Origin of the sequence: Mesorhizobium erdmanii, from assembly GCF_013170725.1 — a bacterium.
Classification (GTDB): domain Bacteria; phylum Pseudomonadota; class Alphaproteobacteria; order Rhizobiales; family Rhizobiaceae; genus Mesorhizobium; species Mesorhizobium erdmanii.
In genome coordinates this window covers 6079957-6137449 of sequence record NZ_CP033361.1, presented here as the reverse complement: position 1 = coordinate 6137449, position 57493 = coordinate 6079957, and the positions used below count along the sequence as shown (strand labels likewise).

At 59.8% G+C, this 57493-nt stretch carries 48 protein-coding genes, 11 pseudogenes and 1 riboswitch (2 of these 60 running past the window's edge); of the genes and pseudogenes, 34 read left to right on the top strand and 25 right to left on the bottom strand.

All coding sequences use genetic code 11. From position 1 onward, the window contains the following. The 4 genes from EB233_RS29520 to EB233_RS32225 form a co-directional block, all read left to right on the top strand. Positions 1-114, top strand: partial view of a serine hydroxymethyltransferase gene (locus tag EB233_RS29520; protein WP_064987295.1) — the end only. The gene continues 1224 nt to the left of window position 1, outside the view; only the last 114 of its 1338 coding nucleotides appear in the window; the start codon falls outside the window, past its left edge; the stop codon is at positions 112-114. Between the two features lie 56 nt (positions 115-170). Next, positions 171-1346: a methionine adenosyltransferase gene (gene metK / locus EB233_RS29515; protein ID WP_064987296.1), complete on the top strand. Its 1176-nt coding sequence runs from the start codon at positions 171-173 to the stop codon at positions 1344-1346. Positions 1347-1446: 100 nt separating this feature from the next. Beyond that, the gene (locus tag EB233_RS29510) at positions 1447-2439 is read left to right on the top strand and encodes an adenosine kinase (RefSeq protein ID WP_064987297.1); all 993 of its coding nucleotides are present in this window, start codon (positions 1447-1449) and stop codon (positions 2437-2439) included. Between the two features lie 373 nt (positions 2440-2812). Then, entirely contained in the window at positions 2813-3415 is a 603-nt protein-coding gene (locus EB233_RS32225) for a cold-shock protein (RefSeq protein WP_081288664.1), read from the top strand. A 258-nt stretch (positions 3416-3673) separates the two neighbouring features. Here EB233_RS32225 and EB233_RS29500 read toward each other — a convergent pair whose 3' ends face one another. Then, positions 3674-4138: a Ros/MucR family transcriptional regulator gene (locus EB233_RS29500; RefSeq protein WP_019863481.1), complete on the bottom strand. Its 465-nt coding sequence runs from the start codon at positions 4136-4138 to the stop codon at positions 3674-3676. Between the two features lie 244 nt (positions 4139-4382). On the opposite strand from EB233_RS29500, the gene EB233_RS29495 reads away from it, so the two are divergent. Next, positions 4383-4685, top strand: a complete 303-nt coding sequence (locus tag EB233_RS29495) for a DUF982 domain-containing protein (RefSeq protein ID WP_064987298.1) — start codon at positions 4383-4385, stop codon at positions 4683-4685. A 271-nt stretch (positions 4686-4956) separates the two neighbouring features. After that, positions 4957-5205: a DUF982 domain-containing protein gene (locus EB233_RS29490; RefSeq protein ID WP_020629161.1), complete on the top strand. Its 249-nt coding sequence runs from the start codon at positions 4957-4959 to the stop codon at positions 5203-5205. 721 nt (positions 5206-5926) lie between these two features. On the opposite strand, the gene metE is transcribed toward EB233_RS29490, so the two are convergent. From metE to EB233_RS29465, 5 genes are all read right to left on the bottom strand, one after another. After that, positions 5927-8257 carry a 5-methyltetrahydropteroyltriglutamate--homocysteine S-methyltransferase gene (metE, locus tag EB233_RS29485; RefSeq protein ID WP_064987299.1) on the bottom strand — a complete coding sequence of 777 codons (2331 nt, stop codon included), beginning with the start codon at positions 8255-8257 and terminating at the stop codon, positions 5927-5929. Positions 8258-8371: 114 nt separating this feature from the next. Further along, positions 8372-8571: riboswitch (cobalamin riboswitch) on the bottom strand. Positions 8572-8708: 137 nt separating this feature from the next. Beyond that, a complete protein-coding gene (locus tag EB233_RS29480) occupies positions 8709-10166 on the bottom strand; it encodes an NAD-dependent succinate-semialdehyde dehydrogenase (RefSeq protein WP_244277787.1) in 1458 nt (485 codons plus the stop codon). Between the two features lie 318 nt (positions 10167-10484). Next, the gene (locus tag EB233_RS29475) at positions 10485-11717 is read right to left on the bottom strand and encodes a cytochrome P450 family protein (RefSeq protein ID WP_064987301.1); all 1233 of its coding nucleotides are present in this window, start codon (positions 11715-11717) and stop codon (positions 10485-10487) included. A gap of 96 nt (positions 11718-11813) precedes the next feature. Continuing rightward, on the bottom strand, positions 11814-12506 hold the full coding sequence (locus EB233_RS29470) for an OmpW/AlkL family protein (protein WP_064987302.1): 693 nt from the start codon (positions 12504-12506) through the stop codon (positions 11814-11816). A 230-nt stretch (positions 12507-12736) separates the two neighbouring features. After that, the gene (locus tag EB233_RS29465) at positions 12737-13060 is read right to left on the bottom strand and encodes a transposase (RefSeq protein WP_081288665.1); all 324 of its coding nucleotides are present in this window, start codon (positions 13058-13060) and stop codon (positions 12737-12739) included. Positions 13061-13282: 222 nt separating this feature from the next. On the opposite strand from EB233_RS29465, the gene EB233_RS29460 reads away from it, so the two are divergent. From EB233_RS29460 to EB233_RS29450, 3 genes and pseudogenes are all read left to right on the top strand, one after another. Next, on the top strand, positions 13283-14158 hold the full coding sequence (locus EB233_RS29460) for an AraC family transcriptional regulator (protein WP_019863489.1): 876 nt from the start codon (positions 13283-13285) through the stop codon (positions 14156-14158). A 71-nt stretch (positions 14159-14229) separates the two neighbouring features. After that, positions 14230-15320 (top strand): annotated as a pseudogene (locus tag EB233_RS32375) (threonine aldolase family protein). A 429-nt stretch (positions 15321-15749) separates the two neighbouring features. Then, positions 15750-16205: a GNAT family N-acetyltransferase gene (locus tag EB233_RS29450; protein WP_064987303.1), complete on the top strand. Its 456-nt coding sequence runs from the start codon at positions 15750-15752 to the stop codon at positions 16203-16205. Positions 16206-16496: 291 nt separating this feature from the next. Here the strand turns inward: EB233_RS29450 and EB233_RS29445 are convergent, their stop codons facing one another. From EB233_RS29445 to EB233_RS29425, 5 genes are all read right to left on the bottom strand, one after another. Continuing rightward, positions 16497-16706, bottom strand: coding sequence for a hypothetical protein (locus tag EB233_RS29445; protein WP_064987304.1), 210 nt, complete (start codon positions 16704-16706; stop codon positions 16497-16499). A gap of 869 nt (positions 16707-17575) precedes the next feature. Further along, a complete protein-coding gene (locus tag EB233_RS29440) occupies positions 17576-18532 on the bottom strand; it encodes an ImmA/IrrE family metallo-endopeptidase (RefSeq protein ID WP_019863494.1) in 957 nt (318 codons plus the stop codon). Continuing rightward, entirely contained in the window at positions 18529-19056 is a 528-nt protein-coding gene (locus EB233_RS29435; RefSeq protein ID WP_032920912.1) for a helix-turn-helix domain-containing protein, read from the bottom strand. The genes EB233_RS29440 and EB233_RS29435 overlap by 4 nt, the downstream gene beginning before the upstream one ends. Before the next feature lie 15 nt (positions 19057-19071). After that, entirely contained in the window at positions 19072-19719 is a 648-nt protein-coding gene (locus EB233_RS29430) for a hypothetical protein (protein ID WP_064987305.1), read from the bottom strand. Then, positions 19716-19922: a ribbon-helix-helix protein, CopG family gene (locus EB233_RS29425; protein WP_032921561.1), complete on the bottom strand. Its 207-nt coding sequence runs from the start codon at positions 19920-19922 to the stop codon at positions 19716-19718. Before EB233_RS29425 ends, EB233_RS29430 begins: the two co-directional genes overlap by 4 nt. Positions 19923-20070: 148 nt before the next feature. On the opposite strand from EB233_RS29425, the gene EB233_RS29420 reads away from it, so the two are divergent. Genes EB233_RS29420 through EB233_RS29410 form a run of 3 tightly spaced genes read left to right on the top strand, consistent with a single transcriptional unit; the run spans position 20071 to position 22290 of the window. After that, the gene (locus EB233_RS29420) at positions 20071-20727 is read left to right on the top strand and encodes a multiubiquitin domain-containing protein (protein WP_244277770.1); all 657 of its coding nucleotides are present in this window, start codon (positions 20071-20073) and stop codon (positions 20725-20727) included. Next, entirely contained in the window at positions 20702-21889 is a 1188-nt protein-coding gene (locus EB233_RS29415; RefSeq protein WP_019863500.1) for a ThiF family adenylyltransferase, read from the top strand. Before EB233_RS29420 ends, EB233_RS29415 begins: the two co-directional genes overlap by 26 nt. Beyond that, positions 21889-22290, top strand: a complete 402-nt coding sequence (locus EB233_RS29410; RefSeq protein WP_064987405.1) for a ubiquitination-like system serine protease family protein — start codon at positions 21889-21891, stop codon at positions 22288-22290. Before EB233_RS29415 ends, EB233_RS29410 begins: the two co-directional genes overlap by 1 nt. A gap of 45 nt (positions 22291-22335) precedes the next feature. Here the strand turns inward: EB233_RS29410 and EB233_RS29405 are convergent. Beyond that, a pseudogene (locus tag EB233_RS29405) lies at positions 22336-22525 on the bottom strand (aldehyde dehydrogenase family protein); the annotation flags it as partial. 420 nt (positions 22526-22945) lie between these two features. Next, positions 22946-23100 (bottom strand): annotated as a pseudogene (locus EB233_RS29400) (LysR family transcriptional regulator); the annotation flags it as partial. A 187-nt stretch (positions 23101-23287) separates the two neighbouring features. Here EB233_RS29400 and EB233_RS29395 point away from each other — a divergent pair. Then, positions 23288-24214 (top strand): omptin family outer membrane protease, encoded by a 927-nt coding sequence (locus tag EB233_RS29395; RefSeq protein ID WP_244277771.1) that lies wholly within the window; start codon positions 23288-23290, stop codon positions 24212-24214. Between the two features lie 337 nt (positions 24215-24551). On the opposite strand, the pseudogene EB233_RS29390 reads toward EB233_RS29395, so the two are convergent. After that, positions 24552-24706, bottom strand: a pseudogene (locus EB233_RS29390) (LysR family transcriptional regulator); the annotation flags it as partial. 186 nt (positions 24707-24892) lie between these two features. On the opposite strand from EB233_RS29390, the gene EB233_RS29385 reads away from it, so the two are divergent. Continuing rightward, entirely contained in the window at positions 24893-25822 is a 930-nt protein-coding gene (locus EB233_RS29385) for an omptin family outer membrane protease (RefSeq protein ID WP_244277772.1), read from the top strand. Between the two features lie 318 nt (positions 25823-26140). After that, complete coding sequence (locus EB233_RS31965) at positions 26141-26461, top strand: hypothetical protein (RefSeq protein WP_081288668.1); 321 nt, start codon at positions 26141-26143, stop codon at positions 26459-26461. Positions 26462-26478: 17 nt separating this feature from the next. Here the strand turns inward: EB233_RS31965 and EB233_RS29375 are convergent. Together EB233_RS29375 and EB233_RS29370 are read right to left on the bottom strand one after the other, a co-directional pair. Beyond that, a pseudogene (locus EB233_RS29375) lies at positions 26479-26836 on the bottom strand (transposase); the annotation flags it as partial. Then, a pseudogene (locus tag EB233_RS29370) lies at positions 26805-27077 on the bottom strand (IS110 family transposase); the annotation flags it as partial. The pseudogenes EB233_RS29370 and EB233_RS29375, both read right to left, overlap by 32 nt. Before the next feature lie 142 nt (positions 27078-27219). On the opposite strand from EB233_RS29370, the pseudogene EB233_RS29365 reads away from it, so the two are divergent. The 4 genes and pseudogenes from EB233_RS29365 to EB233_RS29350 all read left to right on the top strand — a co-directional run bounded on the left by EB233_RS29365 (position 27220) and on the right by EB233_RS29350 (position 30479). Continuing rightward, positions 27220-28253 (top strand): annotated as a pseudogene (locus EB233_RS29365) (IS110 family RNA-guided transposase). Between the two features lie 284 nt (positions 28254-28537). Next, positions 28538-29170, top strand: a complete 633-nt coding sequence (gene darT, locus EB233_RS29360) for a type II toxin-antitoxin system toxin DNA ADP-ribosyl transferase DarT (protein ID WP_064987309.1) — start codon at positions 28538-28540, stop codon at positions 29168-29170. Next, positions 29170-30249 carry a type II toxin-antitoxin system antitoxin DNA ADP-ribosyl glycohydrolase DarG gene (gene darG / locus EB233_RS29355; RefSeq protein ID WP_064987310.1) on the top strand — a complete coding sequence of 360 codons (1080 nt, stop codon included), beginning with the start codon at positions 29170-29172 and terminating at the stop codon, positions 30247-30249. Before darT ends, darG begins: the two co-directional genes overlap by 1 nt. Before the next feature lie 38 nt (positions 30250-30287). Beyond that, positions 30288-30479, top strand: coding sequence for an RNA-binding protein (locus EB233_RS29350; RefSeq protein ID WP_244277773.1), 192 nt, complete (start codon positions 30288-30290; stop codon positions 30477-30479). 42 nt (positions 30480-30521) lie between these two features. Here the strand turns inward: EB233_RS29350 and EB233_RS29345 are convergent. Continuing rightward, positions 30522-31148 (bottom strand): annotated as a pseudogene (locus tag EB233_RS29345) (transposase); the annotation flags it as partial. 155 nt (positions 31149-31303) lie between these two features. On the opposite strand from EB233_RS29345, the gene EB233_RS32370 reads away from it, so the two are divergent. The 4 genes from EB233_RS32370 (at position 31304) to EB233_RS29325 (ending at position 36084) form a co-directional block, all read left to right on the top strand. After that, positions 31304-31624, top strand: a complete 321-nt coding sequence (locus EB233_RS32370; protein ID WP_081288669.1) for a helix-turn-helix domain-containing protein — start codon at positions 31304-31306, stop codon at positions 31622-31624. Then, the gene (locus tag EB233_RS29335) at positions 31590-31910 is read left to right on the top strand and encodes a hypothetical protein (RefSeq protein ID WP_064987312.1); all 321 of its coding nucleotides are present in this window, start codon (positions 31590-31592) and stop codon (positions 31908-31910) included. The genes EB233_RS32370 and EB233_RS29335 overlap by 35 nt, the downstream gene beginning before the upstream one ends. Before the next feature lie 469 nt (positions 31911-32379). Next, the gene (locus tag EB233_RS29330) at positions 32380-34566 is read left to right on the top strand and encodes a tetratricopeptide repeat protein (RefSeq protein WP_064987314.1); all 2187 of its coding nucleotides are present in this window, start codon (positions 32380-32382) and stop codon (positions 34564-34566) included. A 1038-nt stretch (positions 34567-35604) separates the two neighbouring features. Beyond that, on the top strand, positions 35605-36084 hold the full coding sequence (locus EB233_RS29325) for a ProQ/FINO family protein (RefSeq protein ID WP_064987315.1): 480 nt from the start codon (positions 35605-35607) through the stop codon (positions 36082-36084). Positions 36085-36422: 338 nt separating this feature from the next. Here EB233_RS29325 and groL read toward each other — a convergent pair whose 3' ends face one another. The 4 genes and pseudogenes from groL to EB233_RS32300 form a co-directional block, all read right to left on the bottom strand. After that, the gene (gene groL / locus EB233_RS29320) at positions 36423-38090 is read right to left on the bottom strand and encodes a chaperonin GroEL (RefSeq protein WP_064987316.1); all 1668 of its coding nucleotides are present in this window, start codon (positions 38088-38090) and stop codon (positions 36423-36425) included. Positions 38091-38154: 64 nt separating this feature from the next. Next, positions 38155-38451: a co-chaperone GroES gene (gene groES, locus EB233_RS29315; protein ID WP_019863563.1), complete on the bottom strand. Its 297-nt coding sequence runs from the start codon at positions 38449-38451 to the stop codon at positions 38155-38157. A 666-nt stretch (positions 38452-39117) separates the two neighbouring features. Beyond that, positions 39118-39255: a hypothetical protein gene (locus tag EB233_RS32220; protein ID WP_279626501.1), complete on the bottom strand. Its 138-nt coding sequence runs from the start codon at positions 39253-39255 to the stop codon at positions 39118-39120. Positions 39256-39298: 43 nt separating this feature from the next. Further along, positions 39299-39989 (bottom strand): annotated as a pseudogene (locus EB233_RS32300) (DUF1173 family protein). A gap of 1053 nt (positions 39990-41042) precedes the next feature. Here EB233_RS32300 and EB233_RS29305 point away from each other — a divergent pair. From EB233_RS29305 to EB233_RS29295, 3 genes are all read left to right on the top strand, one after another. Continuing rightward, complete coding sequence (locus EB233_RS29305; RefSeq protein WP_064987318.1) at positions 41043-42005, top strand: ArdC family protein; 963 nt, start codon at positions 41043-41045, stop codon at positions 42003-42005. Between the two features lie 184 nt (positions 42006-42189). Further along, the gene (locus EB233_RS29300; protein WP_064987319.1) at positions 42190-42609 is read left to right on the top strand and encodes a DUF2958 domain-containing protein; all 420 of its coding nucleotides are present in this window, start codon (positions 42190-42192) and stop codon (positions 42607-42609) included. 75 nt (positions 42610-42684) lie between these two features. After that, on the top strand, positions 42685-44415 hold the full coding sequence (locus EB233_RS29295; protein ID WP_064987320.1) for a ParB/RepB/Spo0J family partition protein: 1731 nt from the start codon (positions 42685-42687) through the stop codon (positions 44413-44415). A 154-nt stretch (positions 44416-44569) separates the two neighbouring features. On the opposite strand, the gene EB233_RS29290 is transcribed toward EB233_RS29295, so the two are convergent. The 4 genes and pseudogenes from EB233_RS29290 to EB233_RS31960 all read right to left on the bottom strand — a co-directional run. Continuing rightward, positions 44570-46726 carry a peptidase domain-containing ABC transporter gene (locus EB233_RS29290; RefSeq protein WP_064987321.1) on the bottom strand — a complete coding sequence of 719 codons (2157 nt, stop codon included), beginning with the start codon at positions 46724-46726 and terminating at the stop codon, positions 44570-44572. Between the two features lie 30 nt (positions 46727-46756). Then, positions 46757-47842, bottom strand: coding sequence for an HlyD family secretion protein (locus EB233_RS29285; protein ID WP_019856452.1), 1086 nt, complete (start codon positions 47840-47842; stop codon positions 46757-46759). 117 nt (positions 47843-47959) lie between these two features. After that, positions 47960-48118, bottom strand: coding sequence for a hypothetical protein (locus tag EB233_RS29280; RefSeq protein ID WP_155249074.1), 159 nt, complete (start codon positions 48116-48118; stop codon positions 47960-47962). Positions 48119-48709: 591 nt separating this feature from the next. Continuing rightward, a pseudogene (locus tag EB233_RS31960) lies at positions 48710-48910 on the bottom strand (DDE-type integrase/transposase/recombinase); the annotation flags it as partial. Positions 48911-48927: 17 nt separating this feature from the next. Between EB233_RS31960 and EB233_RS29275 the strand changes: the two are divergent. From EB233_RS29275 to EB233_RS29240, 8 genes and pseudogenes are all read left to right on the top strand, one after another. After that, positions 48928-49388, top strand: a pseudogene (locus tag EB233_RS29275) (hypothetical protein); the annotation flags it as partial. A gap of 293 nt (positions 49389-49681) precedes the next feature. Beyond that, positions 49682-50863, top strand: a complete 1182-nt coding sequence (gene ubiM, locus EB233_RS29270; protein WP_171892313.1) for a 5-demethoxyubiquinol-8 5-hydroxylase UbiM — start codon at positions 49682-49684, stop codon at positions 50861-50863. A gap of 1094 nt (positions 50864-51957) precedes the next feature. Further along, on the top strand, positions 51958-52527 hold the full coding sequence (gene nodS / locus EB233_RS29265) for a nodulation methyltransferase NodS (RefSeq protein ID WP_244277788.1): 570 nt from the start codon (positions 51958-51960) through the stop codon (positions 52525-52527). Positions 52528-53314: 787 nt separating this feature from the next. After that, positions 53315-53908: a NodA family N-acyltransferase gene (locus tag EB233_RS29260; RefSeq protein ID WP_064987325.1), complete on the top strand. Its 594-nt coding sequence runs from the start codon at positions 53315-53317 to the stop codon at positions 53906-53908. Positions 53909-53963: 55 nt separating this feature from the next. Continuing rightward, positions 53964-55238: a chitooligosaccharide synthase NodC gene (gene nodC / locus EB233_RS29255; RefSeq protein ID WP_064987326.1), complete on the top strand. Its 1275-nt coding sequence runs from the start codon at positions 53964-53966 to the stop codon at positions 55236-55238. Positions 55239-55287: 49 nt separating this feature from the next. Next, a complete protein-coding gene (nodI, locus tag EB233_RS29250; RefSeq protein WP_425487741.1) occupies positions 55288-56310 on the top strand; it encodes a nodulation factor ABC transporter ATP-binding protein NodI in 1023 nt (340 codons plus the stop codon). Positions 56311-56313: 3 nt separating this feature from the next. After that, entirely contained in the window at positions 56314-57102 is a 789-nt protein-coding gene (locus EB233_RS29245; protein WP_064987328.1) for an ABC transporter permease, read from the top strand. 272 nt (positions 57103-57374) lie between these two features. After that, a protein-coding gene (locus EB233_RS29240) for a carbamoyltransferase family protein (RefSeq protein WP_064987407.1) crosses the window boundary here: on the top strand, positions 57375-57493 show its start. The gene runs 1903 nt beyond the window's last position; 119 of the gene's 2022 nt are visible here — the first part of the coding sequence; its start codon is at positions 57375-57377; the stop codon falls past the right edge of the window.

The window sequence follows — 57493 nt, the reverse complement described above, 5'->3', positions numbered from 1 at the left end:
TTCATCGACTCCGTCTGCCGCAAGCCCGATGACCAGGAAGTTCATGCGAGCGTACGAAGAGACGTTGCCGACTTCTGCGCTGCGTTCGACGTGCCCGGCATGAGCAACCGGTAAGCCAGCCCAATCCGGAAACTCCCATCTAACTCCAACACTTCAAGCGAGGGCATTCCATGACTAGGCAGTTCGTATTCTCTTCCGAATCCGTCGGCGCGGGACACCCCGATAAGATGGCAGACAACATCTCCGATGCCATCCTCGATGCCGTCCTCCGCACCGATCCGAAGGCGCGCGTCGCCTGTGAAACGTTGGTGAAGACAGGGATGGTCGTTCTGGCTGGAGAGATCACCAGCCACGCGGAGATCGATTACACTCAAGTTGCCCGCGATACGATCCTCGACATTGGCTACGACGACGATGCCATCGGCTTTGATGGTCGACGTTGCGCCGTCGTTCTGGCTCTCACCGAGCAGTCGCCCGACATAAGCCAGGGCGTTGATGAAGGACGAGGGCAGGATCTCGAGCAGGGGGCGGGGGATCAGGGCCTCATGTTTGGATTCGCATGCAACGAGACGGATACATTGATGCCCTTGCCGATCCAACTCGCTCACCACTTGACGAAAAGACAGGCAGAGGTCCGGAAAACGGGACAGCTTGGCTGGCTGCGTCCGGACGTGAAATCTCAAGTGTCCGTACGCTACGAGGGTCTCCGCCCGGTGGCGCTGGACACCATAGTCCTGTCAACGCAGCATGACGAGGCGGTCTCCCAAGATACAGTCCGCGAAGGCGTCATCGAGGAAATCATAAAACCGGTCCTGCCAACCCATCTGGATACTTCGGAGATCAGATTTCTGGTCAACCCAACAGGGCGGTTCGTGGTCGGTGGGCCTGCCGGCGACTGCGGCCTCACTGGACGTAAGATCATCGTCGATTCTTACGGTGGAACGGGGCGTCACGGCGGCGGCGCCTTTTCGGGCAAGGACCCATCCAAGGTTGACCGCTCAGCAGCCTATGCCGCCCGGTATGTCGCGAAGAATATCGTTGCCAGCGGACTTGCGGAGGTCTGCGAGGTTCAGCTTGCCTACGCGATCGGCGTGGCCAGTCCGGTTTCTGTCATGGTCAACACCTTCGGAACCGCAAGAATTGACGAAAAAAGGATCGAGCGCCTTGTTCTTGAGCTTTTCGATCTCCGACCGAAAGGCATCATCAAGATGCTTGATCTCTTACGCCCGATTTATCGCAAGACGGCGACATACGGACACTTCGGCCGTGAAGAGCCTGAGTTCACCTGGGAGAAGACGGACAGAGCCGACGACTTGCTGCGTGAAGCAGGACCGGCAGCTGCGTGAGGGCCGCTGGATCAACCGCATGCGGCAACCCATTTCAACTCACTAGACCCGCGCCCGGCCGGCATAGCAGCAAGCCGGTGGTTAGCTGGCGGAGACATTGATGCGGGATTATGACGTGCTTTGCATCGGCAATGCCATTGTCGACATCATCGCCCAGTGCGACGAGGACTTCCTCGAGACCAACGGCATCATCAAGGGCGCGATGAACCTCATCGACACCCAGCGCGCCGAACTGCTCTACAGCCGCATGGGCCCGGCGATCGAAGCCTCCGGCGGCAGCGCCGGCAACACGGCGGCCGGCGTCGCCAGCTTCGGCGGCCGCGCTGCTTTCTTCGGCAAGGTGTCGAACGACCCGCTCGGCGAAATCTACACCCACGACATCCAGGCCCAGGGCGTCGCCTTCGATACCAGGCCGCTCAAAGGCGAGCCGCCAACTGCACGCTCGATGATCTTCGTCACGCCGGATGGCGAGCGCTCGATGAACACCTATCTCGGCGCCTGCGTCGAGCTCGGCCCGGAGGACGTCGAGGCCGACAAGGCCGCCGGGGCCAAGGTCACCTATTTCGAGGGCTATCTGTGGGACCCGCCGCGCGCCAAGGAAGCGATCCGGCAAACCGCGAAGCTGGCGCATGCCGCCGGCCGCGAAGTGTCGATGACATTGTCGGATTCGTTCTGCGTCGACCGCTATCGCGACGAGTTCCTCGAGCTGATGCGATCGGGCACGGTCGACATCGTCTTTGCCAACAGCCATGAGATCAAGTCGCTCTACCAGACATCGTCGTTCGACGAGGCGCTGGCGCGGATCCGCAAGGACTGCAAGATCGCCGCCGTCACCCGCTCCGAAAAAGGCTCGGTGATCGTGCGCGGTGACGAGACCGTCACCATCCAGGCGACAACGATCCGCGAGCTGGTCGACACCACCGGCGCCGGCGACCTCTATGCCGCCGGCTTCCTCTACGGCTACACGACCGGACGCAGCCTGAAGGATTGCGGCGATCTCGGCTCGCTGGCAGCCGGGCTGGTGATCCAGCAGCTCGGGCCGCGACCGCGGCAGAACCTGCGCAGCGAAGCCGAGCAGGCGGGGTTGATCTAGCCGGGCGATTCAACGACGAGCGTCTCTCCCCACCTGCGGACTGTGCGGAAAAGTGCGCATAAATCGAAATGTCGGATGCGCATCCGCGTGAGGCGGCAGCCCGCGGCATGTCACGATCGAAACGGTTGATCGCGGTGCCGCCCTTGAGCGCGACCCTTTTGCCGTGCGATAGGGAACGCGTTCGGATCAGCTGCCTCGAGCTGTGGCATATATTGCTCACCCGCCATCATCGACCGCGTGTGGCAACAGGTCGGCCGGGATCGTGATGCGATCGAGCGGCTAAGAGGCCAACTGGTGAATTGACATCAACGCATGGCCGATTGAGATTATCCTGCCGGGAGCGCAGTGCATTCTTCATGCCAGTTGGACGATCATGGGCAAATACAAAGACCATCGTGAGCCACGCCGGCATCGCCATGACGATGGCGCGGTTTCTTTTTCCGAACGGCCTTCCGAGCCAAGCTACTTTCAGCGTTCGTCGATCGTAACCGCGGACCCTGTCGACGCCGAAGTGGTGTGGTTCAACACCAGCAAGGGTTTTGGCTTCGTCAAATTGCCGGAGGGCATCGAGGCCTATCTACATATCCGGGTGCTGGAGGCAGCGGGGAGCAGCGGTGTTTCCGAGGGAACGCGCCTCAAGGTCACAACGCAAGAAAGTCCAAGAGGTGGTCACCAGGTCTCGCGAGTGCTGGCGGTCGGCGATCAGACCGCGAAAGCTCAGCTGCATACGCGTTGCGCTGGAGAGTCCACCGCCGAAACGAGTGCCCAATTCGAGAGCGAGGCCACGGTCAAGTGGTACAATTCCGAAAAGGGCTTCGGCTTCATTGCTCCTGAAAACGGTGAGAAGGACATCTTCGTTCAAGCCACCGCGCTGACCCGCTCAGGACTGAGCATGCTGATGGAGGGTCAGAAGGTGTTTGTCCAATACGGGCAGGGCAAGAAAGGCCTGGAAGTTCGGAGCATTCGCCTCGCTTAGAGCCAAATGCGTTGGCGCTACCGAAATCGCGCCTCAGACAAGAAAAAGCCCGCTACCGGGAGGAGGTGGCAGCGGGCTCGATTTAGAATGAGACGCGGGAGGAGGTGCGCCCCATTCAGCGTCGGCACCACATCTGGGAGGAGTAGATGGCCGACACCATGATCATACCGATCGCCGCGGATATTGCAACGCACAAAATTTATCTCGCGAGTGCGAAATGATGCCGGATCCGCTTAGCCGATCCTGAAAAAACTGCGGTCAGGCTGCGGCTTTCTTGCCGGCACGCTTGGCAGGTGCCGGCGTTTCCGGTTCCTTCGGCTTGCGGCCCAGACCCATGGTCTTGGCCAATGCCGAGCGCGCCGCAGCGTAGTTCGGCGCCACCATGGGATAGTCCGCCGGCAGCCCCCATTTCGCGCGATATTCGTCGGGCGTAAGGCCATAGTGGGTAGCCAGGTGACGCTTGAGCGACTTGAACTTCTTGCCGTCCTCTAGGCTGACAATGTAATCGGGTGTAACCGATTTTCTGATCGGTACGGCAGGCTTGAGAGCTTCCGGCTTTTCTGGTGCGGCATTACCAGCAGTGCCTTTCAATGCGATGTGGATCTGGCTGATAAGCCCAGGCAGTTCACCGACGGGAACCGGATTGTTCGAAACATAGGCTGAGACGACATGGGCGGTGAGTTCGATGAGGTTGTCAGCTTTGCTCTCGGTTTCGTCGGTCATGAAAACGCTCCTGCGGGCTTAGACTAGGCGGTGAAGGGTCACTTCATAGCTTAATAGTGACGACCGCCTTTGATAGCAACCAAGCCATTGCATGATGTGTTGGCGGATCGCTCCACGCCCTGTCGCCGTCACGGATCTTCCTCTTGAACCGTCATCGCCCTGACAACACATTGTGTCAGGGTCGCCTCGCGTCGATGCGGCGCCTCTTCAAACAAATTGGCTATTTGGAAGGTTGGAGGAACTAATGAACGCTAAGGCTTTCAGCAGCCCGCTTTTCGTGAGGCGCGCAACGCACATCATCCAGGAGATTGCCGGCCTTGCGGATGCAATCGATTTTCTCAATGAATGGCCGGAAGATCGCAGGGACCTGATCCACGAAGCCGCCCTGAGGGCATGCTACGATGCATACGACGGGCGCAAGCCGGTAAGCACGGCGCGCAATGCCTTTTTCGGCTTTGCGAAGCGGGTCGCCATATTGGAAGATCCAACCTCCGCGATGCAGTGGATCGCCGCCTGCAGATCGGGCAGTGGAAAAGTGCAGGTTTAGACTTCGACGTCGTGTTTGAGACTGGCGAGGCGCATCAAACAGTGCACTATGTCCAGGTTTCACAGCTAGACCACGCGAATGAGAAGCAGTTGCTCACCACCGACTGCAAAACCGCCGATCGCACGCAAGCTGACCATGGCCAGACCCGCCTCACAGCGATCGCTTGCCCGCCAATGGCCAGGATCAGTGGCGCAGGTGCAACGGTCGCGTTCGGCTGAGTAAAGAAATGCGACCCGGGCTGTTGCCGCATAGTGGCTGTGGAGGAGGGGGGATGACCGGGTTGATCAGATTTGAGAGGCCAGTCGTTGTTCAGGTGAGCCGCCGCAGCTCGGAGCGTATCGTGTTCGACGTCAACGACGCGGCCGCTATCTTGCTGCGGGATCTGCATCATGAGACCGATAAACGCAGAATAGCGATGGACACCTGTCTGCAGGTGTTACGCGGCAAAACCCATCCACCTGCCGCTCGACGAGCTTTCGTTGCAGCCGCGCTCGAAGCACGCATTCTGCGCAGCGATTGAGATTTAGGACGCCGCTCGTGAATTTCGGCCATCTGCGCATCGGTATTGAGCGCGGTCCGAATACCTTTGCCGGCATCCGCCAGGAGCAAGCCAACCCCGCTCTTTCCGCGACGGCTTTCCTGGTCCGGCGCCTAATCTTCCACCATCAAAACACAAGGGGGCCGCCAGCCAGCTGGGGGCCGCTCGGCTTCGCCTTCGCGGCGATCGTGATTGGAGACAGAGGCAGACGGAGCCATCGAGCGGGAGTTGGCCCGCTGCAGATGGCGGAGCGTCGATGCCGCCTCAATCGTCTCCAGAAGTGCCGTTCGAATCCTTCCCCAGCTTGGCCGTGCATTCGGTCTCCCGGAACGCGCTCTGCGGACCGGCGGCGCGTGATCGCCGATGCTTCGTCCGACGGTCGGGAGCGGGGTTTCGGCGATCAAGATCGGGGAGATGATAATGATACTGGATTTATCGATTACGGAATAATCCGAAGCTGGCTGGCCGTGAGCCGTCTCGTTTCTGGCCGGCTCATTTGCGGCCGGCCTCCTTCGATCGCCTGCCAACGCGGGGCTTCTGGAACAGCTGACTTCAACCCGCCATAACAAGGGCTCAGCCAGGACAAGGTTGCCGAGGCGCTTCGTCACCGGCAGCTCGATTGCCTTGGGCGCGCCGGATAGACTCCCCCAAGATCGCCCGGTGTGTGGCGTTGCCGCTCACCGCCGGCGAGTGGCACCTAGCCCTACGCCGTCTGCGCTTTTTCCCGAATTGCGCGTGCTGCAGCCACCATGTTCACCAGGGCAGGGCGGACCTCCTCCCATCTGCGCGTCTTGAGACCGCAGTCGGGATTCACCCACAGTTGGCCATCCAGCAATCGCTCGCGCGCAAGCATGATGAGGTTGGAAATCTCGCCCACTTCCGGGACCCGCGGCGAGTGAATGTCATAGACACCAGGACCGATGTCGTTCGGATACTTAAAGGTTCGAAGCGTATCAAGCAGTTCCATCTGCGAGCGCGAGGTTTCAATGGAGATCACATCGGCATCCATTGCGGCAATCGCGTCCACGATATCGCCGAACTCGGAGTAGCACATATGGGTGTGGATCTGGGTCGCATCGCCGACCGCCGTTGAAGCCAGCCGGAAGCATTCGACGGCCCAGTCGAGATAGGCCTGCCAGTCGGCCTCGCGCAGCGGCAAGCCCTCGCGCAGTGCGGCTTCGTCGATCTGGATCATCCTGGCGCCGGCCTTTTCGAGGTCGCTCACTTCGTCGCGAATGGCGAGCGCGACCTGTCGGCAGACGGCTGAGCGGGGAAGGTCGTCTCGGACGAAGGACCAGTTGAGGATCGTCACCGGGCCGGTAAGCATGCCCTTCACCGGCTTCGGCGTCATCGACTGGGCATATCGCCACCAGTTTAGTGTCATCGGATTTTGTCGCGACACATCTCCAATGATGATCGGGGGTCGCACAAAGCGCGAGCCATAGCTCTGCACCCACCCGTGTTGCGTGAAGGCGAAGCCGCGGAGCTGCTCGGCGAAATACTGCACCATATCGTTGCGCTCGAATTCGCCGTGGACCAGCACGTCGAGTCCGATCTCTTCTTGCCAGCGAACGGCGGCTTCTATCTCTTTCTTCAGGAACGCCTCATAGTCGACGTAACTCAGCTTGCCCTTGGCATGAGCTGCCCGCGCCTTGCGAACCTCGGCTGTTTGCGGGAAGGAGCCGATCGTCGTGGTGGGGAAGGAGGGCAAGCCAAACGTGTCGGCCTGAAGCTTGGAGCGCACGGTGAATGCACTCTTGCGGCGCGTCATGCCGACGTTGATGCCGGCGACCCGGCCTTCGACGAGCGGATCATGCACCTTCGCGGATGTCGCGCGAACGGCGGCAGCCTCAGCCGACGCCTCCAGTTCGGCGGCGACCGCGTCCCGGCCTTCGGCCAGGGCACGGGCGAGCACGACCAGCTCGTCGGTCTTTTGCGCCGCGAAGGCGAGCCACGACTTCACATCCGCATCGAGTGCCGTCTCCATGTCCAGGTCGATCGGCACATGCAGCATCGAGCAGGACGGGGCGATCTCCACGCGGTCCAGCGGCCAGCCGGCGACGATCGGCTTGACGCGGTCAAGTATGGCAGGCAGATTCGCGCGCCAGACGTTGCGCCCGTCGATCAGCCCGAGCGAGAGCACAAGTTCCTTCTGCGCGAGCCGGCCGACGGTCTCCAACTGCTCTGGAGCGCGCACGAGGTCGACGTGCAGTCCCGCCACGGGCAGAGAAATTGCGGTCTCGAGATTGTCTCCCAGCGATCCGAAATAGGTAGCGACCATGATCTTCAACTCCGGTGCTGCTTTTGACAGCCGGCAGTAGGCGAATTGGAGCGCATCCCGTTCGTTGGGAACCAGATCGACCACGAGCGCCGGCTCATCGATCTGCACCCAATCGGCTCCCGCGAGCTTCAGCCTCCGCAGGAGCTCCTCGTAGACGGGCAGCAGCCGTGGCAGGAGGGCGATAGGGTTGAAACCTTCCTCAGGTGACTTCGCCAACTTGAGAAAGCTAACCGGTCCAAGCAGGACCGGGCGCGTGTGGATGCCGAGGGCCTTGGCCTCAAGGAAATGATCGACCGGTTTCGCCGACGAGAGGGCAAAGCTCTGGTCGTCCCTGAGTTCCGGCACAATGTAGTGATAGTTGGTGTCGAACCATTTGGTCATTTCCATCGCCGCAAGGCCATGCCCATTGGCCGCATGCTCGTCACCGGCATGTCCACAATCAGCGGCCTGACCTTGGTTGCCGCGCGCCATGGCGAAATAGGTATCGAGTGGGACCTCGCCGTCAGTCCAGGTGTATCGTGCCGGCACGGCGCCGACCATGGCGACGGTGTCGAGCACATGGTCATAAAGCGAGAAATCGTTGGACGGGATTTTCGACACGCCGCGATCGTGCTGCTCCCTCCAGCTGGCGGCGCGTAGCGCCTTCGACGTCGCGAGCAGGTCGGCAGCGGGAGATTTTCCGGACCAGTAGTTTTCAAGCGCGAATTTCAGTCCCCGCCGTCGACCGATACGCGGCACGCCGAGCGTTGCCACAGGAATTTGTTGAGAGACAGTCATGCCATACCCCGATGGTTGGGGCGGGGGACAAGGAACGCGCGAGCAGGCGGCACGAAGCCGAGCTGCCGCGACCACCAGACACCCCGCCCGTGGACGTTGTTGGTCGTGGCAGGTCTCCTGGCTCGCGGGTCAAAGCCTGCGCCCGTCTTCCCGAGGCCGTTCGCCTCAGTGACATCAATGGGCTTGGCTCGCCGCTAACAGTTGCGGGGGCAGCGCCGGTGTCGCACCGGCTTCCCTCTTAGCTCCGCTACGGCAGTGCCGCGCGGAGAACCATGACATGCGCACAATCACAGCCGCTTCGCTCCTTGTCAATACCATATAACGAGATGTCTATGTGATTATGCGAAACGCTCACCAGTTGCCCCGTAGCCTGGTGCTCAGCACGCCCGCTGAATTGCCGGATCTTGCGAGCGTGCAGGCAGAAGCTTCAAATCCCACCCATGCAGAGGTATTTCATTTCGAGGTAGTCCTCGAGGCCATGGCGAGAACCCTCCCGCCCGATGCCCGACTGCTTCATGCCGCCAAAGGGCGCTGCTTCCGAAGACATACGACCCGTGTTGATGCCAACCATGCCATATTCCAATGCCTCGGCCACGCGCCAGACACGCTTGAGGTTCGAGGCATAGAAATAGGCGGCGAGGCCGTAGATCGTGTCGTTGGCCTCACGCACAACCTGATCGGCATCGTGGAAGCGAATGATTGGCGCCAGCGGCCCGAAAGTCTCCTCTTGCGCAACCGCCATGATGCTGGAAATTTCGGTAAGCACTGTGGGCTTGAAGAAGGTGCCATCCTTGCCGATACGTTCGGCCCCGCATCGAATAGCCCCACCCTTGGCAACGGCATCTGCGATGTGCGACTCGATCTTGGCCAGAGCATGCCTGTCGATGAGCGGTCCGATGTCCACTCCGGCAGCGAAGCCGTCGCCGACCGACAAGTGCCGGACTTTCTCCACGAACTTCTCGACGAACTCATCGTGAACGCTCGATTGGACGTAAAGACGGTTTGCCGAAACGCAAGTTTGGCCGCCGTTGCGGAACTTCGCCTGGATTGCGCCGTCAACCGCGGCGTCAATGTCAGCGTCGTCGAACACAATGAAAGGGGCATTGCCGCCGAGCTCGAGGCTGACCTTCTTGATCTGTTCGGAGCACTGGCGCATGAGCAGCCGGCCAACCTCGGTCGAGCCCGTAACGCTGATCTTTCGAACCTTGGGATTGGAGCAGAGTTCGCGTCCAACGGCATCACCTTCGCACGCATAGACCAGGTTGATGACGCCGTCGGGAAAGCCGGCCTGCTGCGCGAGGGCAAACATTGCACCTGCCACGAGCGGCGTCTGTTCAGCAGGTTTGAGCACGATCGCGCAGCCGGCCGCCAGGGCCGGCGAGATCTTGCGCGCCACCATCGACGCCGGGAAATTCCATGGGGTAATCGTGCCGACCACACCGATCGGCTGCTTGATGACCAGCATGCGACGGTCTGTCGAGGGTGCGGGGATCGTCTCGCCATAGATGCGATTGGCTTCTTCGGCGTACCATTGCAGGTAGGCCGCCGCATGCGACAATTCCGACTTGGCCTCGGCAAGGGGTTTGCCCATTTCCGCGGTCACTATCGCGGCAAGGTCATCGGCGTGGTCGATGATGAGCTGATGCCAGCGCCACAGAACGTCACTGCGTTCTCGGGCGGTCAGCCCCGCCCATCCAGGCTGCGCTACGTAGGCCTTGTCGACCGCAGCGCGTGTCTCCTCCACACCCATGTCCGGAAGTATTGCCAGCATTTCGCTGCTCGATGGGTTGAGGACCTCGAATGTCCGCTGGCTAACCGGCATGCCGAGCGCCGGCAGGCGATCGATGGCGCGAAACAGGTCAGGGGATTTCAGGTGGCGGATCATCGGCAGGCACAGGGGCAATACTAAATTCCTCTCAAACACAGCGGACACGTAAGTCGGCAGGCCTCGGTTTGTACTCCGCACCTGCGGGTTCTTTAAAGGGCCTCGACCATACGGCTGGTAGAGAATTCGGGCTCGCCGCGTCCGATACCGGCAAAAGCCAGCTGAAGCGAGGTCTGGGGCAGGGCGTATGCGACCGACGCTCATTGCCCGAGCTTCGGGATGACATCAGGTACCGCGGCGAGCGCCTGCTTCTCAGGCAAATCAACTGGTCGAGTCTTCCGCTCGCAATCAGTGAATCCGGGGTGAATGCCGCACTCTCTAAGCGCTGGAAGGCCGGAAGGTGACCGGCAGGCGCTGCGGGCAGCGAATGATGTAAGACGGCATGTAGACGACGTCCTCCGGGGCGATGGTCAGCGCCAGATCCTCCAGCCGCCCGAACAGTGCGGGGAAGGCGCAGCGCAATTCCAGGCGCGCCAGCGCAGCGCCCAGGCAGGCATGCGGCCCCTCGCCGAACGACAGATGCGGGTTGTGCCGCCGGGTGACATCGAACCTGTCGGCGCCGGGACCGAAGGCCTTTTCGTCCCGGTTCGCCGCATGGAACGCCATCAGGACGGCATCGCCGCGGCGGACCATGCATCCGTCGATCTCCACGTCCTGGGTGGCATAGCGGAACGGCAGATTGGCCGCTGAGCTGCCCCAGCGCAGGATCTCCTCGATCGCCTGTGACCACGGAACTTGGCCGCTGCGCACCAGGTGCAGTTGCTGCGGATGCGTCAGCAATGCCAGCACGCCATTGCCGATGACGCCGGCGGTGGTCACGAAGCCCGCGGAGAGCACCATGAACAGCATGTCGATGAGCTCGGTGTCGGAAACGAGCTCGCCTTTGTCACGCGCGACGATCAGGGCCGAAGCCAGATCATCGCCGAGCCGGCCCCGCTTGAGCGCGATCAGGCGACGGAAGAACGTCGGGATGCGCTGCCGCGTCTGTCGCACCTCTTCGGCTGTGGCGGAGGTGTTGGCCAGGCTGTAGGTGAGCGCGACGATCTCTTCGCGCTGTTCGTCCGGCAAACCGAAGAGTTCGGCGATCACGTTGGTGGGCAGCGGAGCGGCGAACTCGCTCATCAGATCGGCACTGCCGCCGCGCTGCGCCATCTCGGCCAGGAGTCGATCGACGCATTGTTCGACCCGTGGCGCCAGCAAGGCGATACGACTGGGCGCGAAGCTGCTGGACAGCAGGCCGCGCAAGCGCCGGTGATCGGCGCCGTGCGCCGTGGTCATGTTGTCCACTTTGCATATCCCGATCAGCGGATGATTCTCGGGAATCTCGCCGGCCTGCAGCGCCCGCCACTGTCGCCAGTCCTTGTTGAAACGCTGGTCGGAAAGCATCTGCCTGAGCGTCTGGTGACGGGCTGCCGCCCAGGTCACCACATCGCCTGGCAGCGAGACTCGCGCCATCCCCCCCTGCCGCAGAATCGCAGAAGAAAGACGATCAAGTTGCGTGGGAGCGGCCGGCACACCGATCACGTCGCAATGATCGTTTTCTACGCGCATGCCAACAACTCCTTCAAGACCATCGCGGGTCCACTTCTCGGCACGGAAGATCCGCGCGCGGACTTCGAAGAGTGCCCCTTCAGGGTGCTTTCGAAATTAGAAGCGGTAAGTGACACCTGCGCCTATCAACCAGGGATCGAGATTGGCCTTGCCTGTGAGCTTGGCGCCGGCGACAGTGACGTCGAAGTCGGGCTTGAGGAAAAGCTTCTTCACGTCGAAGTTGACGCCCCAGTGCTCGTCCACCATGTAGTCGAATCCGACCTGCAGCGCGGCGCCGAATGTGTTCTTGACCTTGAGATCATCGGCGCTGCCGGCTTGCTGATGATAGAAGATCGTATAGTTCACGCCGGCGCCGACATAGGGTTTGAAGGCGCCGAGATCGGTAAAATGATACTGCAATGTCACCGTTGGCGGCAGCAGCCAAACCTTGCCGACCTTGCCAAGCCCGCCGATCGCACCTTGGCCATCGATGTTGGCATAGGTGGTGCCGAGTATGAGTTCGGCGGCGATGTTGTCCGTGACGAAATATGAGATATCGAGTTCCGGCGTCACGGTGTTCGAATAAGAAAGACCGGAGCCGGGTACCGCATTGACATAGCCCGAATCCTCGGTGATCACCCCCAACGCACGCAGGCGGATCTGCCAGGGGCTTGGCGCTTCCGCGACCCAGGCTTCTGCCTGCGGGACGCTCGCGGCTTGCCCAACATCTGCCGCGCCGGCCTGTCCCGCCACGATGAGGACGACAGCCGCTGTCATTGCCCGGGCCACGCCAATTCGCGCTCTCGCCATACTTTTCTCTCCTTGATCTTCAGAAGCGACGCACTGCGCCTTGATTGAATCCTGCTCGCATCAATCGAGATTGACGGAGCGCTCATGCGGGAGAGCCTTTGCATGTGTCGTGCCAAATGAGAAAATCGTTGCAGAACAATGCGGTCACTCCGATAGCGCGGTGTCTCATGTCCGACTTCGTCGAAGAGCCGACAATGAGTGCAGCCGTAGCCGCCCCTGGTAGCCGTTCGTCAACATCGGCCGGCAGTTCGTTGGCACGCTCGTCCTCGGCTTCGAGTTTTGGCGTATTCTGCGTTCAGCGCCTTGATCGGCGCCTGCTGCTTCGCCGTCAGGCGGGGGGACGTTCCAGCCAGTTCGCGCAGTCCGTGGGCGCGTCCGTAAGGCGTCTCGACCGCGACCGATATGGGCGGGAAATCCTTTGACAGCATGCGCCAGCCGCCATCCGATCGGGCCATGTAGCGGAACGCGTTCAAGACCTCGCGCAGGTCCGTCACCACGCGCCGCCCGGTCTTGGCCGCGCCCGGCAGGAACGGTTTACCGCGACCATTCCTCATGCGTCAGATCGGAGGGGAAAAACGCTTGGTCTTCTCGATATCGGCCATCCGGCCAAGAGTCGCTCGGGTCCACATCCCAAGCTTGAAACACGATTAATCCCGCCAGCCCGCTGCCCGCCCTGCAGCAGGCCCCTCTTCGGGCGTCAATTAATCCTGCTTCGGTTTGAAATTCGCTACGACGGCACGATATCGTTGTGATGACCAACCTGGATTGATCATCAAGTGGCCGATACCGCCATAGAATGCGGCGAAAAGGCGCGTGGCCGTTCTGAACCTCCGGGCCGGCCGCCGCGCAATCGTGCGGTGATGAAGCACTCCGATGTCCTTGGCGGGCTCGATTACCTGGCGGCGGACTATCACCGGCAGGATTTCTCCAAGCATGTCCACAACGAGTATCTGATCGGGCTGATCGAGCGAGGCGTCCATGATGTCTGGTGCCGAGGCGAGGTTTGGCACGCCGGTAGCGGCACCGTCGCGACCTTCGCGCCCGGCGAACCGCATTTCGGGGGTGCTGGTGACGATCTTGGCTGGAGCCAGAAGATCTTCTACATGCCCGAAGGCCTTGTCCGGCAAGTCCTTGAGGGCAGCGGCCAACACGAACCCGGAACGATCGACTTCAAAAGCCCGTTCCAGGAGAATGCCCCTGTTGCGTACGGCCTCAGCGCGCTTTGGCGCCTGCTTGAACATGAGCACAGCTCGGCACTGGAGATCGAGGAGCATCTGATCCGTTTCCTGCCCCACGTCTTCGCACAAGTCGGCAGGTCGCGCGTTGCTGAGCCAAAATTCGTGCCACCGAGGTTCCGCGACGTATGTGACTTCATCCATGCCCACTTTGACGAAGTTCTGCAGCTCGCCGCCTTGGCCGCCCTCGCCGGATGCTCCAAGGCGACGTTGATCGATGGCTTCAAGGCGCATTTCGGGTTGCCCCCCACCCGCTACCTGATCCAGGTCCGCATCGACGAGGCGCGACGGCTGTTGAGGCGAGGTCAGCACGTCGCCCAGGTCGCCGTGGCGGTCGGGTTCGCAGACCAGAGCCATCTGACCCGACACTTCAAGGCCGTGTTGGGAGTGACGCCGGCACGTTATCTCTCAGCTTGAATATTGTTCAATAAAGCGCGCGGCGAACCGTCTAGCTTGGACGCTCAACGGATGAAACGAGCGTCAAGACCATGAGCGACAGCAAGCAGGCACGCCCCCGCGGCTTCACCAGCGACAACATCGCCGGCGCCTCTCCCGCGGTGATCGCAGCCATCACGGAGTGCGCTTCGGGTCAGGCGCTTCCCTACGGCAACGATGAGCTGACGCACACCGTCGAGCGCCGACTTGCCGAGGTGTTCGAGCATGAGGTCGACGTGTTCCTCGTCTCGACGGGGTCGGCGGCGAACGCGCTGGCGCTCGCGGCGATGACGCCGCCATGGGGCAGCGTCCTTTCGCATGCCGAAGCACACATCAACCGCGACGAGTGCGGCGCGCCGGAATTCTACACCGCCGGTGCGAAGTTGGTGCAGCTCCCGGGCGACGCCGGCAAGATCGACATCGACGCCCTGGCGGCCAACGCGAAGCGCATGCTGGGCGACGTCCACTCGGTCCAGCCCTCCAGCGTCAGCATCACGCAGGCGACCGAGGTGGGATCGGTCTACGGCTCGATGAGATCAAGGCGATCGGCCATATCTGCCGATCGGCGGACCTGCCACTTCACATGGACGGCGCCCGCTTCGCCAATGCCCTCGTCACTCTCGGCTGCTCGCCGGCCGAGATGACGTGGAAGGCCGGCGTCGACCTTGTGTCGTTTGGCGCCACGAAGAACGGAACGTTTGGGGTCGATGCGGTCATCTCATTTCGCAGGGATCTCGCGAGCACGATCGCCTTTCGCCGCAAGCGGGCCGGCCAGTTGAGCTCCAAGATGCGCTTCATGGCGGCGCAGATGGACGGCTATTTGCGAGACGGTGTCTGGCTTCGCAACGCGGCTCATGCCAACGCGATGGCGTCGGCGCTGGCGCAAGGTTTGGCCGCCGTGCCGGGTGTGGAGATCCAGCAGCGTCCCGAGGCCAACATCCTATTCTGCCGACTTCCCACGTCCCTAATCCGGGGGCTGCTCGACATGGGATTCCGCTTCTACCATGACCGCTGGGAGCCCGGGATCGTGAGGTTCGTCACCTCTTTCGCGACGACCGGGGCCGACGTGTCCGACTTGATCGGCGCGGCGACCAGCCTCTGCGCACCGGTCGGCTCGGCTCGTGTTCCGGCTGGCGCCGAATGAGTGTGGCGCCGTCGAGCGCTCTCGCCGCCCGTCACGGACCGTTCAAGGCATTGTCATAGGCCTCTAAGGGATGTCCTCTTTGCTCGACTGCATTGATGATCCGAGCGTTCTGGCCGCACGAGCGCACGAGCATCTCAGGCTGTATCTTCTGTCCCAGCTCAGACCTACAAATTCATCTTACCTCGGCAGGGGGCTTCACCGTGCGGTAACAATGTGACCAGGTTGATTTTCTGTAAGAAGGTCTCCCCTAGGCGCAATTCACCTAAATTCATCCGTGATCCTCAATACTTGTGATATTTATTTTGCATTCTTTTATCATATTTTTTACGAAAAATGCTGTCCATTTAGTCAGACATTACTTAAGAGAGTGAGTCGGACCTGCGCGGGTGGCAGCATCAATCGGAATTTTGACCACTAGCAGGAGAAAATATGCCTTCCATATCTACTCGCCGCGCCAACGCAACGGACGCAGGGACGGTCGTCCGTTTTATTCACGCGCTACTCGATGAACTCACTGGCGGGAAAGCTCCCGCGCCCGACGACGTGAGACAAAGCGCGGAGATAATGCTTGCCGACGCTGGCGTGCTCGTTGTGATCGCAACTGCAGATGGCGAGCCGGTCGGCATCATGGTGCTGAATGAATGCACGGCGATCTATGCAGGAGGTAAGTTCGGCTATATTTCGGAGCTGTATGTTCGACCCGAAAAGCGCTCCAAAGGTATCGCCCCTCATCTGCTAGAGGTCGCCTCGCAGGAAAGCCATGCGCGTGGTTGGAAGCGACTTGAGCTTGCAGCGCCCAGGCAACCAAAATGGAAGCGCACGCTCGATTTCTATCTGCGGAACGGGTTTGAGGAGCTCGGCCCTCGGCTCTGTCGGATGATCTAGACTCAGAGTTTGCTATGGGCTGCTCACAGCAACCTGTCGCACAATGTGAGGGAATGCGAGCGGACCATCCTAATGCTACAGCCGAATGGTCGATAGTTGATTATTTTCGCAGGTCAGGGCACCTCCGTGCCTTTGGCATCAGCGTTTTGGCTTGGACTTCCTCACGTTCTGCGACGAAGCGGCCTTGTGACGCCTCCTGGCGATCGACCTCCGTTTCGGCTTCGAGCCTACGCTTTAGCACAGCGGCGCTCTCGGTGACCAAGCGCCGCTCTTCGATCTGCAGAACCTGGATCAATCATCCAGCTGGGCGAGCTGCCGGGCCCGTTCGGCTGCGGCCTGTCCCAGACAGCGATCCGGCGATTCGAGCGTTTGCTGAACGGCTTCAGGGCGTGCCATAAGGGTCTCGGCAATAAGCGCCACCGCGTCCTTGGTCTCGCTCTTCACCATGTACAGACGGTTGCAGCCCTGCTCGGTGGAACGAGAGACCAGCGGAGCCGTCATCGCCAGCAGAGTCTTGAACCTGCCGAACTAAGTTCGCTCGGTCGGATGACATGCGCACAATCACCGGCACTTCGCTTCTTGTTAATTGCCATATAACGAGATGTTTATGTGGTGATGCGAATAATGCCCTTGCGCTGATCAGTCTCTTTCGACCAAACCCGCTTACGGAGCGGTCCCTCGCATCAGTGCAGGCTCGGAGAAGTCCTTGTCCCCATCGGCCACGCCGGATCAGATCGAGGTCGCCGGGCTCAAAGGGTAAAGTGGGGCCAGTCGTCACGGTCCGCCGGCATCACGGTATTTACCCCGCTCGCTTCGCTCTGCGTGAGACCGCCGAGCCCAGGGAAGGCACGATTGCCGACGAGAGCTGGCAGTACCCATGTCCGGAGTCGAAAGACTCCCTGAGAGGAAAGACAGACCCACATATTTCGCATCGGCCGCGCTCGTTTCGTAATGCCGGATTGTTCCTCTGCCATCGGATTTGTGTGGCCGCCCTGACAGCAGTTTTTTCGTCGGACCGCATGGCTGCGAGGCGAAGCGGGGAAAACCAGGTTTCCAACGAAGGCAGCGATCCTTACGGGCATCTGTCGGATCCGCCGTTTTCAAAGGCACGGCAGGTACGTCCTCGAGGGCTCGCTGATCGACTCGACCGTTTGGCCGCTGATGGGCCGCTATCTGCAGCGCGTTCAGGCCTCCCGACAAGGCAAAATACCGCTACCGCATCCCACAGCTCTCGACAGTTCGTCCGCTTCAAAGAGCGCAACGATCGACTGAGCGGCTGGAATGCGGGGCATTGCTTTCCGGCAGCCTCGGGCCGCAAGCGGCCGCCTTTGTGCTGTCATCGGGCACTTGAAATACCCGTCTGTTGGTAATCAGGCTGCCCTGAAGCCGACGGGAGAAATGCGTTGGTGTTTCTTCTTATAGATGCAGTAAGTGAGCAAATCATAAGTATTTGAGAAGCTGTGCAACCAGAATATATGCGGTTCGCCGTTCGCGTCATAAAAGATGCTTTCGCCTTCGCCCACCGGACCCCGCTTGCGGTTCGTTGCGTGATCGCAGATGGCGGAATAGGCAACTTCGGTGGTGATGCCGGGAAAGTGCTCAGCAAGCGCTTTCGATCTCGGGAAATAGGCCACATTGTCATTGCCCGCCTTCTCGCAGATATCCCTGTGATAGGGATGCCGGCTGACAACGCCGAAGGCAGGAAATTCCGGATCGCGTTCGCAAACCATTTGCCAAAGCGTTGTCGTAAGGGTGTTCCCGTAGCGCTTGCGAAGCTGCTCGATGCTCTTCCATTCAAATGAGCAGTCGAGCGCTTCGGGACGAAATCTTCCCCCGAGAAACAACAGACGGCGCCCGCCATAATTGGCTTCCGCCTCCATTGCCTGATGGAATGTCGGATTCAGCGTCGACTCATTGTCGCCCAGAAGCAGGGAGCGATGCCAAGGCAGAAGGTCATGCGTAATCTCATGTGCGATGAGGAAGCGTCGCTTCAGCTCGGCCACATCATCATCGATGAAGATCCGCTTGTCGCCTTCCTTCAGCATAAGGATACCACGAAGGCCATATTGCTGGACGACATCGACCATGCGCTTGGCCGTACTGGTGATCTCGTTGCCAGCGATTCGCGCCCGGTGGGCGATCTCATCCAGTAGGCTCAGGTTCGCTTTGCTGTAATAGGTAAGGTCAAGCTTTTGCAGCGCGCGTACCTGCTCGAGCCGTAACGGGGGCTCTGGATTGCCGAGATCACGGAGCAAACGTGATATGTGCTCATGGATATCTTGGCGCTCAAAGTCCCCAATTATCGGCTCAATCGCGGACATGGTCATCCATTCTTCTTATCGATTGACGCCAGTACCTTGACGAAATCGTTGAGGTCGCGCCTTTCAGCCTGGCTTAGCTTCGATAGGTCGTCCGAACTCGCGGCAAAACGATGCGCCGCTTCGGTGAGATTGTCGTTCTGCGCAGACGACGCCGCGGTCAGCTGTTCTACAGCACGTGCTGAAACCCCAATGAACTCGGCCAGCTGATGAACGGTACGCGGGCCTGGAACATAGCAGGGATCCTTTTCCACCTTCTCCAATTCCGCCGCATCAACACGAATTTTGGCAGCCAACTGCGCAATGCTCAATCCGTCCTTGCGTCGAAGCTGATGCACCAATTTAAACAGCACAACAGATTTCTGTTCGGGGGCAGCCGAAGGCTGCCCCGCGGTTGCTTGATGACGAGACTTCTCCTGCATAAGACGCTCAAGCGGAGCTGCATCGCGCAGCGGGAGTCCCGCGTCGCAATCGACATCTGGATCATGTTCGATATGGCTGCGTAGCCAATCGGCAGTGAAATGTAATTTCATGGTCGACTCCTCTTGTTAGTGTTGCACGGAAAGGAAAGTCGCAGCATCCCTGCTGGAAAGCTCGAAGTATCTCAGCCCTTTATGCACCCCTTCGCTATCCGCTCCAAGATCCGTCATTCCGATCGCATCCCGGTAGAAAACTTCTGCGCCAGGAAGGGAATGCAGACCGATCCGGCCACCAAACTCTTCTTCCAGGCTCAAGCTGACGGCTGTGCCAACGAGCGCACGCCCCGCACCCTTGTAAGTCGGCTCAGCAACCAGCTTTGGTCGATTCCATGGCGCCGTCGCCAGAAACTCCACGTAGATCAGCGGCACTCGCTGATGCTCGGGATGGCGACTGAAGCAGTCTTGGCCACCTTTGCGCGTCATCATGATGGCCTGTGTGCTGCCACCACATTCGAGCACGAAGAAATCGAACAGGAACGGGTCGTTCAGCGCAGCCAGCGCCTTCTTGCCCCATTCCCAATGGGCGTCTTCGCCATTGACCTCCGCTAAAGTCTGAAGAGAGGCCTTGGCTTCCCTGCGACGCAACTCAAAAAGCGGTCGCCAGCGTCCTTCGATATGCGCGAGATTGGTGCTGTCCAGGCCGTGATACAGATCTGCATCTTCGAACCGGCCTGTTGCGCGATTTAAGAGAAAGACGCGATCGATCAGCTCTTTCATAGAACCATCAGCTCTACTTTTTCTGATTTATCGGCGCTTTCGACAAACACCTTTTCGCCACGCGCCAGTCGATCGTCGACTGATTTGTAGAGCCGCAGCGCCTGGCGAACGAGCGCGGTTTTGGACAACCCTTTTTCTTCACACATGGCTTCAAGGACGCTCATTTCCGCGTCCGACAGGTTAAGCGTCATTGTACGCTTCATAGGCGCCTCCCTAACCGGCATCGTTTACGTAGCTATAAACTCCATAATTGTCAATCAAAAAATAATTACAAAATAGCCATTAATTAGCTAGACATTGGCTAAAAATTGCATATATGTTTTGGGCAGAATGAGAAACAAGGAGGCTTCGATGCCTGACGCAGCGAACTTTACATATAAGCTGAACGGCCGCGTGGTGGCTACCGATGACGCCATCGTTTCAGGTCGCGCGGTCCGCAACAGCGGTGGGCTTGATCCAGCCAGCGACTATATTCTCATCCAGATAGCCGACAGGACATCGCGTTCGATCGGCCTTGAGGAAGCGATCGACCTGCGACAGATGCCCCAGCCTGAGTTCCTTTCATTCAAAGGCGACAGCACCTTCTCTTTCACCGTCAACGAGCGTGGCTGGGAGTGGGGGGCGGCGACAATCTCCGCGTCCGACATCTACCGCTACGCCAGCATCGCCGAGGAACTCGAGCTGATCCTGGACAGCGCCGGCGATACGGTCATTCCCGCCGATGGCGCGGTGGTTCTTGGCGGACATGGCGTCGAGCGCATCCGCAGCCGCGAGGCGAAAACGGTGGTCATCATGATCAACGGTCGATCGCGCACGATACCCCGGAGAAAGCACAGCTATCGCGAGATTGCACTGCTCGCATACCCCGACGCCGATTTTGAGAAGTTCAAGTACACGATCACCTACCTGAAAGGTGTCCACGGCGCGGAAGGTGATCTGGTCGAGGGCGAGAAGATCGAAGTCAAGAACGGGATGGTCTTCAATGTCCGCCGATCTGATAAGTCGTGATCCGCATCTGAAGCGGCTGCTGGACGAGGGGTTTGAGCTCGAGATGCGCGAGCTCGTCCTTCTCGTTCACAGCGTGCCCTACGTGAAGCGCGACATGTCGCTTGGCCGCGGCACGCTTGTCTGCATTCTGTCGCTGGATAGCGAAGGCCTGACCTCGACTCCACAAACCGGCCACACCATGTGGTTCACCGGAGAGACGCCTTGCCATCGCGATGGTACGCCGATGACCAATATCATCCACAACAGCAACGAGGCGACCGTCGGATCCGACATCAAGGTCCACCATTACTTCTCGTCGAAGCCAGAAGGGACTGGCCGGTATGCCAACATTTACGACAAGGTCGTCACCTACGAATCTCACCTCGGCGCCGCTGCGCGGTCGCACGACAAGACCGCGAACGCGCGCACAGGCGTCACGTTAGCCAGCGCGGAGGACGATAGCCCCTTCGCGATCCCCGATTCTGCGTCAGCCCGCTATGGAATCGTCATCGCCAACCGCAAGCTCAAGGGCCGCATTGCTATCATCGGCCTTGGCGGCACAGGTGCCTATCTGCTCGATCTCGCCGCCAAGACCCGCGTTGCCGAGATCCACATCTACGACGACGATCAACTTCTCAACCACAATCTTTTCCGTTCGCCCGGTGCTCCCGAACTGGCGCTGGCGAAGAATTTTCCCCGCAAGGTAGATTATTACGCAGCGCTTTACGCGCGTATGCACAAGGGCGTGAAGCCGCACGCCACCAGGGTCAAGGCTGACAACATTGATGAATTTGCAGGTTATGACTTCGTCTTTGTCTGTGTTGACAAGGGATCGTCGCGGCGCGTCATTGCCGAAGGGTTGGTTCGCCTGGGCATTCCGTTCGTCGACACTGGCATTGGTCTTGGGCTCGACGACAACACGCTCGACGGCTGCGCACGGGCGACTTTCATTGCCCCCGGCACGCCCTGGGCGGAAGTGGCGACCCATCTGTCGTTCGGTGACGACGATGAAGAGGCCGATGTGTACGGCACCGAAATCCAGATCGCCGAGCTCAATTCGTTGAACGCGATCATGGCGATTATGCGCTGGAAGCGCTGGCTGACCTTCTATCGTGATGAACGCAACGAAAAGAACGCGACGTACATGATCGAGGGCAACAATATCACGAACCGGGGGGCATGATGGCTCGGGTGGATTGTCTTGCAACGGTCTTTGTCGAAGACATTCCCGAACAGCTGGAAGACGGGGTCCTTTACGTGTCGCGCCAATGCCACGTTGCCCTCCATAATTGCGCCTGTGGGTGTGGCGAGGAGGTTTCAACACCGCTCGTTGCAACCGAATATGACTTTGTCATGGAGGACGAGGGCGCCTCGATCTGGCCGTCGATCGGCAACCACGACTTCCCTTGTGGCTCACACTACATCATCAAACGTGGCCGAATCCATTGGGCGGGCAAGATGTCTCGCGAGCAGATCGAAGCCGGCCGCGCCTATGACCGCCTTCTCAAGCGCGGTGCCCAGCCGAAGGGGCTCGGGGCCATCCTCGCATGGTTCAAGCGCCTGTGGATCAAGTTCATCAGCTAATCAGTGTGCAGCCGGCGGCATCGCGTTTGCAGGCACAGATCAGGTGACGACGCCTTCGGGAAAGCCTGCCTCTCCCGCGAGCGCAACCATTGCGCCTGCAAAAAGCGGCGTCTGTTCGGCGGGTTTCAATATCTCGGTGCAGCCCGCCGCCAGTGCCGGCGAGATCTTGCGCGCGACCATTGAAGCCGGGAAAATTCTGCAGCGTGATCGTGCCAATAAAGCCGATCGGCTGCTTCTCTGCCGTGTCGGCGGCGCCAACCGCGGAGTTTCGCTTGTGGGGAGAGAGAGATAGACAGGCTTACCTCTTGGAATCGTGGGGTCGTGGCCCCATTTTGGGGCAACCGATGCAGGGGTGCCCATACCTTCCATCTGCGAAATCCGGGTTTTCCTCGACATTTTGACCTGAAAGGCCATATTGTGATTGTCGCAAAGACGGACTTCTAGCGACAGCTCGCCGGGCAACCGGTTCACACCCAAGTGTGGAATATCCAAGAAGCGTCCGATTTAAAAGGCGCACCGCCATCCTGGCGGCCGCCGGTTACGACGTCTCGCTGCTGCTTAACTGGTTCAGGCAGCTTCTGGCTGCTCATCGCAGCGCTCAAGCGGCTGACAAAACCCGTCGCGGCCTGACCCGCTTTCATTGTTCACGGACGACCAGTTCATCGTTGAAATGATCGCGCAGCCGGGCGACGGCCGCGCTCATGGCCGGCTGACTTAGGTTGATGCTGCTGCCGCCGCCGTCAGGTTGCGCTCGCTCAGCAGTGCGTCGAGCACGACGAGGAGGTTCAGATCAAGCCATTGGAAACGCACGGTTTTAGCTTATCCATAGCGTGGATGCTCCGATCTAAACAATCAATTTTGCCAAACGTCCATGGCGCTGCATAGACGACCGCACGTGACGTGCACCCGGTACGCCGCGTATGGCCGAATGGCGGATGATTCCTGTGAGGGTAGTTTTATGAAATTGTATGTGAAAGTCTTTGGTGGAGCGGCAGCATTGTTCGCTGCCTGGCCGGCGATGGCCAGCGAGCCGGTGGTGAGCGAACCGGCGCCCTACAATCCCAATTTCTCTTTCGTCGGCGGCGTCGGCGTCATCGACATCGAGGCCAACGAGCTAGTCAATCAGAGTCGCTACAGCGGCTCGAAGCTGAGCCAATTTATCTGGGAAAGCACCTCTCCGGTCATTTCAGCCGAGATGACGGCGCGCAGCGAGGCCGGCTGGACCGCCAAGCTTTCCGGCCAGTTCGCCTTCAGCGGCGACAGCTACATGGAATACTATGCCTGGTTCCCGCCATTCTCGACCAATGATGGCTGGAATGACTGGAGCAGCCGTTCGCGTCATTCCGACACCGGTCTGGATCACTTCTATTCGGCAACCGTCGCGCTCGGCCACGACTTCCAGGTCAGCGATCAGCTGCTGATCAACGTCAACGGTGGCTTCAAGTACACCTCGGTCAAGTGGACTGCCTATGGCGGCTCCTACGTCATCAGCGGTGCCGGCTTCCGGGATTCGGTGGGCGACTACCCAGGAGACACAAAGGTCGCCAGCTACCAGCAGAACTTGCCGGTCGCCTTTGCCGGCATCGATGCGACCTATGTCAAGGATCGCTGGAACTTCGGCTTTGCGCTGAAGGGCGGCATGACCTTCTCGGCCGGCGGTACCGATCATCACTGGATCCCTGACCAGCGCTACGAGGAAGATTTCGAATCGGCGCCGGTTCTGATGATCGGCGGCAGCGTCGGCTACCAGTACAACGAGCGGACCAGCTTCTTCGTCTCCGGTTCCTACGAAAAGATGTTCACCGCTCGCGCCGACTCCAAACTCTATGACATGCCGACCGGCGCAGAGATTGGCGGCAACGACTCGATGAGCGGCGATTTTGCCGCGGCGACGGTGATGGTCGGCATCAAGACCGCGTTCTGATTGAACGAACCGGACCGGAACGCCAAACCGATGTCCGCACGGCGCAGAAATCGGTGGGCGCGATAGGGACGACGTTCTTTCGCCGAGCTATCGTTCCGCGGTAGACCGTCTCTGATCTCGCAGCAGTCGTCCTTCGTCGAGGCGCAACCAGCGCAGCGAGTTCCATGCTGAAATGCTTCAGTTGGGAGCCGGTCTATCACCGCGACAGATCGCGCCCCAGATTGGCACGTTGAGAACTGTCGAACGCTGGCTTGCGGGCGGTGAGCCCGAGCACCGGCGGCCAAGTGCCTGACAAAACCTGTCGCCGCCTGATCCGCTTTCATTGTTCACGGACGACCAGTTCATCGTTGAAATAATCGCGCAGCCGGGCGACGGCCGCGCTCATGGCCGGCTGACTTAGGTTGATGCTGCTGCCGCCGCCGTCAGGTTGCGCTCGCTCAGCAGTGCATCGAGCACGACGAGCAGGTTCAGATCAAGCCATTGGAAATGCACGGTTTTAGCTATCCATAGCGTGGATGCTCCGATCTAAACAATCAATTTTGCCAAACGTCCAGGGCGCTGCATAGACGACCGCACGTGACGTGCACCCGGTACGCCGCGTATGGCCGAATGGCGGATGATTCCTGTGAGGGTAGTTTTATGAAATTGTATGTGAAAGTCTTTGGTGGAGCGGCAGCATTGTTCGCTGCCTGGCCGGCGATGGCCAGCGAGCCGGTGGTGAGCGAACCGGCGCCCTACAATCCCAATTTCTCTTTCGTCGGCGGCGTCGGCGTCATCGACATCGAGGCCAACGAGCTCGTCTATCAGGCTTCCGGCAGCGGCTCGAAGCTGAGCCAACTGATCTGGGAAAGCACCTCTCCGGTCATCTCAGCCGAGATGACGGCGCGCAGCGAGGCCGGCTGGACCGCCAAGCTTTCCGGCCAGTTCGCCTTCAGCGGCGACAGCTACATGGAAAACTATGACTGGAGCCCGGCCTTCTCGACCAATGATGGCTGGAACGACTGGAGCGACCGTTCGCGCTTTTCCGAGACCGATCTGGATCACTTCTATTCGGCAACCGTCGCGCTCGGCCACGACTTCCAGCTCAGCGATCAGCTGCTGATCAACGTCAACGGTGGCTTCAAGTACACCTCGGTCAAGTGGACTGCCTATGGCGGCTCCTATGTCGAGAGCGTTGGCGGCTTCCGGGATTCGGTTGGCGACTACCGAGGAGGCGAAAAGTCCAACAGCTACCAGCAGAACTTGCCGGTCGCCTTCGCCGGCATCGATGCGACCTATGTCAAGGATCGCTGGAACTTCGGCTTTGCGCTGAAGGGCGGCATGACCTTCTCGGCCGGTGATACCGATCATCACTGGCTGCGTGACCTGCGCTTCGAAGATCATTTCGAATCGGCGCCGGTTCTGATGGTCGGCGGCAGCGTCGGCTACCAGTACAACGAGCGGACCAGCTTCTTCGTCTCCGGTTCCTACGAAAAGATGTTCACCGCTCGCGCCGACTACAACACCTATGACATTCCGACCGGCGCAGAGACTCGCGGCTACGACGATCGGAGCGGCGGCGATTTTGCCGCGGCGACGGTGATGGTCGGCATCAGGACCTCGTTCTGACCGGAACGCCAAACCGATGTCCGCAACGGTGCAGAAATTGCTGGGCGCGATAGGAACGACGTTCTTTCGCCGAGCTGTCGTTCCGCGGTAGACCGTCTCTGATCTCGCAGCATCGTCCTTGTCCCCGACAAATGGCGTTTGGAGAGATGCAAGCCGGTTGGGCCATCGAATAGGCCCATCGCGATAGCTGTGAGCTGATCGCCTTCAATCGTAGGCTTCCAGAACAACGTCGAGCCGCACTCAGAACCCGCGTTCAACCGACTGAGAGCGCGTCGCACCGAACATTCACGGCAGCGAGCAAATGGCCCGATTCTTTCGATGTTATCGAACGTGAAGCACGCGACGTCGGGTGAGCAGACCCAGCGGTTCCCCACCATCGGCATGAACATGCTCCGGAACTTTCAATCGCGGCTGACCTGGCCCGCCGCTTTGCCGCGGCCATACATGGCGACGATGATGCAGGCCTCGGTCAATGGGGCTTCCCTTGCAGCAGCCTCCAGCCGTGACATTGAGGCTGTCCGGGCGGCAATCACCAAGCCCTGGAGTGCGAGCCCGGTCGAAGGCCAGATCAACCGCCTCACGATCAAGCGCCAGATGTACGGGCGCGCTGCCTATCCCCGACTTCTGGCAGCCGCTTGACCCGACCGGACAAAGGGACAAGCCGCAGGGCCGAGGAAGGTCAGCGTGCGCCAGTGGCCGTGTGAGGCAAAGCCGCGCAGGGGTTTGCCGCACGGTCCCCAGCCCCGCAGCGGAGCCATGTTGGTCTTGATCCAGGTTTCGCCGATAAACACCAACCGTTCCGGATCGAGACCCGCCTGCCAGGAGCACCAGCGTTGCCGTCGCCGCGCGATGTCGGCGCGAACCTGTTCAACGGCGAACAGCGTTTTTTTTGAACCGCAAACCCTCGCGCCGCAGGAAGTGCCATACCGTGTCGTGCGAGACCTTCACACCGCGTGCGGCAAGTTCGTCCTTCAGGCCGTGTAGCGACAGATGCGGCGTCTGGATGATCCGCTCCTTCAAGTGGCAGCGGCAGTCCGATCGATGAGCGCGCCGTCTCAATATCCGTCAGAATCTGTGTCTTGCTGACCTTGCGACCGACGACATCCCACGCTCCTGTCACAAACTCCTCCTTCGTCAGTGCCGTGATGCTTGCCGGGGTAGGAAAGGCATGGAGGAAAGCGAAGAACCAGTCGCTGCGGCTGTTCCCCCGGAGGCGGTCGATCTCGGGTAAATACAGCGGCAGGTAGTGCGTCAGGCCAGTGCAGCGCATTAGGGGTAGATGGGGTATTCGGCTTGCGCCCCTTCTTCAATGGTGAAGCAGGAAGGTGCTGCGCTTCGAGCTGATGATAGAACGTGGTCTGTCCAAACAGCCACAAGCATCAGGAAGGAAGCGCAGCATGAAGTACTTTATCGGTCTCGATGTCGCGGTGAGACTGCCGTTTGCATCGTTGATGAAACCGGCAGGATCTGGCGTGAGGTGAAGGTGGTCAGCCATCCCGACGATCTCCTCGCCGTGCTGAAGCATGCTGCCTTGAATATTGAACGGGTCGGCCTCGAGGCTGGGCCGTTGTCGCAATGGCTTTTCGAGGGGCTGGCCAGGGCCGGGTTGCCGGTCATCTGCATCGAGACGCGCCATGTGAAAGCGTTCTTGAAGGCGCAGCCGAACAAGACGGATCGCAATGATGCGCGCGGCATCGCGCAGATGATGCGGGTCAACCTGTACCGCCCGGTGCATGTGAAAACGCTCACGAGCCAGATGCGGCGGGCACTCCTAACAGCCCGCAAGCTACTGCAAGGCAAGGCAATCGCCATCGAGAATGACATCCGCGGCCTTCTGCGCGACTTTGGCCTCAAGGTCGGTGTTGTGGGAACGGTGAAGTTCGAGGAGCGCACTCGCGAGCTCGTCGAAGGCATGCCCGATCTCGAAGAAATCATGGAACCGCTGCTGGCCGCCAGGCGGAAGCTGCGTGCCGAATTTGCTCGCCTGCACAAAAAAGTGCTCATGATCGCCAGGAATGATGCGACCTGCCAGCGCTTGATTACGGTTCCCGGTGTCGGCCCTGTTGTGGCGCTCGCCTATGCCGCGACAATCGACATTCCGCAGCGGTTCAGCAACTCCAAGGCGGTGGGGCCCATCCTGGGACTGACGCCGAAGCTCAACGAGTCCGGGGAAAGCAAGCGCGTTGGATGCATATCCCTGTGCGGGGACGGCATGATGCGGACGTTGCTCTATGAGGCTGCCCAAACGCTGATGACTCGCGTGACGAAATGGTCGTGGCTCAAGACCTGGGCGATGAACGTCGCCAAGCGGCGCGGGATGCGCAAAGCAATTGTCGCGCTGGCACGTCGCCTGGCGGTCATCATGCATCGCATGTGGCTGGACGGCGCCGAGTTCCGCTGGACGCGGGAAACCATGGCGTCAGCCATCTGATCCAGGAGGCCGGGAAGGAGAGAGACAGTGCGATCAGGACGCTTGGCAGATTGGGCCGCCTCGTTCTTCTGACCCCATACTGGGAGGGCGAAACGCCGATCCCGCAGAGAAGCAAGGCCCTGCGAAAGACGTCAAAATGCCGGAGACTGAAAAGCCCGATAGCGCTTGACCTCAACACGCCGAATAGAGAAGTGTCTCAGTTTGAAATCTTGTCAGCAGTGTAGCCACGGCGACCATTCCGGGCTGTGCTTGCCGCTAAGCATGTGGCAGCATACGCGCGAATCATGTCCAAAGACCTCAACCCAGAGAAAGCGCTCATTTTTCGGATTGTCCACAGGGACAATATCGGACCAGTGCTGGCTGATGGTTGCCACTGCCGCGCAACCATGGAAGGCAAGAAATATATCGAGATCGGGAATCCGGAGCTGATCCAGAAGCGCGCTGACAAGGCGGTTCCGATCGATCCGGGCGGCACTTTGAGCGACTACGTTCCGTTCTATTTCACACCCTATAGCCCGATGCTCTACAACATCAAGACGGGTTACAACGGCATCAAGCAGCGCTCGATGCGAGACATCGTGATCCTCGTATCTTCGCTGCATCACCTGGCCAAGTTAGAGGTTCCGTTTGTGTTTACCGACCGGCACGCCTATCTGAAGTTGGCGCAGTTCTCGGACGATTTGGCCGATCTGAACTGGATTATCTGGCTGACCCTGCAAGCGCGCGATTTCAAGAAAGATGACATCGACAAGTTCGAGAAATATCAGGCTGAAGCGCTTGTATATAAGCACGTTCCGCTCACTGCCCTGCTTGGCATCGTTTGCTATGACGAAAACGCAAAAGCCGAGATCGAGGCTGCCGCCGCGAAAGCAGGCGCTAAGGTGAAGGTCCTGGCAGAAAGGAGATGGTTCCTCTGATGGTCAAGTTTGTCCGTGGCAACCTACTTGAAGCTGACACTGAAGCTCTGGTGAACACCGTCAACACCGTCGGCGTGATGGGGAAGGGCGTCGCCTTGATGTTCAAAGAGGCATTCCCCGAAAACTTCAAGCTTTACGAAGCCGCTTGTGAGGATAAGCGCGTGCGGCTTGGCGAGATGTTCGTTACGGAGCGGAACGACCTCTATGGCCCGAAATGGATAATCAACTTTCCCACTAAGGCGCACTGGCGATATCCATCTAAGATCGAATGGATAGCAAAGGGCTTGGACGATCTTAAAGCTGTCGTGGAACATAACAACATCAAATCCATAGCTATTCCACCTTTGGGTGCTGGCAACGGCGGCTTAGATTGGCCTGAAGTTCGCGAGATAATCCTGTCTAAGCTTGATTCGCTAAATGATGTCGAAGTTCTTGTTTACGAGCCGACCCGACAATACCAGAACGTGGCCAAGCGTGCCGGCGTAGATAAGTTGACTCCAGCGCGAGCGCTGATAGCTGAACTTGTTAGGAGATATTGTATTCTTGGAATCCAGTGCTCGTTGCTGGAAGTTCAGAAACTTGGCTATTTCGTGGAGAGATTCGCGAACCGAGAGGGCTTGGATGAGATGAAATTCGAATTCGGAGCCAATAAATATGGGCCGTATTCGGACAAGATGAAGCATATGCTGAATGCTCTGGATGGAAGCTATTTACATTGCGATAAGCGACTTGGTGATGCCGGCCCCTTTGAGCCAATTCATTTTGATGATGAGCGAAAGGAACGCGTCTCTGCCTACTTTTCTACCGCTGAAGCAAAGCCATATCGATCAGCTTTGGAGGCCACCAGCAAGCTTATCGACGGCTTCGAGTCTCCCCTGGGGATGGAGTTGCTTGCGACCGTCGATTGGTTGATGCGCCACGAAAAGGTTGCCCCCCAAGTGAATGAGATCAGGGCTGCCCTGCCCAAATGGCCCGGTGGCGAGGATGCGGCTGAGCGGAAGTTGCGGCTGTTTGATGATCGCATCATCAAGATAGCCCTGGATGCTTTGAAGGAAAACTCTTTGGTGCAGGCCAGCTAATGCCCACGGGACCTAAAGGACAGAAGCGCCCCACCGACGTGATCGGCAACGCCGTCCGCGTCATGCGCATTGCCACTGGCGATGAAGCCGAGGACGTTGACGACGGCAAAGACCCTGCCGCCAAGGCGCTTGGCTCAAAGGGCGGCAAGAAGCGCGCCGAGAACATGACGCCAGAGCGCCGGGCAGAGATTGCGAAGAAAGCTGCTGAAAAGCGGTGGGGTAAGCTGTAATTCAGTTGACCTGAGATCGTCGACCGTGAACAATGAGATTGGTCAGGCTTCGATCTCGTTTGGCTGACTTTGGCGGGCTGCGATGAGAAGCCACAAAAGCAGCCTGAACCAGTTGAGCAGGAGGGAGAAGTTGTAGCCGGCGGCGGCCAGGATGGCGTTGAGGGCGTCGCCCTGCTGGCCGGCGAGGTAGTTGCGGTCCATGCGGTGTTCGTTCTTGATGTGGCCGATGACGGGCTCGACCGCCGAGCGCCGCCGCATTTGGCGCTTGATGGCTGGGGTGACGCGGCGTTTCTGGCCGCTGGTGAAGAACCTGAGCTTGTGGCTCTGCGGTGCGTTGTGGCCGCGATAGCCGGCGTCGGCGAGGATGCGGCCGATCTCGTTGCCGATGGTCTTTTCCATGTCGGGGATGACGCTTGCAAGCGTGTGGCCGTCATAGGGATTGCCGGGCAGCGCCTTTGCATGCAGGGCGAACTGGCCGCCCCTGGAACGCTTCAGCGTGGTGGCCACCGACACCTTCACCCCGAACTCATAAGACGCATGCGCCTTGCCCTTGCCGATGCATTCCACCTCGTGCGCGTGCAGGCTGTAGATCTTGCGGCCGCGCTGGCGCTGACGTTGCTCGAGAACGGTGGCGGCCTGGTAGAGCGGCCATTTGAAGAGCGCGTCCAGCCCCGCATGTTCTTGAGGAAGTGGCTAAACGTGGCGTAGAGGTTCCGGTGGGATCGACGGTGCCCGACGCTGGGGCAAAGCTTCGCCTGAAGGACCATATTGCCCAAGCGCTCGAAGAGAGCGCCAAGAAGGAAGGCGCATAAAGCGCAGCAGCAATGGATGATCTATTTTCTTCAGACAGGCGGAATCTGCCTCGGGTTATCCCCGAGCGAATCCGCGAGGCGCGGGAAGCTCGCGGGCTACAGATTGAGCCATTCGCCGAACTCTTGAACGTGACAAAGCAGGCTGTATCCCGGATAGAAAGCGGTCTCTCCGCCCCGAGTGGGGAAACATTCGGCCGCATCATAGCCGTGACTGAGCAGCCGCCGGCGTTTTTCACTACCCCAAGACAACGATCCGGCGCGGGCATCGCGCCGTTTTGGCAGTTTAAAGCGAGTCGAATTGTACCATCGCAAGCGCATCGCTCGTCGGCTTGAGTGGGCTAGCGATGTCGTCGCATATTTGGAGCGCTTCATTGATATGCCATCGCTCGATCTCCCAGCCCTTGATTTTGATCCGTCTTCTCAATCAACGGATCAAATTGAAGCGGCGGCAGATGCACTGCGATCCGCCTGGTCGCTTGGGCGCGGTCCCCTCCGGGACCTCTCAGCGATCATGGAGCTGCATGGCTTCATCCTTGTTAGCGAGGCGGTCGATTGTCCTGATATGGATGCCGTTTCATGCTGGCAGGCAGGCCGTATGTCTTGTTTTCAGCAGATGTAACCAGCGGGCCGCGTACCGCCTATAGAGCAGGCTCACGCCTGCGGCCTCAATCGCGTCGCACGCCGGCGGCCGTATGGGCGGGCAGTTTGTCCCAGCGAATTGCACCGCCGAAAGTAGCCAACTTTTGTCCCACACACGACAATTCTGCCGCCCCGAGGGTGGAGCGGCGCGACAAACCTTTTATCCAAGCAATTGAGAACGCTCATGGAATTTCGGAGGTTCTTCGACGACGCTACACGCGCGGCACGAAAGTTGCTGTTCATCCTTGCAGGGTGCTGACCGCAGCAAGCCGGCGTACGGCAACATCACTGAGTAGCATCCGCCAACCACGAGAAAGGAATGCACCATGAAGAAGAAGATCGCAGAAACCACCACGGTCATCCGTACGACCACGCCGTACACGGGCACGGTCTGATGACTTGGGAGGGTGGCAATGCGCCACCCTCCCTCAACCAAGAAGGCGAGCAATATGGCCGATTTTGTACAGTCGCACGCTTTGGCGTTGATTTCGGAGGCGGTTGGCGCCTCAACAATAACCGTGCTCAAGGCTGACAAAGGCATGGCTCCTCGAGCCACGGTCGCGACAGCTCTTGCAGACTGTGGATCTAATGTCGAGTTTGCTGATGGTGATTGGCAACGTGGCGGCTATCTCGCGGGATTCCAAAACCTGGTTGATGCGGCTTTGGAATGGACGACCAAAGAATGCCCGCACCTGATCGAGAAGCACCAGCAATCGCTTAAGCGCCTGTTTCCGCTTCTCTCCAGCGCCGCCTTTACCGTTCCAAAAGACCTCACCAACACATCGAGCAAGGAAGAGCGAACACGGTTCTACCATCACGAATATCAGAACAAGCTGCTCGTGGGGCTCGCCGAATATCTGCTCGAATATGCTAGCCGAAGCGGTCTCCGCTGTGTGCTGGTCATCGATCGAGCTTCAGAGATGTCACCTACGGCCGTCAACCTGGTGAAAGTGTTGCGGCGGCTCGACAGCGAACGCCATTTCCGCTTTGTTCTCGTGGACCATTCCAATTCCGTGTTCATTGAAGGGGCCTGTGAAGTCAACTTCGGCTGTTATTCGATCGATGAACTCGCCGGTCTCTTTAAACCTGACATGGCACCACAGAAGCGGCGGTTGATTTTTGAGGCGGCTCGCGGGAATCCGCTACTCCTTCGCGCTCTGATCACCTGCAATCAGGCCGGCATGCCAGTTGTTGGATACTTGACCTCCAATGCTGCTATCGACTTGCACCTGGCGAGCCTGAGCCCTGAGGAACGCAGCGAGATGCTTCGATCCTATGTGGAAGCAGACTGCAACCCGACCGATCTAATCGCCCAACGCAACTATGAGACATTTGATCGGGAGTATGCTGACAGTCTGCATGCAGAAATGCATCGGGCCGCAATTGAAAAACATCTTGCCGGAAAGTCACCCTTGGTGACATTCCACGCCTTGTCTGTTCGGAACAAATTCAAGCGGCTCGAGCTTATTGCGGAGCCAAGCGAAATTCTTAAGAGCATTGGGCTTTATGACACTTGGTTCAGCTATTTCGGCGAAATGTTTGCGGATCCCGAGCTGCGCGTTTACGGAACAGGAAACGATGCGGTCAACGCGGTTTTCATCAATGCAGCGTTTGTTCTCTACAGCTTGGGCTGCGGCTGCGTCTCGGTTCCCTATCTCGATCTTTTCTACTCGAAATTCCCATCAAGCCGCTACACGCCTACGGTGCTTTACGCCCAATCAATGACCTATGCCAGATATCAACAGCCAGTGAACCTTCCATTGGCGGAACAATACGCGCTGCGAAACATCGATACTATTGAGCGGGATTTCAAATATCACGAGAAATACCACTACATAAAGGTTTTCGCGGAAAACGCCTATGCCTATATCAAGGCAAGGCAGGGTCAATTTGACGAAGCCCTCCAGCTTTGCACGGAAGGTAAGGCGACAATGTCAGAGATATATGGCGACAATCGCTTCAAACTCCATCAGTCAATTTTGATGTATAACATCAGTCAGGTATACGAGCTTGTAAACGAACTTTCTCTCGCGGAGAGAAAGCTTGGCGATGTCATCGCCGTTGATCCTTATTATGGCGAATACCAGAACGATCTTGGAAATCTCCTCGGCAAAGTCCCGGGCCGTGAAGTTCACGCGTCAAATGCATATGCGCGCGCGATCGAGCTCTGCCCGCCTTACTACGAGGCGCATTTGAACCGGGCAGGTCTCCGTAAACGTCTCGGTGATACACAAGGAGCGCTTTCCGATCTTGATCGCGCTCTGTCGATCAAGCCGGAAGAATGGCGAGCTCTGCTGGAGAAAGGCAATATCCTTCTCTCAGCCGGAAACCCGTCTTCTGCAATTGAAGCTTACCTTGCTGCCGCTGAGTTCGTTCCCTCACATGCGGACCTGCAGAGCAACTTGGGTCTTGCCTATTCCGAGTTGGAGAAGCCTGAGCAGAGCATCGCTCATTATCAGAAGGCCCTCGATATCGATCCCCGTCATGCGCCGGCCCACAACAATCTTGCAATTGAGCTGTTCAACGCCAAGCAGCCTGATTTGGCATTGGAGCATGCCAATCAAGCCGTCGATTTTGCCGGCGAGCCCGATTACGAGGCCACGCGCAACCATATCCGCATGGCATTGGCGAGTTAGACAAATAGGTAGGCGTAAAAATTTGCGGTAAGGGGCTCCGTCGCCATTTCCACAGCCCTGCGGATTGGCATGACAAGCCTCGCTTATGCCCAAGCTCGATTGCGCTAACCGTTCACGCTGGGATCGGGAGGCAAGGGTTAAGCAGCAAGCAGCTGACCGCCAATGACGACGGAATCGGGATCCTGAACCGCCCCAATCGGGCTGCGGAACCCCGACCAGCTCCCCGTCGCAGCCGGTACGCAAAACACCAGCCATCAGTCTGGTATGAAGCCGGCCACCGTTCCAACCAAAGACCGGCCAGTTTTCGGCACTAAAGATTGTCTCCTGGGTCAGCAACTTTGGCGTCAAACACTCGCTGCGGACGACGAGATTTTGATGCAAAGAGAAGGCTGACCATGAGATAGTTGAGACAAATGCTTCGGCCTGCCGCAAGCGCGACCAGCTCCCGCGAAATCGTGGTGGTGCTGGTAATAGCACGCGGTGTCGACCAAGGGAGCTTGCCCAAGCTGTGGCGATGGTTGGCGACGTACAATTGCCGAGACCTCTGAGCGAGTAACCCCGGTGAACGTCGCGGCAATCTCCGCCACGGGTGTCGACCTAATTGCACGCCCGACGCCGGACTGCGGTGGAACCGTTTTGGCGGCCATTCGCATGATTTCCGGCCCCAAGATGTAGAACGGAACGGCCCAACGGGTGAGGGGAGCCGCGACGCTTTCGGCGCCCTACTCGCCGGCGGGCTCGGCGGTGGCCGTCGCGTCTTTTTCGCTACTGGCGTTTCAGATACGCTGCCAAGGCTAAGGTCTGGCGGTGAGATGGGGCAAGAGCGCTTTCCACCTACTGTCTTGGCTATGAACTCGACCGGGACGGCTCCGCGTGATTGGTGCCGGTCCTGCTCGCGCAGCAGCTGCTTCGTCTGCCCAACCGTGAGCACCCACTGCTTTGCCATGCGGGACGAACGCATTTTTCCATAAACATTGCATATGTCAGTGCTAGGAAAGGTCCGAATCGGAAACGAAAACAATCGGGGCGAAGCTTACCATGTTGAGCGCCAGCCGAGGCAAATCGCCTGCACAGCTTTTCCGCTATCTATCGGCCAAGTGGCCCGCGGCGTTCAATCCGAAAGCGCCCAGGCCGCTCAAGATCGGCATCCATCATGACATTCGCGTGCTTGACGGCGAACTGTCTGATGATGAATTAAGGAGAGCCCTGCTGGCGTATACCAGGATGGCCAAATACTTGGCGAGACTGGATGCCGGCGCCGCACGGGTCGATCTCGATGGCAAGCCGGCCGGCGTGGTCTCGGATGCCGACGCGGCGACCGCCAAGGCTTTGCTGAGGGCCCGCAAGCACAAACAAGAGGCCAAGCAAACGCCGGAGCCAAGGGTAGAGCCTCGAGCGCCACCCAAACCAAAACCGAAGCGAACCGCCGGGTACAGGGCGAAGAATACGGCCGACAGCCCGACCGGCATAGTCGTTGAGACGAAGCGTCGCCGCGCTTTTCGAAAGCCGATGGCTTGAGCGCCGCTGAGCGATAGGCCTTGCACCGACGGACACAGCCCCTGAGGGTCGGAGCGCCGCCCCGTGCCGATCCGAATTACCGCGATTGTAAGGAGCTGCCGCATTCGTGCTGGCGAAAAACGAAGTGGTCGGTCATCCCTTCTCGAGACGAACCGAGGCCGGACGTTGGTGTCTCCGAAGCCACGGCCAGCGGCTCTCCGCCGCATCCTTGCCCGCGCTCTCCTTGTCCTCTTTCACGACCATCTCTACTACGCCCTGAACATTTCCGGCCGGATCCGACTTCAAGGAAAAGGGCGGCATCGCCGCCCTTTCGCGTATGTGAAGCCAGATCGGCTGGATTAAAAGTCCATACCGCCCATGCCACCCATGCCGCCACCCATGCCGCCGCCCATGCCGCCAGGCATGCCGCCGCCGCCGGCCGACTCCTTCTTCGGAGCCTCGGCGATCATGGCTTCGGTGGTGACCAGCAGACCGGCGACCGAGGCCGCGTCCTGCAGAGCCGTGCGCACGACCTTGACCGGATCGACGATGCCCATGGCGATCATGTCGCCATAGTCGCCGGTCTGGGCGTTGTAGCCGAAGGTCGTGCCCTTGTTCTCAAGGATCTTGCCGGCAACGATCGAGGCTTCCGCACCGGCGTTGGCCGCGATCTGGCGGGCCGGAGCCTGCAGCGCACGACGAACGATGGCGATGCCAGCAGTCTGGTCGGAGTTTGCGCCGACAGCGTTGATGCTCAGCGAAGCGCGCAGCAGGGCGACGCCGCCGCCTGCAACGATGCCTTCTTCCACGGCCGCGCGGGTCGCGTTCAGAGCGTCGTCAACGCGGTCCTTCTTTTCCTTGACTTCGACTTCCGTCGCACCGCCGACGCGGATCACCGCAACGCCGCCCGCGAGCTTCGCGAGACGTTCCTGCAGCTTCTCCTTGTCGTAGTCCGAGGTGGTCTCTTCGATCTGCTGCTTGATCTGGGCAACGCGGCCCTGGATCTCGGCCTTCTTGCCGGCGCCGTCGACGATGGTGGTGTTCTCCTTGGAGATCGACACCTTCTTGGCGCGGCCGAGCATGTTGAGGCCGACGTTCTCGAGCTTGATGCCGAGGTCTTCCGAGATGACCTGGCCACCGGTGAGGATGGCAATGTCCTCCAGCATGGCCTTGCGGCGATCACCGAAGCCCGGCGCCTTGACGGCGGCGATCTTCAGGCCGCCACGCAGCTTGTTGACGACGAGCGTGGCCAGAGCCTCGCCTTCGACGTCTTCCGAGATGATCAGCAGCGGCTTTGAGGTCTGCACGACGGCTTCCAGGACCGGCAGCATGGCCTGCAGATTGGAGAGCTTCTTCTCGTGGAGCAGGATGTAGACGTCCTCGAGCTCGGCAACCATCTTGTCGGCGTTGGTGACGAAGTAGGGCGAGAGATAGCCGCGGTCGAACTGCATGCCTTCGACGACTTCGAGTTCGGTCTCGGCGGTCTTGGCTTCCTCAACCGTGATGACGCCTTCATTGCCGACCTTCTGCATCGCTTCCGCGATCATCTTGCCGACCGACTCGTCGCCATTGCCGGCGATTGTGCCGACCTGGGCAACCTCTTCCGAGGTCTTGATCTTCGTGGCGTTCTTGATCAGCGTCGCGACGACGTCGCTAACCGCGAGGTCGATGCCGCGCTTCAGATCCATCGGGTTCATGCCGGCGGCAACCGCCTTGTTGCCTTCCTGGACGATCGACTGCGCCAGGACGGTCGCGGTCGTGGTGCCGTCGCCGGCGATGTCATTGGTCTTCGAAGCGACTTCGCGGATCATTTGCGCGCCCATGTTCTCGAACTTGTCGGAAAGTTCGATTTCCTTGGCGACGGTGACGCCGTCCTTGGTGATGCGCGGGGCGCCGAACGACTTGTCGATGACGACGTTGCGGCCCTTGGGGCCGAGCGTCACCTTCACCGCGTCGGCGAGGATGTTGATGCCGTGAAGCATGCGCTCACGGGCATCACGGGAGAATTTTACGTCTTTGGCAGCCATGTTTAACTCCTGGGCATTTCGCCCGAATTCAGATTGGATGGTGCGGATGAAAGGCGGCGGCGTGTCAGCCGATGATGCCCATGATGTCGGATTCCTTCATGATCAGAAGGTCTTCGCCATTGAGCTTGACTTCGGTGCCCGACCACTTGCCGAACAGGATGCGGTCGCCGGCCTTTACGTCCAGCGGCACGAGCTTGCCGGCTTCGTCGCGGGCGCCGGAGCCGACGGCGATGATCTCGCCTTCCTGCGGCTTTTCCTTCGCCGTATCCGGGATGATGATCCCGCCGGCGGTCTTGGATTCGGATTCGACCCGGCGAACGACCACGCGGTCATGAAGCGGCCGGAAATTCGACTTTGCCATTTTGGATATCCCTGGTGCAGAGGTTGAACGGTTCTTCGTTGCCGGAGCCTGGGTTAGCACTCGCCAGTTGGGAGTGCTAACGTGGCGGTGAGATAGGCTGTAGGTTCGTCCTGGTCAAGACGGATGAGCGGACGGCCGAAGAGCCAGAAGATTTGGAATCGACCCGGAAGCCTGGCCCGCATTGCGGCGCATCCCAATGCCTAGACGCGTTTCGGCCGTCAGCTATGGGCCGAATTTTGTGTCTTATTTGGAATGTGAAATTATGTGAAATTAACGGCCGAGCAGTCGGCCGGAATCGACGGCCAGCCGAACAGTCTTGAGCTTTTTGCAAGCCCGGCCTTTTTCTTGCGCGCCTGAGGCGATGAGGCGGCTGACTGGCCGCTGTGAACATGGCTTGACCCGCCCAACTTGCGAGCTGCAAGGATCGCTCGCACGTGCTGCACTGGGAGGCCCTTCGTGATCCAGGTCGCACACATCATTTGCTGGGAAGATCCGCTCAAGCGAGCACCTGAAAATACTCGCCGGCCTGCGAATCATGCTGCAATAGCGTCCGCGAAGGGTGCCTACCATCATATGATAGGCCCACGTCTTGCCGACCAGGCAAAGTCGGCATCTCACGATCGGCCGTCCGCCAGATCCAGGAATCAAACTCCGGTCGCGATGCGATCAGTTCGCCCAGCGTTTCCTGGTACGCACCATCGGAGGAGGGGGTACGACATACAGGCCAACCGGCCGCGGCTGTATCTGCAATATCGCCGTCGCGGTTGGCTTGTCCATAGGCAGGTTGAAGCGCGGTCCTTTCACGCTTCGCTCCCCTGTCTTGGCAAGGGCGTCGACCAGCTTCTTTTCATAGGCGGAGTCCTACGGCACCCAATTCTCCGCCACCACCATGACGGGCCATTTCCTCGATCACCGCCAGCCCCGCCGAAGTCAACCCGAAGGTGGCAACCGCGATCAAATGCGATGCCTCATCCGCGCCCCAGAGTGCCATCCCGGTTTCAAAACGGGTTTGAAGCCGACGATGAAGACTCTCGTCCAACAGGAACACGAACCCCGGCATGTGCTTGACGATCAGCTTGTGACCGCTGCGAGCCGGGGCGAACTCCTTGACCTCGCCGACCAGGATCATCAGCTTTCTGGGGCCGCTCTTCGGGGGCAGCGCGGAAGCAAGCGCCTGGCCGCGCCTTTTCTCGATCGCAATCTTGTCGGCGGACCGGAACGGCTCGGGCACGAACAGTATGTCGCGCTCCGCCCTTGACCCTCATCTGGCCCGCGGCCTCGACGAGGTGCCAACGCATGTCCCACCAATGCCTCTTGCCAGCCCATCGCGAGGTCCAGACCGTCAGCTCCGCCTCGTGCCAGAGATAATGGAGCAGGCCTCCCAAGGAGAGTGTCTTGGTGTCCCCGACCACGCTGTTCGAATCTGGAATGCCAGCTGCCGACGCAGCGAGCGCGCCTACCTTCGACAGGCGAAAATCCAGCTTCAGCGCGGCCATGCCGCTCTCGAAATCGACCTGGTTTGCGCTGCCCATCAGCACGCCGAGGCCGGACAGTTCGTCGGGCGGGTCGTAAGAGGAACAGGACGTATCGTGGGCACCTGCCGGCAGGGCATACGCTTGACGATGTATATTGGTCGCGAATCACGCAATATACATCGCCGGGCACGGCTCTTTGCACACGCAAAACGGTCGCAGCTTTCTGCGATATCATCCCCTAGCGCAGCTTGTAGACCAGGCGCCGCCTCCTCGATCACCTGGTCAGCAACTCTGAAACCTCGTATTGCCTCCGTTGCTCCGGACGCCGCCGCATCCCCACGCCCATTGAGTCATGGTTTTGCCGTCGAAGCAACGGGCTTGTTCGTCAGGACATGCTGACCCGCCTCTCTTACCGGAACGGGGCTGCGCTTGACTGAACATCCGGTGTGCGGCTGGGTCTTCACCTTGGGCGTGCGTTTGGGCACTGCCACGTCGCCGGGGCCTCGATAGGCGACGGTGCGGCCAGCACAGGAAGAGGGCAAGCAGGGATTTCGGTGGGCGGGCGAAGGTCCGGGAGAGAGACTCGGCGTCCGCCTCGGAGCAACCATGACACAGATGGGGCACCGATGCTCGCGTCGCTCCCAAGGAGCTATCACGATGTCTTCGAGGGTGCATTCCGAAGCGCGTGCCGACATTTGCACGCGCATCCCCCCGAGATCAAAGCTACGGTCGTCGCGGACCTGAGTGGCGCCCGCGCGCCTGAAGGCGCGCGCCGGGTGCTCGTGAACCGAGCCCGCTTTTCTTCGGCAAGCCTCAGGCGGTCTCGGCCATTCGGCTTTGCCCCCTGGCGCATGCAGCCTTTCGCCTGCTGATGGCCGCCGGCCGTTGGCCGGCGTGGTCTGTCTGTTGGCCATCCCCCGGTGACGCGCGGTGGGCGGCTCTCCCTTCTAGGTCCGCCGCGGCATCCCGCAACCCTTCGCTGCCGCTCAGGGTCCTCCTCTTCGTTCCGGTCCTTCGAATGCGGTCTGCCTCCGACGGCGGACCTTTCCGGTCGTTCTCGCCGCCCACCCCGCTTTCCGGGGGAGGGCGCGCGATTGAAGAGCGGAGGACCAGACGATGCGTGCAAACAACAAGCGTTCCGCCTGCCGGCAGGCCGGCGCAGGCAAGGACGGGCGCCCCGGCGCCAGCCTTTATCAGGAGATCACCGATCGCATCATCGCCGAACTGGAGCGCGGCACCGTGCCGTGGGTCAAGCCATGGGGCAGCGCAAAGGCCGGCCTTGGCCTGCCGAGCAATGCCGCCACCGGGCGCCGCTATTCCGGCATCAACATCCTCATTCTGTGGGGCGCCGTCTTCGAGCGCAGCTATGCCAGCCAGAACTGGCTGACCTTCCGGCAGGCGTTTGCCCTTGGCGGCAATGTCCGGAAGGGCGAGCACGGCACAACCATCGTGCATGCCGACCGCTTCGTCCCGAAGGGCGAGAAGGAGCGCGCCAAGACCGATGGCGACGAACCGCACGCCGTTCCCTTTCTGAAGCGCTTCACCGTCTTCAATGTCGCGCAGTGCGACGGGCTGCCCCACCATCTCCATGCCGCCGCCGAGCCGCTGCCCGAGCGCGAGATCATCCCGCAGGCCGAGGCGCTTATTCGAGGAAGCGGCGCGGATTTCCGCATCGGCGGCGATCGCGCTTTCTACATGCCGGGCAGCGACTTCATTCAGGTGCCGCCGCAGCCGTCATTCTTTCAGCAGATCGACTATTACCGCACCTGCTTCCATGAATTAGGCCACTGGACCGGCAACCCGGCGCGGCTGGCGCGCGACCTCTCCGGCGCCTTCGGTTCCAAGACCTATGCGCGCGAGGAATTGGTTGCCGAAATCACTGCTGCCTTTGTCTGCTCGACCCTCGGCATCGAGCCGACCGTGCGCCATGCTGACTATGTCGGCGCATGGCTGAAGGTGCTGCGCGAGGACAATCGCGCCATCTTCCGCGCCGCCAGCCTTGCCTCCAAGGCGGCCGATTTTCTTCTCGGCTTTAACGCCGAGGCCGAAGGCGCGCAACAAGACGAGATCGCGGCATGAGCGCGCAATCCCGACACCCTGCAGACCGAGCCGACGCCGCAAGGCGTGCCCTTCTGGCGGACGCGCCGATGCGCCCGCGCGCGGCGCAGAAGCCGCTCGATAGCGGATCAGAGAAAGATCCAGTGAATCTTTCTCCCGCCGAACGCCCGAATTCAACTCGACCTGTTTTGAGAGGAGTTTTCCCATGATCCTGATCACCGACGACCGTCGCGTCCGGCTGCTCGCCAATGGCGCAACCGACACCGAAACCGACCATGTCCCGGTGGTCAAACTTTTCGATCCGACCGGGCCAGCAACCTGGCTTCTCACCGAACTCGACGCCGACGGCGACACAATGTTCGGCCTGTGCGACCTCGGCTTCGGCTTCCCGGAACTCGGCAGCGTCAGCCTTGCCGAGCTTGCAAGCGTCAAAGGGCGGCTCGACCTCGGCATCGAGCGCGACCGCTATTTCAAAGCCGAGTTTCCGCTCTCCGTCTATGCCGAAGCCGCTCGGCTGTCCTGCCACATCACCGAGGACGAGCGGCTGCTGCGACAGGCAGAAGAAGCCCTTGGCAACGCACATTCCAAGCTTCCGCCCAACACGGCGGACCAGACGCGCCGCTAGGCGCGGAAAACCGTCCCCCGCTCGGCCTGCGGCCTCGCGGCGGACAACTCAACCCCAGACTGAAGGAGACCAACCATGCAGCTTGCCCACATTCCCCTCGACCGGCTCAGCATTTCCGCGCTCAACATGCGCCATTCCAAACGCGCGCCCGACGTGTCGGACATCCTGCCGTCGGTTCGCGCGCGCGGCGTCCTGGTGCCGCTTCTGGTGCGGCCCAACGGCACGCCGGAAGGCTTCGAGATCGTCGCCGGGCGGCGGCGCTATTTCGCCGCGAAGTCGCTCGCCGACGAGCGCGGCCAGCGCAATGCCTTGCCCTGCGCCGTCATGGAAGACGGCGACGACGCCGGCGCGCTCGAGGCCTCGCTGATCGAAAACTTCGCCCGGCTCGATCCCGACGAAGTGTCGCAGTGGGAGACGTTTTCGCGGCTGATCAAGGAGGGCCGCGGCGTTGCCGACATCGCCGCCACTTTCGGCATCACCGAGCTCCTGGTCAAACGCATTCTGGCGCTCGGCGACTTGCTTCCCAAGATCCGCGAGGCCTATCGGCGCGAGGACATCGACGCCGAGACGGCGCGCCATCTGACCATGGCTTCCAAGGCGCAGCAGAAGGACTGGCTGGCGCTTTATGCCGATCCGCAGCAATTCGCGCCGCGCGGTCACCAGTTGAAGCAATGGCTGTTCGGCGGCCAGTCGATTTCCACCAAGGTCGCGCTGTTCCCCATCGAGGAGTATCCCGGCCTGATCGTCTGTGACCTGTTCGGCGAGGAGAGCTATTTCGCCGATGCCGACCTGTTCTGGCAAAAGCAGAACGAGGCCATCGCCGCCAGACGCGACGCCTATCTGGAAGCCGGCTGGCCCGAGGTGACCGTGCTCGAGCCGGGGCAGCATTTCCAGTCCTGGGACCACGAAAAGACGCCGAGGAAGAGGGGCGGCAAGGTCTTCATCTCAGTCTCGCATCGCGGCGCGGTCGAGTGCCACGAGGGCTGGCTGTCGCGCAAGGAGGCTCGCCGCGCCCGCGCGCAAGGCGAGGGCGGCGAGCCCGATGAAACCCCCGCCAAGCCGTCGCGGCCGGAACTCACCTTGCCGATGCAGAACTATGTCGATCTGCACCGCCACGGCGCCGTGCGTAGCGCCATGCTCGACCATCCTTGTGTCGCGCTGCGCCTGATGGTGGCGCATGCCATCACCGGGTCGGGCCTGTGGCAGGTTCGCCGCGAGCCGCAGCGCACCGCCAACGAGGCTACCGCCGCTAGTATAGCCGGCTGCAAGGCCGAAGCCGCATTCGCCGATAGACGGCGCGAGGTTCTTGCGCTGCTTGGGCAGGCCGACGAGGACGGCGCGATAGCCGGCGGCAATGGCGACGCCTTTGCCCTCGCCGCCGTCTTCGCCCGTTTGCTGGCACTTTGCGACGACGACGTCATGCGCGTTCTCAGCCTTGTCATGGCCGAGACGCTCGAAGCCGGCAGCGCCGTCGTCGAGGCGCTCGGCAACCATCTGGGCATCGACATGGGTGCGTGGTGGCAACCGGACGACGCCTTCTTCGACCTGCTGCGCGACAGGGAGATCGCCAATTCGATGCTGGCCGATCTCGGCGGCAAGCATGTGGCCGACGGCAATGTCGCCGAGAAGGTCAAGACGCAAAAGAAAATCATCCGCGATTGCCTCGCGGGCGAGAACGGCCGCGAGAAAATCGACAACTGGCTGCCGCGCTGGATGAAATTCCCCGCCGAAAGCTACACCGATCGCGGCGGCTTCCGCACCGCCGATCAATGGGCCAGGGTCCAGTCGCTGTTCGTCCGCGAATAGGTGCCAAGCCGGGCGGCGGCTCCTTCGAGTGCCGCCGCCCCGATTGCCTGCCGCTGGAATATTGGCTGATGCGCACGGCGATCCGAACAGCATTTGGCATGCGAGAAGCCTAATCGTGCACAAAATCCCACGGGTCTTCCGCCTCGGAAGCTGTTTAGCCGGATCCGGTTTGCGCCCGCCACAAGCGAGCGTAAGCGCCTTCAGCTGTCAGCAGATCAGCATGCCTCCCCTCCGCAACAACCCGCCCCTTGTCCAAGACCACTATTTTGTCGGCGCAACGGATGGTGCTGAGTCGATGAGAGATGATGACGATGGTCTTGCCGCCCCGACGCAGATCCTCAACCACTCGCAGGACAAACGCCTCGGCGACCGAGTCGAGAGAGGAGGTGGCTTCGTCGAGGATCAGGATCTCCGGATCCCGGTACAGAGCCCGAGCCAACGAAAGGCGCTGCTTCTCGCCCCCGGAGAGGCGTACACCGTTTTCGCCTAGATAGGCCTGGAAGCCACCGGGCCAGCGCTCGATCACCTCCCGCAGCCCTATTTGATCGCAGATTCGGAGGATCTTTTCGATGTCCGGCTCGAACTCGCCAAGGGCGATGTTGTCGATCACCGAGCCCGAGAACACATCGATCGATTGCGGCACCGCAGCGACAACCTTGCGCAGGGATACGGTCGACAGGTCCTGGAGGGCATAACGGCCGATCCGGATGTATCCACCTTCAAGCGGGTAGACATTCTGCAGCAGCGCCGCAAGGGTGCTCTTGCCCGAGCCGCTTTCCCCCACCACTGCTGTCATTTCCCCCCGGCGGAAGGTGCCGCTAAGATCCTGGAAAAGCTCGAACTGGCTACCATATCGGAACGTGACCTTCTCCAGGTGGATGTCGCCAATGTCGGATTTGTCTGCATCGATGCCGCCACCGCTTTCCGGCTCCAGGTCGAAGATCTCGAACAGGCGATCCGCTGCGACAAAAGCATCCTGAACGATCCGGTTGGTCTGGATCAGACTGGCAATCGGCCGGGTGATATAGCCTAGCAAGGTATAGCAGGAGAGTAATTCGCCAGGCGTGACGGTTTGATCGAGGGCAAGTGTCGTTCCGAACCACATCAGCACGATGGTGAATAAAGTCGCGAGGAATGTCGAGGTGCTGTCCCCGAAGATCGAGATCAGGCCGGAGCTGTAGACGGAGTGCAGCATCTTGATGAAGCGGGTCTCCACCTTGAAGTTGGCGAAGCTCTCCATGCCGGAGATCTTGATTGTGGAGACAGCTCCGAGTGATTCCACCAGTTGTGTCTCCAGTTCGGCAGCGTTCTCCATTACGGCGCGCTGGCGAATCCTGTTCAGCCGGTTGATGATCCAATAGACCGAGAGGTACAAAGGGATGGAAACCGCCACGACCAAGGCGATCTTCCACGAGTAGATGAACATCAGCCCCAACGAGAACAGTACCGTTAGCACGTCAACGAACATGTTGATCGAGACGTCGTTCAGGAAGCTCCTGATCTTCACCGCGTCATTCATACGGGAAATGATTTCGCCCATGCGCATGCTGTCGAAGAACTTCTGAGGCAGGCTTAGGATATGATTGTAGTAGCCGAGGATCAGGTGGACGTCGATCTTCTGCCCCGTTTGCAGGACGAGCCGGTTTCTGAGGAGATTGATCAGGATCTGCACAACCAGGATCAAGAGCATGGCGACGCTCATCAGGTTGAGCAGATTGCGGTTGCCCGCTGTAATCACATGGTCGACGATCTTCTGCACGTAAATGGCAGTCGAGAGGCCAAGGATCGTCGTCACCAGCGCCCCCGCGAGAGCCTGCGCCATCGCCGCCTTGTGTGGCGCAAGCAGACGCGCGAAACGACCCAGGGGTGAGGTGGTCTCGTCGCGGCGCTTGAAGGTGTCTGCGGGAACCAGGAGCACCAGGGCGCCAGTCCATTGCTTTTTGAATTCCGCGTGCGCCAGCTTGCGGATTTCACCATAGGCTGGGTCCATGACGATGACCCACCTGGCGTTGATCTCCTGGACTACGACGAAGTGATGCAGAACCTCGCTGACGACGACGTGCGCGATGGCGGGCTTGGGGATCTTGTATAGGCTGTCGAAGCCACCCTTTACCCCCTTGGCAACGAAGCCCAGCTTCCGGGCCGCTTCCATGAGGCCCAGCACAGTGGTGCCGGAGCGGCCGGTCGAGGCATACTGTCGGATACGCGACAATGGCAGCTTGTAGCCATAGAAGGCCGCGACAGAAGCAAGGCTGGCGGCACCGCAATCGGTGATGTCGCGCTGCTTGAACTTGATGATCTTGCTCGACATAGCGGCTCGCTGACTGTTTGGAATGGAGAATCAGTGGCTCGCCAGGAGCGGATTGAGCCAATCGTCGACCTCGTTGTACAGGAGTTCCAGGACAGTGCGGTCGCCCAGGAGGAAGCGGGCCCGCACGGTCATGCCTTTCTTCAGGTTACCGATGACCCCGTGCTTGAGGGCGAGATGGCGGCGAGAGAGCGCGCAGCGGACCTTGAAGGCCGGCCTGCCGTCGTGCAGCGTGAAGTCGTGCGCCACGTCGAGCACCGTCGCGTCAATGACACCCCATTGATTGTAGTTGAAGGCATCCACTTGCAGACGCACCGACTGGCCGGGGCGCACAAAGCCGATGTCGTTGGGAGAAACGAAGATTTCCGCCACCAGTTCACCATCCGGCGAAACCCAAGCGACGGTTTGCCCGGCCTGGACGTAGCTGCTGGAAGTGAGGCCCGAGAATTGCTCGAGAGCGCCTGATACGGGGGCTCGAATGAGAGTCAGGTCCCGTTCGCTCTCAAGCTGATGCAAGGCGGCCGTGAGTTCCTCAAGGCGCAGGTTAACGTCGGACAGCTGCTGGTTCCATTCGGCGAATTTGCGCCGGGCGAGGATCTCGCCCTGGATCTCAACGTTCTGAAGTGCGAAGGCCTTTTCCTCAACGGCCTTTGCCGGTGCTACAGCAGCGGAGAGCAGTCGCTTGGCACGCTGAAGTTCCGCAGCCGCATGACCGCGGTCATACTGGTTCTCCCGCACAAGGTTCAGGAAATGGGCGCGCTCGGCCGTGGCGGTCTCGGTCAAGAGGCGGATCGGGTCCTTGGCTTGCGTGCCGGAGGAGATCAGGGTTTCGAGGTCACGGGCAAAATCGCTCTTTGCGCGAATATCGCCTGTAAGCGCCCTGAGCTTTTCCTCAACCACCCCATCATCGAGGGCGAGGATCTCTTGCCCCTGGGCAACCAGATCGTTTTCAGCGGCAAGGATGCGGGAGATGCGTCCGGAGACGGGCGCGACCAAGGGCGTCTTCTCGACGGTGGGGCGAATGATACCGGCACTTTGGACAGACACCGATATGGTAATAAACGGCAACGACAACAATGCCGCAACCACAGAGAGCACAACCACCTTGTAGATGGCCAAAGATCGCCCTGATCGGCGAGAGAGGATGCTCTCTGCGGTGTAGCAGGCTATTTCAGAAGAAAGGGGAACTGCTGATCTATCTTCAGTATGAAGCATTTGTCTGGTTGGTACTTACGTTCAATGTTTCTGGCGTACTATCGCTTCCCCTACGCTTGCAGCTACAAAGGCTATCAGCGTAACAGCTGCCCAAATTAGTTGCCAAAACCCTCCTGAAATTGCTGAAGCCTCTTCAGGAGTCAATTCGGTCACATCATAAGACGACAGGTCTGATTTCATTGCTTTACTTTCCTATCTCAAATGTGAGGGTGAATCAGTGGATTTTTTCGTCGAGGATTTTTGCACCTATACAAACAAGCGCAAGGCCTAACGTCCCCAAAATCGCGAAAGCTATTGCCCAAAACATCCCTCCCGCAATTTTAGATGCTTCTTCGGGAGCCAATTCGGTCACACCATAAGCTGACATTTCCGACTTTATTGGTTTCTCCTTTCCTAGAACTCAAGATAAGAGGATGAATCAGTAGTGCACGGTCAGCGGCGTGTGCCGCCGCATAACGAGAACATCAAGAGACGTGCCAACTGCACAGGAAACCTGTGAACGGCGCTTATTGCCTTTGATTCAATCGCTTAATTGAGAGCGCGGCCGCACGCCGGGCCGAACATCGCCGTGTCGCGAACTCGACAAACCCGCCAACAGAGATGACCAAGTCCTGCTCGTCGGGAGAGGATGCGCTCTGCGATGGCAGGACATGGCGTTGTCACGTCGTTTGAAATGTGCCCGCGGGAGGCCGACACCGCGCTTTTCAGGCAGGCCGTGCACCCACGGCTTCCCACGCGGCCATTGCCTGGCGTCGATGGATCCGAATTTGTGTGCGAGCGGTGTTCCACGTTCGGCATGATCTGGCGTTGGGCCGCCCTGTAGGAGCGCAATTTTATCGGTGATCATACGCTTTGGCGGCAGACCCCCTTCTTCAGAGATCGCGTCAGCAGGCGCCTGGCGGCCTTGGTGTTGCGACACGTCTGGACAATCTCGTCGCGCACATATCCGTCCAGATCAACCGCTCTCCACACTTCGCCCGGTGCACGCCTTCGATCGCCGTCTCGAATTCCTGGCCGGTGAGCATGCGCAGGCAGAGGCCCGCTTCGGCCCCCCTTGCTCAGCGACCATTATCTCGAACGCAGCCTTATGCCAGGCAGCGCTCGCCATACAGCGCGACCCGCTGCTGCTCGACATCGCCCAGCATAATCTGGGGGCACAGGCGAAACTGATCACCACACGCGTCTGGTGGAGCTTTCCGACCGGCCAGGCTTGCGACGCCGACAAGAACCGTGCCTCGCTCGGCTTCCATATGGGCACCGAGCCTTTGCGCACGCCACGGCTGATGATGGAGTCGGCTTCGGTGTCCCGCCGCCCTCGCGCCGGCGTTTCCATGGCGAGCCGGTCATTGCTGATCTCGCAAAAGTCCTGAAACAGCCTTCCCTAGACGCGCCTGGTTCTCCCTGGGGCTGGCTGGCGCCATGGCGTCGTCATGGGTCAGCTGGCGCATGACTGTTGCGCCTCGACTGACCCAGATCAAGGCCATGCCTTTGTCGGCGTGGTTTGATCGATCAGTCCTACAAGGGAAAACGCATGGGCTGACCGACAGCCTGCTCGTCGCTCCCAACGTCTTGACAATCCAGACCATATGGCGGGCAAATGACGCTTCACCGGCCAGGAACCGATGTGAGAAACGCGCTTGAGGCGATGCGGCGGGCGCTGGATCGCAGCGCAATCGATGCACGACCTGCGGCTCGATTCCAGCAGCATCTCACCAAGATAGCCGACGAGCTGGCGGCATGCTGATGGCCGGCTTTGACGACAGCTTCGACATCATCGTCGTTGGCGCCGGGCCGGTCGGACTTTCCTTCGCCGCATCGCTTGCCCACAGCGAGCTCAAACTGGCGGTTGTCGAGGGGCAGTCCCTGGAAAGACTGGCAAGTCCGGCTTTCGACGGTCGCGAGATCGCGCTCACCCACGCCTCGATTGGGATCCTTCGCGAGCTCGGCGCCTGGGATGTTATCCCGGCTTCGGACAAGTCACCGCTTCAAGGCGCACGCGTCCTCAACGGATCGAGTCCTTTTGCGCTGTGTTTCGATTCTCCCGGCGGATCCGCGGAACCACTGGGCGTTCTGGTCCCGAATTGCCGGATCCGCGATGCCCTGTTCAAGATCATCCGCTTGCAGGGCCATGCCCGGCTGCTGTGCGGCCACTCGGTCGTGCGTGCAACAAACAGCCGCGAGGGAGCAGTCATAACGCTCTCCAATGGCAGGCGGCTGACCGCTCGGCTTCTCGTTGCCGCGGATTCGCGTTTTTCCGCCACCCGCGATCTGCTCGGCATCGGCGCCGATATCAATCGGCTTGGCAACTCGATGCTGATTTGCCGGGTGAGGCACGAGCGCCCCCACCACCAGATCGCGATCGAATGGTTCGATCACCATCAGACGGTAGCGATGTTGCCCCTCGCGAAAGGCGTGTCGTCGCTGCTTTTGACTTTGCCCTCTAACGAGGCCGACGGACTGCTTGCCCTTGACGACGAGTTGTTCCTGATGGAGTTGACGAAGCGCTGTCGAGGCCGCCTCGGCAATATGAGCCTGGCAAGCCAACGCCATATCTATCCGTTGGTCACGACCTGGGCGCACAGGTTCCGGGCGCCGGGCGCCGCATTGATCGGCGACGCTGCCGTCGGCATGCACCCGGTCACCGCGCATGGCTTCAACATCGGCCTCGGCGGCCAGAGGCAGCTCGCCCGTGGTATCCTGACAGCGTGGCGCGACCGTCGCGACATTGCCGATCCCGACATGCTGCACAGATATGAAAGGCGACTGCGCCTGTCGGCGGCGCCGCTCTATCATGCTACGAATATTCTCGTCGGACTCTACTCAAGCGAGAATCCGGCGGCACGGCTTGCAAGGCATGTGGGGCTGCGCCTCGGCCAACATCTTCCCTTTGTCCGTCATGGCATTGCGGCCATGCTGAGGCGGTGAACCCCAGTCACCATAGTGTCAGCATCAGCGTGCCGCGCTTTCGCCCATCCAGGGGAGGAAGGCGTCATGCTCTTCACTGGGATCGTCGATTCCGCGCAGCCGCGACCGCTCACATCGAACCACACTCGCCCGCCTGCTACGTGATCTGCTCTTTCAAGCGTTCGTGCCGCATACGGCGCAGGCTGGTGATATTCTGCCTTCATCGGTCGTGCCTGCCCAACAAGGCGACCGAGCAGCCGGCATACACGGCACAAAACGAGGTGGGCGGCCGAACGAACCCACACCTGTCCACCGCCCGAATCGGAAGCAGCGATCCACAGTATAGCGCGGCGATCTGGGAGAGACCTGCGCGACAATCAGCATGATAATTTGCCCGTGACCGCGCCCTGAGAGTCTCATCCAGATTGTCGCGCAGGTCTCTCCCAGATCGCCGCACCACAGCATGGATCAGACTGCGGCGGTCCTCCGGCCACTCCTCCACAAACTCGATCGCGTCTGCGAGATTGACAATCTCCTGCACAAGGTAGGATCCATGCTTGATGAAGATGGCGTTGCTGAATGCCGCGAGCCTCTTCCGTCGCGGGTCATCAGCGTGTCAATCGCCGCGTGTGTGCGCAATTCCCGCGCGCCGCAATGCGTTTGTCGGCCAGTGCCACACAGGCGCGGACCCAGCCACGCCCAATTCCGCCTTCGATGTGCTTGGGGCGTGGATGGCTGTCATCCAAACAATCAATTTTGCCAATCCTGCCGGCCCTAATAGGAGGGTGACCGAAATCAACTGCCTCGGCCCGCAAGTACGTCCGACGAAAAAGCCTGAGCACCAACCACCTAGCCCCAAAGGAGCAACAGAATGCAACGATCCGAAGGCAGTGGAAATTGCTGCCGGGAGGTTCTTCCTCATCGGTGTCTATGTCGCGCGTCCAACCGACTCGCGTTTTGACATCGGGTCTCACGAACGACCCCGCTTCTCAGAATTAGCGTGCCCGGGCCCCGACCCTACCGACATTTGACGGCATTTGCAGCGCCGGTGATTGCTGCATTGGCTAGGTGTGAATTTGACCCATAAAATCGATCATGAACTGTTGAATCGAGAAATGGCCGCAGACGATCCATGGCGGCTCGATGGCAACCCGTTCGAGCGGGAGCGCCACACCCAAATTCTCCGGTTGTCACTTGCGCAAGGTCCAGTCGCAAATGCGCTCGAAGTCGGGTGCGCTGCCGGCGCCTTTACGGAGCGGCTAGCCCCCCTTTGCCAGCGGCTCACTGTGATCGATGTCGTGGAGCCTGCGATTACGCGAGCACGTTTACGCATGAAGGAGGCGCCGCACATCAGCTGGGTAATCTCCGATGTTCAACAGTTTTCGAGTGATGAGCTGTTCGACCTGATCATCGTTGCGGAGGTTCTTTACTACGTCGGAGACCTCGTTCAGATCCGCGCGGCAGTCCGCAACTTGGTAGGCCTGCTTGCGCCAGGCGGGCATCTGGTTTTCGGGTCGGCACGTGACGCCAATTGCCAACGCTGGGGGCACGCTGCTGGTGCAGAGACCACCATCGCCATGCTGAACGAATCGTTGACCGAGATCGAGTGCATCGAGTGCCGGGGCGCGTCGATCAATGAAGACTGCCTGCTGGCCCTCTTCCGAAAGCCGATTTCCGCTTCCTGATGAAACACTTGGAGACCCTGTGCGCTTCTGTGGTGTCAAGCACCCAATATGAGGACGTATAAGAGCGCCTGATTGCAACAAGTTAGCTGGATCCAATCGAGAATCAGAACGCTGATGCCTTCTTTGGCACCGTCGTCGGCACGCACATCATCTTCAAGCTGGCCCGGGACCGTACAGGTCGCGCCCAGAACCCAAACGAGATCGGCGTGGTCGTTGTGTCGAACGAAGTCGGGGATTTTCGAAAGAACGTCCTTTCACGGCAGGTCGTCAGTATAGAGCTCGAAGCGACCGCGCCTTCAAAGGCGGACTTGCCGTCGACCCGCGCTGATCACCGCTGCTGGCAAGCCGGAACGGAATGCCGGAAATTGCATTGAGGGTGGCGGCGATCAGCCCCTCGAAACCTTTTTCGTTCGTGGGCTTAAGTTCGGAAAGCTGCGCGATCGTGCGTCAACGGTCCCCGCATTTGCCGACGTCTAACAGTCGGGCCCATCCTCCACTTGATCGCTGCTTCGGCACGAGGCGCAGCCACGCTGCTGGCGGCCGCTCTTGAGGCAGGTTTTGTCACCGACAGCTGCCATCGGTGTCGCCGCTTTATCGGGCCGATCGAGCACGACCAGAGGTCCAGATCAACGCATGGTTTTAACATCCACAGCGTGGATGCTCGCGATCTAAACAATCAATTTTACCAATCCGGGCGGGTCGTTCATTAACCGCCTACCTGACATGCACCGCCGCTGCTCTACCGCGTGAGGTGCACAAAAGAACCCGAAAAAGAGGAAGTCTTCGCATGCGCAATGACGTGCAGTGGAGGTTGTGCTGGGAAAATGAATTGCAGCTTTCCGATCACCTCGAACTCTCTGGGTTCTTACGGAAGACCTATGAGCCGACCGGAGCCTTTAATGGAAAGCAATTCGCAGGCGGTCGGAGCTGGGCCGGTGCAAGGCCGGAGGTCCGCGCAATCGGCTATGATGTGCACGGGGTAGCGGCTCACTTGGGGCTGCTGCGCCGATACATCAAAGTTGGCGACGCTGATCAGCTTGTCGCTGAACTCGGTCTATATGGGGTGCGTCCGGATCTTGAGGGGCTGGGAATCGCCCATTCGATTAGCGTGATGTATCCAGTGCTGCAGCAGCTTGGCGTTCCATTCGCTTTCGGCACGGTTCGGCAAGCGCTCCGGAACCATGTTGGGAGGTTCTGTCGGAAAGGCTTGGCGAACATTTTGACAGGCGTTCGCGTGCGTTCAACCCTCCCGGAGGTGTACCCCGATCTGCCTCCCACGCGAGTGGACGACGACGTACTCCTCATGGTGCTCCCAATTGGACGCTCGATGAGCGAGTGGCCGGCCGGCACTTTGATCGATCGGAACGGGCCAGAGCTATGACCGCGGATTTGTTATCCGCTCGCTTCCTCAAATTCACAGAAAAATCTGACATCTCATGAACCTGTTTGCCACAGCCAGTACGGTTGCCATCTGCTCTTATGCGCTGCTGTCGACCGTTTATAAAACCGCGCAGGTGTTTTATACCCTGCCTACAAAGGTAGCGCCGACGTCGGGCGACCCGGCCGGCGGTGAGCCTTGGCCGAGCGTCGATGTCATTATCCCGTCCTACAACGAGGCGCCTCGCACCCTGTCCGACTGCCTGGCATCCATTGCAAGTCAGGAATACGCCGGAAAACTGCAGGTCTATGTTGTTGATGACGGTTCTGCAAACCGCGATGCCCTCGTAGGTGTACAAGAGGAATACGGGCACGACCCGAGGTTCAACTTCATTGCGCTCCCAAAGAATGTCGGAAAGCGAAAGGCGCAGATTGCCGCGGTTCGCCGCTCGTGCGGCGATTTGGTGCTCAATGTAGATTCGGACACGATACTCGCGCCGGACGTCGTCACAAGGCTTGCGCTAAAGATGCAAGATCAAGCGATCGGCGCGGCCATGGGCCAGTTGGCGGCTAGCAACCGCAGTGAAACTTGGCTGACGCGGTTGATCGACATGGAGTACTGGCTCGCCTGCAACGAAGAGCGGGCTGCACAGGCTCGATTCGGTGCCGTCATGTGTTGCTGCGGACCGTGTGCCATGTACCGGCGATCCGCGCTTCTTTCGGTGCTGGATCAATACGAGACGCAACGCTTTCGAGGGAAGCCGAGCGACTTCGGTGAGGATCGCCACCTCACGATCCTTATGCTGAAAGCAGGCTTCCGAACCGAGTATGTTCCGGAGGCCGTCGCGGCAACAGTCGTTCCCGACAGGATAGGTCCCTATCTGCGTCAACAACTTCGCTGGGCCCGGAGCACTTTCCGTGACACGCTGCTATCACTCCACCTGCTGCGCGGCCTTAATATTTATCTCACATTGGACGTGATTGGCCAGAACCTTGGCCCATTATTGCTCTCTTTGTCGGTCCTGGCGGGGCTCGCGCAATTCGTAACGACAGGTACTGTGCCTTGGACGGCATGCCTGACGCTTGCAGCCATGACCATAGTTCGCTGCAGCGTGGCAGCGTTTCGTGCGCGCCAACTTCGATTTCTCGGATTCTCGCTCCACACACTCATCAACATCTCTCTCTTGCTCCCATTGAAAGCATACGCGCTGTGTACATTGAGCAATAGCGATTGGCTGTCGCGAAGCTCTGCGACCAAGGTGCCAGACATCGGCGGCGCGCTTTCAAAGCCGACCTTGGTAGGATCCGAAGCAACTTACAGCGAACAGCAATAGTCACGTGATCTCAGGCGGAAGAGTTTTGAGCCAGGACCAGAAAGATCAAGTGTTGATGCGCGAGTTGGACCCTAAGGATTTGCGGCGGCCCGAGACTGGTCAGATCGAACGGGAATCTCACGAGCAATCAAGCGCGAAAAGCTCCGTGTCTGACTCTGCCTCGACCGTGGCGGTCGATTTTACAGGCGTAACCAAGTCGTATGGGAACAAGGTCGTCGTCGACGAACTGTCGTTCACCGTTGCGTCGGGAGAATGTTTCGGCCTCCTCGGACCAAACGGCGCGGGCAAAAGCACGATTGCGCGTATGCTTCTCGGAATGACATGCCCTGACGCGGGCACGATCACGGTGCTCGGCCTCCCGGTGCCGGCACGCGCTCGGCTGGCGCGCAGGGGCATTGGCGTGGTCCCGCAATTCGACAATCTTGACCAGGAATTCACCGTACGCGAGAACCTGCTGGTGTTCGGGCGCTACTTCGGCATGAGCACACGCGAGGCCGAAGCGGTCATCCCGTCGCTTCTCGAGTTCGCTCGCCTCGAGCGCAAGGCGGATGCGCGCGTCTCGGAATTGTCCGGCGGCATGAAGCGATGCCTGACGATGGCGCGGGCGTTGATCAACGACCCCCAGCTCATTGTGATGGATGAGCCGACCACCGGCCTTGATCCGCACGCGCGCCACTTGATCTGGGAGCGGCTGCGCGCCCTGTTGGCCCGCGGCAAGACGATTATCCTGACGACGCATTTCATGGAAGAGGCTGAGCGATTATGCGATCGGCTGTGCGTGCTCGAAAAGGGTCGCAATATCGCCGAAGGCGTCCCGCAGGCGTTGATCAACGAGCATATCGGATGCCAGGTCATGGAGATTTACGGCGGCGATCCCCACGAGTTGCATTCGCTGGTCAAGCCGCATTCTCAGCGCATCGAGGTGAGCGGCGAAACCCTTTATTGCTATGCGCCAGACCCTGAGCAGGTGCGCACGCAACTGCACGGGCGAGCAGGTCTGCGCCTTCTTCTGCGTCCAGCCAATCTCGAGGATGTTTTCTTGCGGCTGACCGGGCGCGAGATGGAGGAGTGAACCATGATTGAAGCTTATGCGGCGGCGTTGCCGGCCAATGCGTGGAACTGGGTTGCGGTGTGGCGCCGCAACTATCTGGCATGGAAGAAAGTCGCACTCGTGTCGATTCTCGGCAACCTTGCCGATCCTATGATCTACCTTTTCGGCCTCGGCACCGGCCTCGGCATAATGGTCGGCCGCGTCGACGGTGCGTCGTATATAGCCTTTTTGGCAGCCGGCATGGTCGCGGTAAGTGCGATGACCGCCGCAACCCTCGAAACATTGTACGCGGCTTTCGCTCGCATGCACTCTCAGCGCACTTGGGAAGCGATGCTGTATACGCACGTTACCCTCGGCGACATCGTTCTGGGTGAACTCGCGTGGGCAGCCACCAAGGCCTTCTTGGCCGGTGCGGCAATCACCATTGTCACCGCAACGTTGGGTTATGCAGCCTGGCCGTCCGTCCTCTATGCGCTGCCAATCATTGCTCTCACTGGGTGCGTATTTGCGAGCCTCGCGATGATCGTCACCGCGCTTTCACCCAGCTTCGATTACTTCGTGTTTTACCAGACGCTTGTCCTCACACCTATGCTGTTCCTGTCGGGCGCCGTTTTCCCATTGAATCAGCTGCCTGACGCCTTTCAGCAGATAGCGCGATGCATGCCGCTATCACATTCGATCGACCTCATTCGCCCGGTTATGCTTGATCGCCCGATCGGCGGCATCGCCCTGCATGTCGGTGTGCTCGCCCTGTACGCGCTGTTGCCATTCTTCCTCTCGATGGCGCTGTTGCGCCGCCGACTAATGCGCTGACGCGAAAGAGCGGGAGATAAACATGCGCTACGGACTCCGTGCGGCGAACAAAAACGACATCGCCAACAGAAATCGGCATGCCACGGAGGGTCTTCGGAGGCATCCACTCAATCTCTCAACGTCTCATGTTGATCCCGGCGAAAGAGAATTTCTTCGAAATTGTGATGTCTGTTGGCGGTCGCCGCGGTGAACGACAACGCAGCCTATGTTTTTGATCAAACGGCCTTGAGACAGGCCAATCCAGTCTTCCTGTACGATAAATGGAGAGCAAGATGCTGTGTCTAGGATTGAGCGGCGGATTAGACAAAGTCTATGAAAACAGATTCCAGGTTCCGAACACATTCATGCACGATGGCGCTGCGGTGCTCGTCCGAGACGGACAGGTCATCGC

What these genes read in the sequence shown, in the direction of transcription:
- groES (WP_019863563.1), bottom strand. Translation starts at nt 38,451, where the DNA reads ATGGCAAAGTCGAATTTCCGGCCGCTTCATGACCGCGTGGTCGTTCGC.
- EB233_RS29280 (WP_155249074.1), bottom strand. Translation starts at nt 48,118, where the DNA reads ATGAAATCAGACCTGTCGTCTTATGATGTGACCGAATTGACTCCTGAA.
- nodC (WP_064987326.1), top strand. Translation starts at nt 53,964, where the DNA reads ATGAACCTGTTTGCCACAGCCAGTACGGTTGCCATCTGCTCTTATGCG.
- EB233_RS29490 (WP_020629161.1), top strand. Translation starts at nt 4,957, where the DNA reads ATGACCGGGTTGATCAGATTTGAGAGGCCAGTCGTTGTTCAGGTGAGC.
- metK (WP_064987296.1), top strand. Translation starts at nt 171, where the DNA reads ATGACTAGGCAGTTCGTATTCTCTTCCGAATCCGTCGGCGCGGGACAC.
- EB233_RS32225 (WP_081288664.1), top strand. Translation starts at nt 2,813, where the DNA reads ATGGGCAAATACAAAGACCATCGTGAGCCACGCCGGCATCGCCATGAC.
- EB233_RS29415 (WP_019863500.1), top strand. Translation starts at nt 20,702, where the DNA reads ATGTCCGCCGATCTGATAAGTCGTGATCCGCATCTGAAGCGGCTGCTG.
- EB233_RS29465 (WP_081288665.1), bottom strand. Translation starts at nt 13,060, where the DNA reads ATGAGGAATGGTCGCGGTAAACCGTTCCTGCCGGGCGCGGCCAAGACC.
- EB233_RS29450 (WP_064987303.1), top strand. Translation starts at nt 15,750, where the DNA reads ATGCCTTCCATATCTACTCGCCGCGCCAACGCAACGGACGCAGGGACG.
- EB233_RS31965 (WP_081288668.1), top strand. Translation starts at nt 26,141, where the DNA reads ATGTTATCGAACGTGAAGCACGCGACGTCGGGTGAGCAGACCCAGCGG.
- EB233_RS29420 (WP_244277770.1), top strand. Translation starts at nt 20,071, where the DNA reads ATGCCTGACGCAGCGAACTTTACATATAAGCTGAACGGCCGCGTGGTG.
- EB233_RS29475 (WP_064987301.1), bottom strand. Translation starts at nt 11,717, where the DNA reads ATGCGCGTAGAAAACGATCATTGCGACGTGATCGGTGTGCCGGCCGCT.
- EB233_RS29330 (WP_064987314.1), top strand. Translation starts at nt 32,380, where the DNA reads ATGGCCGATTTTGTACAGTCGCACGCTTTGGCGTTGATTTCGGAGGCG.
- EB233_RS29445 (WP_064987304.1), bottom strand. Translation starts at nt 16,706, where the DNA reads ATGACGGCTCCGCTGGTCTCTCGTTCCACCGAGCAGGGCTGCAACCGT.
- EB233_RS29435 (WP_032920912.1), bottom strand. Translation starts at nt 19,056, where the DNA reads ATGAAATTACATTTCACTGCCGATTGGCTACGCAGCCATATCGAACAT.
- EB233_RS29480 (WP_244277787.1), bottom strand. Translation starts at nt 10,166, where the DNA reads ATGATCCGCCACCTGAAATCCCCTGACCTGTTTCGCGCCATCGATCGC.
- darT (WP_064987309.1), top strand. Translation starts at nt 28,538, where the DNA reads ATGTCCAAAGACCTCAACCCAGAGAAAGCGCTCATTTTTCGGATTGTC.
- EB233_RS29260 (WP_064987325.1), top strand. Translation starts at nt 53,315, where the DNA reads ATGCGCAATGACGTGCAGTGGAGGTTGTGCTGGGAAAATGAATTGCAG.
- darG (WP_064987310.1), top strand. Translation starts at nt 29,170, where the DNA reads ATGGTCAAGTTTGTCCGTGGCAACCTACTTGAAGCTGACACTGAAGCT.
- ubiM (WP_171892313.1), top strand. Translation starts at nt 49,682, where the DNA reads ATGGCCGGCTTTGACGACAGCTTCGACATCATCGTCGTTGGCGCCGGG.
- EB233_RS29410 (WP_064987405.1), top strand. Translation starts at nt 21,889, where the DNA reads ATGGCTCGGGTGGATTGTCTTGCAACGGTCTTTGTCGAAGACATTCCC.
- EB233_RS29510 (WP_064987297.1), top strand. Translation starts at nt 1,447, where the DNA reads ATGCGGGATTATGACGTGCTTTGCATCGGCAATGCCATTGTCGACATC.
- EB233_RS29440 (WP_019863494.1), bottom strand. Translation starts at nt 18,532, where the DNA reads ATGACCATGTCCGCGATTGAGCCGATAATTGGGGACTTTGAGCGCCAA.
- EB233_RS29290 (WP_064987321.1), bottom strand. Translation starts at nt 46,726, where the DNA reads ATGTCGAGCAAGATCATCAAGTTCAAGCAGCGCGACATCACCGATTGC.
- EB233_RS29430 (WP_064987305.1), bottom strand. Translation starts at nt 19,719, where the DNA reads ATGAAAGAGCTGATCGATCGCGTCTTTCTCTTAAATCGCGCAACAGGC.
- EB233_RS29500 (WP_019863481.1), bottom strand. Translation starts at nt 4,138, where the DNA reads ATGACCGACGAAACCGAGAGCAAAGCTGACAACCTCATCGAACTCACC.
- EB233_RS29325 (WP_064987315.1), top strand. Translation starts at nt 35,605, where the DNA reads ATGTTGAGCGCCAGCCGAGGCAAATCGCCTGCACAGCTTTTCCGCTAT.
- groL (WP_064987316.1), bottom strand. Translation starts at nt 38,090, where the DNA reads ATGGCTGCCAAAGACGTAAAATTCTCCCGTGATGCCCGTGAGCGCATG.
- EB233_RS29245 (WP_064987328.1), top strand. Translation starts at nt 56,314, where the DNA reads ATGATTGAAGCTTATGCGGCGGCGTTGCCGGCCAATGCGTGGAACTGG.
- nodS (WP_244277788.1), top strand. Translation starts at nt 51,958, where the DNA reads ATGGCCGCAGACGATCCATGGCGGCTCGATGGCAACCCGTTCGAGCGG.
- EB233_RS29425 (WP_032921561.1), bottom strand. Translation starts at nt 19,922, where the DNA reads ATGAAGCGTACAATGACGCTTAACCTGTCGGACGCGGAAATGAGCGTC.
- EB233_RS29495 (WP_064987298.1), top strand. Translation starts at nt 4,383, where the DNA reads ATGAACGCTAAGGCTTTCAGCAGCCCGCTTTTCGTGAGGCGCGCAACG.
- EB233_RS29470 (WP_064987302.1), bottom strand. Translation starts at nt 12,506, where the DNA reads ATGGCGAGAGCGCGAATTGGCGTGGCCCGGGCAATGACAGCGGCTGTC.
- EB233_RS29305 (WP_064987318.1), top strand. Translation starts at nt 41,043, where the DNA reads ATGCGTGCAAACAACAAGCGTTCCGCCTGCCGGCAGGCCGGCGCAGGC.
- EB233_RS29300 (WP_064987319.1), top strand. Translation starts at nt 42,190, where the DNA reads ATGATCCTGATCACCGACGACCGTCGCGTCCGGCTGCTCGCCAATGGC.
- EB233_RS29295 (WP_064987320.1), top strand. Translation starts at nt 42,685, where the DNA reads ATGCAGCTTGCCCACATTCCCCTCGACCGGCTCAGCATTTCCGCGCTC.
- EB233_RS32370 (WP_081288669.1), top strand. Translation starts at nt 31,304, where the DNA reads ATGGATGATCTATTTTCTTCAGACAGGCGGAATCTGCCTCGGGTTATC.